This window comes from Microbacterium sp. Mcb102, assembly GCF_024519805.1.
GTDB lineage: Bacteria > Actinomycetota > Actinomycetes > Actinomycetales > Microbacteriaceae > Microbacterium.
In genome coordinates this window covers 33589-87377 of record NZ_JALJRG010000003.1, presented here as the reverse complement: position 1 = coordinate 87377, position 53789 = coordinate 33589, and the positions used below count along the sequence as shown (strand labels likewise).

Genomic DNA, 53789 nt, shown 5'->3' with positions numbered 1-53789 from the left:
ACCGAGTTCGGCAAGAGCGAGCTGTTCTCCACGGACCAGCTGCGGGATGCCGGCGTCAACCTGGTCATCTGGCCGGTGTCGCTGCTGCGCATCTCGATGGGGGCCGCCGGTCGTGCTCTCGATACGCTGAACGACGAGGGGCACCTGACCTCGAAGCTCGGCGAGATGCAGCACCGCGCCGATCTCTACGATCTGATCGACTACGAGTCGTACAACCATTTCGACTCCGGCGTCTTCAACTTCACAGTCGACAACACCGGTCGCTGAGCGCAGCGAAGCGGACATCCGACCCGGTTGCTGAGCGAGGAGCGAAGCGACGAGTCGAAGTACACGAAGGAGTGACCATGACCGAGCCGGACATCAAGAAGGGCCTCGCGGGGGTCGTCGTCGACACGACCGCGATCTCGAAGGTCAACCCCGAGACGAACAGCCTGCTGTACCGCGGATATCCCGTGCAGGAGCTGGCCGACACGCAGCCGTTCGAGGCCGTCGCCTACCTCCTGTGGAACGGCGAGCTGCCGACGCCCGAAGAGCTCGCCGCGTTCCGTCTCGAAGAGCGGAAGCACCGCGCGCTCGCCGACAACGTCAAGGCCGCGATCGACCTCGTGCCGCTCGACGCCCACCCGATGGACGAGGTCCGCACCGCGGTCAGCCTGATCGGCGCCTCCGACCCCGGTGCGGGCGGTTCGGTGCTCGACGCCGGTGGCAGCCCGGAGCAGAACCTCGAGCGCAGCATCCGCCTGTTCGCGGCACTGCCCGCGATCGTCGCCTACGGTCAGCGTCGCCGTCGCGGGCAGGAGATCATCGCCCCGCGTGACGACCTCGACTACTCCGCGAACTTCCTCTGGATGACGTTCGGCGAGGAGGCGGACGGCGTCGTGGTCGACGCGTTCAACCGCTCGATGATCCTGTACGCCGAGCACTCCTTCAACGCCTCGACGTTCACCGCGCGCGTCATCACCTCGACCCTGAGCGACATCTACTCGGCGGTGGTCGGCGCGATCGGCGCCCTCAAGGGACCGCTGCACGGTGGGGCCAACGAGGCCGTGCTGCACATCTTCGACGACATCGGTACGGCCGAGAACGTCGTGCCCTGGCTCGACAAGGCCCTCGCCGAGAAGCGCAAGATCATGGGCTTCGGACACCGCGTGTACAAGAAGGGCGACTCCCGGGTGCCGACCATGAAGGCGGCGCTCGACACCCTGGTGGAGCACTACGACCGCCCCGAGGTCGCCGCCCTCTATGATGCTCTCGAGTCGGAGTTCGTCGCGCGCAAGGGCATCTACCCGAACCTCGACTACCCGTCGGGTCCGGCGTACAACCTGATCGGCTTCGACACCCTGACCTTCACGCCGCTCTTCGTGGCGGCGCGGGTGACGGGGTGGACCGCGCACGTGATCGAGCAGGCCGGATCGAACGCGCTGATCCGTCCGCTGTCCTTCTACGACGGCCCCGACGAGCGGCACGTCGAGAGCTGACTCCTGGACAAGAGAGAACGCACCCCCGGATGCTCCGGGGGTGCGTTCTCTCGTCTCGTCGACCGTCAGTAACGGATGGTCGTCGTGTACCAGGTGCCGCGGTCGAAGCTCTTGACGCACGGAGAATAGCTGGTGACCCGGTAGCCGGCCTTCGCGATGGCCACCATCTGCGCCCCCGTCGCGGAGATGCAGGCCGTGCGGTTCTGCGAGGAGTATCCCCACATGTTCGCCGCATACGCCGGAGCAGCCCCTAGCGTGGCCCCCGCCACGATCGCGAGCCCTGCGGCGAACGATGCCAGCTTGGTCGATTTCTTCATGATTCCACCCTCCAACCGGTCAGCGCGCGGTGCGCTTCAGCAAGGAGCATAGCCAGCGCCGTAGCGCGCTCGCGCCCTTCGTGCTCGAGAACTTCTACGACACCCCGCCGGCCTCGGCATCGCAGTACTTCATCGTGTTCGCGGTCGGAAACCTGGCCGGCGTGGTCATCGAGGGGTCTCACCGGGGAGATGACCGGACTGCGTGCTCAGAGCGTCCGAAGCCAGCGGCGGATGCGGCCGCGGGCGTTCCGGTACGGCGATGCGGTGTTGAGCGAGATCATGCGACCCATGGTCCAGGTGCGGTACCACGGGGTGCCGTAGAGCTCTTCCTCCGAGCGACTCAGAACGAGGGCTTCGATCCGCTGCTCAGCCTCGTCGAGTCGTGCCCGCAGCGCCGCCCAGGGCTCGCCCTCGTGGTCGCGGTAGAAGCGCTGAGCCAAGGCGCCGAGGTCACTCCAGCCGAAGTCGGCGGCCGGTAGCTCGTCGGGGAGCCCGGCGGCGCGACGGTCATGCCAGGTGAGGACCTGCTCGTTCCAGCCGATCAGGTACGCGAGAAGGTCGGCCGGGCTCATCATCGTGCCCTTGACGTGACCGGGCAGCGCGAGATCGCGGGCGGAGTCCGGCGGCACCCGATCGAGGTCGGCGCGCAGGCGGGCATACTCCGTCCGGATCGCGGTGAGCAGCTCGTCCTTCGACGCGGGTACCGCCATCAGTGGTCCCTGATGTCGCGCGCGAACAACGGTCGAGGCCGAGCGCCCAGTGCCAGCACGGCGAGCACGGTCTGGACGAGGCCGGTCGCGAAGAAGATGCCGTGCAGCGGCGACCACTCGAGGAGCACCGCGATCTCCACGAAGATCCAGATCATCATGGTGAGGCCGGCGGCGGCGTGCAGCCCCCACGCGAGAGCGAATCGTCCGAACTGCGCGACGAGAGCCAGTGCCTGCATTCCGCCGACGACGATACCCAGGATGATCCCCGGCCAGACGTAGGAGTGGAAGACGCTGCCCTCGAGCCACTCCGGCGGCAGCCCCATTCCTCCGCCGACCGTCAGCCCGACCATTCCGATCAGTGCGGACACGAGGTTGATCGCCGCGACTGCGGCGAGAGCGACGCGGAGGGCGCGGGGGGTCGATCGCATGCGCTCACCGTACCGGCAGGCCTCGCCGTGTGCGGGAGGAGCGGGCGTGGAAAACGGTCGGAACCGGCGCCGCGCAGGTCGCGGCGCCGGTTTCGATCAGGCGAGTGCGGCGACGAGCGCCAGAGCCGCGGATGCCGAGGACTGCGGGTTCTGGCCGGTGATGAGGAGCCCGTCGACCACGGTGTGATCGCTCCACGGCGAGGCGATGTCGACCTCGGCGCCGCGGGCGCGCAGCTCGCTCTCGAGCAGGAAGGGCGCACGGTCGGCGAGGCCACCGAGGCGCTCCTCCTCGTCGGTGAACCCGGTGATGCGGCGTCCGGCGACGACCGATTCCCCTGCCGCCGTACGCGCCGGGAGCAGAGCCGCGAGACCGTGGCAGACGGCTGCGAGCGGGCGTCCGGCGGCGAGCGTCGCGGTGATCAGCGCGGCGGAGTCCTCGTCGATCGCGAGGTCCTGCATCGGACCGTGGCCGCCGGGGTAGTAGACGGCGTCGTAGGCGGAGGGATCGATGTCGGCCAGCACCAGAGGGGTGGCGAGCCCGTCGATCGCGGCGATCGACTCGGCGTCGCCTTCGGTGAGGCTCCCGGCGTCGGCGACCGGAGCGACGCCACCGGGGGTTGCGAACGAGACGGAGTGGCCCGCATCGCGAAGTGCGCGGAAGGGGGTGAGCAGTTCCTCGGCCCAGTAGCCGGTCGGGTGCTCGGTGCCGTCCGTGAGGGTCCAGGTGCGGGCGCCGGTGACGACGAAGAGAACTGAGGACATGCGTGCTCCAGAGGGTCGGACGGCGGATGCCGTGGGATGCGGATACGGGGGACAACCGCCCCTCATCGTCACCGATTCCGATACATTCTCGATATGACCGATCGGAATGACGATGGCTTGCGCGATCTCGCGCTCTGGCGGACGTTCCTCGCCGCACACCGGTCCGGGTCGGTTTCTGCGGCAGCCCGGACGCTGGGGCTCGCGCAGTCATCCGTCACGACCCAGTTGCAGGCGCTGGAGCGCAGCGTGGGTGCACCGCTGTTCGTCCGGCACGCCAGGGGCATCCGTTCCACGCCGCGAGCGGATGACCTGGCCGCGCGCCTCTCGGGCCCCCTCGACGCGCTCGCGCTGGCGCTCGGGAACCCGCCACCCGCAGAGGCGCCGCCGGTGCGCATCGGCGGGGCGGCGGAGTTCATCGAACGCGTGGGGATGCGGGCGCTGGCATCGATGGTCGCCGACGGTCGGCGGATCGCGGTGACGACGGGGCTGGCGGACGAGCTGCTCGAGCACCTGCGCACCGGCAGCCTCGACCTCGTGGTCTCCGCCGTCCGCCCGAAGGGGCGCGCACTTCCGGCTGCCGCTCTCGTCGATGAGGAGTTCGTCCTCGTCGCCGCGCCGTCCCTCGGGCTCGCGCCCCGGGCCGCGATCGCGCCGAGCGACCTCGAGTCCGTCCCGCTTCTCGCCTACGCGCACGATGTACCGATCCTGCGGCGGTACTGGCGGCACGTGTTCGGCGTGCGGCTCGACCGAGAACCGGCGCTGATCGTTCCCGACCTGCGGGCGCTCGCCGCGGCAGCCGTCGCTGGCGCGGGGGTGACCGTGCTGCCGACCTACCTGATCAGCGAGGAGCTCGCCGACGGGCGGCTGGTCGTGCTGCGAGAGACCGACGATCCGCCGATCAACACGCTCTATGTGGTGCGCCGACCCGGTCCCCTCACCGATGCCGTCGCCGAGATCGATCGGGCGCTTCGAGCCGCCGTCGCCTGATTGCCGGGCGCCAGGGAGGGCTTCAGCGCGCGAGCCAGTTCCGCAGCGAGCGGGTGACGAACGGGAGCACCCAGTACGCCATGATCGGCGTGAGCACGAGGGTTGTGACGAGCACGCGCAGCCAGATCGGCAGCTCGTTCCATCCGGGGACGGGGCTCATCGCGTAGGTGAATGCGAGGTTCACGGGGAAGAAGCCCAGCCAGATCGAGGTCGCCTGCTTCCATCGCGGCGGAGCGGGGGCGACGGTGACCGTCGCGGTGGTGCCATCGGCTGCCGGGAGGGTGATGGTTCCGGTCGTCGGCTCATCGAACCAGCCCTCGATCCCGGTGCGCCGCTTGGAGCGCTCGCTGCGCACGAAGCCCTCGCCCATCGAGAGCCACCAGGCCCGCTCGGCCGACTGCTCCCACGCGGTGAGCGAGTCCTCGCTCGCGAAGCGGTACAGCATGTGCCACACCTGCGAATCCTCGCCGGCACGGACCCAGCCCGATCCGAGGAAGCCCGGGTACTTCGTCGCGAGGTTCACGCCCGTCTGTACCCAGGCGGTCGCCTCGACGATGCGCTCGGGGTCGACTTCGCGACGGATGGACACGGTGAGGGGTTCGGACATTGGTGCGGTCCTCGGGGGAACGGGCGGCCGGGGTCGGGACGCCGAAGCGGATGCGCCAGGGGTGGCAGCGCATCGTCGATTCTAATTCGGATGCGGAGGGCTGCAGGCCGCTTCGGGCCCGGACGGAGAGGACCCCCGCCGACCCGATTCGGCGGGGGTCTCGCGGCGTGGGCGCCGCGACGGGAGCGAGAGTGCTCACCGTGCGCGCGGTAGACGTGACACCCGATCCGGTCTGAGTCTCTGTCCGCGCACCTGCAGTTGTACCCGGGCGAGATGACGCGGCGGTGAACGGGGCGCGAACAACCACAGTCCGCGGCATTCTCGCGCCACACGAAAATACAAGGGCGTCCTAGTAAATGTCCGGCCCTCCGAGTAAACTCCCCAATGTGCCAACGACGGCACGAAGGGACGTCACACAATGACTCGTACTATCCCGCACTTCGTGGGCGGATCGCTTCTCACCCCCGACTCCGGTCGCTTCGCCGACGTGTTCGATCCGAGCACGGGTGCCGTGCAGGCGCGTGTGCCGCTGGCCTCCGCCGACGAGGTGCGCCGCGTGATCGCGAACGCCGAAGAGGCGCAGGTCGCGTGGGCCGCGACCAATCCCCAGAAGCGGGCCCGCGTGCTGCTGCGGTTCCTCGACCTGGTGCAGCGCGAGATGACCTCGCTGGCCGAATTGCTGGCGAGTGAGCACGGCAAGACGGTCGACGATGCGAAGGGTGACATCCAGCGCGGACTCGAGGTCATCGAGTTCTCCGCCGGAGCGCCGCATCTGCTGAAGGGCGAGTACTCGACGGGTGCCGGTACCGGCATCGACGTCTACTCGATGCGTCAGCCGCTCGGGGTGGTCGCCGCGATCACGCCCTTCAACTTCCCCGCGATGATCCCGCTGTGGAAGGCCGGCCCCGCGCTCGCCGCGGGCAACGCGGTCGTGCTCAAGCCGAGTGAGCGCGACCCCTCCGTTCCGGTGCGCATCGCCGAGCTGTTCCTCGAGGCGGGCCTCCCGGCAGGGGTGCTCAACGTCGTGCACGGCGACAAGGAGGCCGTCGACGCACTGCTCACCGACGACCGCATCCGCGCCGTCGGGTTCGTCGGCTCCACGCCCATCGCCGAGTACATCTATGCGACCGCGACGGCGCACGGCAAGCGGGCTCAGTGCTTCGGCGGCGCGAAGAACCACATGATCGTGATGCCGGATGCCGACCTCGACCAGGCCGTCGACGCGCTGATCGGTTCCGGCTACGGCTCAGCGGGCGAGAGGTGCATGGCGATCTCGGTCGCGGTCCCAGTGGGGCAGGAGACGGCTGATGCTCTCGCCGCCAAGCTCACCGAGCGTGTGGCGCAACTGCGTATCGGACCCTCTCTCGCGACCGATGTCGACTACGGACCTCTGGTCACGCGGGCGGCCGTCGAGCGGGTCGAGGGCTACATCCAGCAGGGTGTCGACGAGGGTGCGACGCTGCTCGCCGACGGCCGCGGATTCGTCGTCGAGGGGCACGAGGCGGGCTTCTACCTCGGACCGACCCTGTTCGACCACGTCACCACCGACATGGCGATCTACCGCGAGGAGATCTTCGGCCCGGTGCTGGTGATCGCCCGCGCCGCCGACTACGAAGAGGCGCTGCGGATGGCATCCGAGCACGAGTACGGAAACGGCGTCGCGATCTTCACCCGCGACGGCGATGCCGCCCGCGACTTCGCCGCACGCGTCGAGGTCGGGATGGTCGGCGTGAACGTCCCGATCCCCGTCCCGATCGCCTACTACACGTTCGGCGGCTGGAAGCGCAGCGGCTTCGGCGACCTCAACCAGCACGGCACCGACGCCTTCCGCTTCTACACGAAGACCAAGACGGTGACGAGTCGTTGGCCCGCGGCGGGCATCCGCGACGGAGCCAGCTTCGTCATCCCCACCATGCACTGATCCCCACGTCCCGGCACGAGATCCCACAAGGACACATGATGACCATGACCACCGTCACCACCACCGCTGAGGAGCGCGAGGCGATCCTCAGCGCCGTCCGCGAGTTCGCCGAGGGCGAGCTCGCCCCCTTCGCCGCCGAGCGCGACGAGAAGCACCTCTTCCCGCGCGAGTCGCTGAATCGCGGCGGAGAGCTGGGGCTCGGCGGCATCTATGTGCGCGAGGACTTCGGCGGTGCCGGCCTCAGTCGCAGCGACACCGTCGCGATCTTCGAGGAACTCGCCAAGGGCGACCCGGCGGTCGCCGCGTACATCTCGATCCACAACATGGTCGTGTGGATGATCGACACCTACGGCGACGACACGCAGCGCGAGACCTGGCTGCCGCAGCTCACCGCGATGCAGGAGTTCGGCGGCTACTGCCTCACCGAGCCGGGTGTCGGTTCCGATGCCGCCAACGTCGCGACCAGTGCGGTCCGCGAGGGCGACGATTACGTGCTCACCGGGATGAAGCAGTTCATCTCCGGTGCCGGCGAGGCCGCCGTGTACGTCGTGATGGCCCGCACGGGGGAGCCCGGTGCCCGCGGCATCAGCGCATTCCTGGTTCCCGGCGACGCCGAGGGGCTGAGCTTCGGCCCGCTCGAGAAGAAGATGGGCTGGCATGCGCAGCCGACCCGCCAGGTGATCTTCGACGGCGTCCGTGTCCCGGCATCCGCGATGCTCGGCGACGAGGGGCGGGGGTTCGCGATCGCGATGTCGGCGCTCAACGGCGGACGCCTCAACATCGCCGCCTGCTCGCTCGGCGGCGCGGAGTGGGCACTCGACAAGGCGGTGCGGTACGTGCACGAGCGGGTCGCGTTCGGCGAGCCGCTCGCCGAGAAGCAGTCGATCCTGTTCGCGATCGCCGACATGCGCACCGAACTGCACGCCGCCCGGCTGATGGTGCGCGACGGCGCCCAGGCCGTCGACGAGCAGGCACCCGACGCCACCATGCGCTGCGCGATGGCCAAGCGCTTCGCCACAGACGCCGGCTTCGACGTCGCCAACCGGGCGCTGCAGCTGCACGGCGGCTACGGGTATCTGCAGGACTACGGGATCGAGCGGGTCGTCCGCGACCTGCGGGTGCACCAGATCCTGGAGGGGACGAACGAGATCATGCGACTGATCGTCGGACGCGAGATGCTGCGACCCGCGGGTTCGAGCTCCCTCCAGCGCAGCGGCGGAGACCAGATGCGGAGCGCATCATGACCGTGTCGTCCTCGAAAGCGGTCGTCGCTTTTCTCGGCCTCGGACACATGGGTCTGCCGATGGCGAAGAACCTCGTCGCCGCCGGCCATGAGGTGCACGGCTTCGATCTCGTCCCCGCGGCCATCGAGGCGGCGCAGGCGGCCGGCATCCCCGTCGCGGCGAGCGGGGCGGATGCCGTGGCCGACGCCGATGTCGTCATCACGATGTTCCCCGCGGGGAGGCATGTGATCGAGGCGTATCGCACGGAACTGCTCGCGGCGGCGCGACCGGACACGCTGTTCATCGAGTCGTCCACCATCGCGGTCGACGAGGCCCGCGCGGCCCACGCACTGGCGCTCGCCGCGGGACACCGCAACGTCGACGCCCCGGTCTCGGGCGGGGTCGTGGGGGCCGAGAACGGCACCCTCGCGTTCATGGTCGGCGGGTCGGAGGAGGACTACGCGGCAGCGCTCCCGCTGCTCGAGATCATGGGCAAACGCATCGTGCACTGCGGTGGTCCCGGGCTCGGCCAGGCGGCGAAGGTCTGCAACAACATGGTGCTCGCGGTCTCGCAGATCGCCGTCGCCGAGGCCTTCGTGCTGGGGGAGCGGCTCGGGCTCGAGCACCAGGCGCTGTTCGACGTCGTCTCGCAGGCATCCGGACAGTGCTGGTCGATCACGACGAACTGTCCCGTTCCCGGGCCCGTGCCCACGAGCCCGGCCAACCGCGACTATCAGCCCGGCTTCGCGGGGGCGCTCATGGCGAAGGACCTCGGCCTTGCGCTGCAGGCCATCGAGCAGACCTCGACCGACGCACGCATGGGCCGGCTCGCTCAGGAACTGTACGCCGCCTTCGCCGCCGGCGACGGTGCGTCCCGGGACTTCTCCGGCATCATCACCGACATCCGCGACGGCGTCGTGTGATGATCGGTACTTCGACGGAGAGGGCGATATGACCGAGTACGAGACGATCCTGGTCGAGCAGCGCGGACGGGTCGGGTGGATCACCCTGAACCGTCCTGAGGCGCTGAACGCGCTGAACAGCCGGCTTGCGGAGGAGGTCACCGCCGCCGCCGTCGCTTTCGATGCCGACGAGGGCGTGGGAGCCATCGTGGTCACCGGCTCGGAGAAGGCTTTCGCTGCCGGTGCCGACATCAAGGAGATGGAGGGCATGTCCGCTGCGGAGATGCTCGAGACGGACCACTTCGGCGTCTGGCACGAGTTCGCCGCCGTGCGCACTCCGGTGATCGCGGCCGTCTCCGGTTTCGCCCTGGGCGGCGGGTGCGAGTTGGCGATGATGTGCGACATCATCCTGGCCGCCGACAACGCGAAGTTCGGTCAGCCCGAGATCAACCTCGGCGTCATCCCCGGCATGGGCGGCACGCAGCGACTCATCCGCGCGGTCGGCTACTACAAGGCGGCCGAACTCGTGCTGTCCGGGCGCTTCATGGGAGCGGAAGAGGCGGAACGCGCCGGGCTGGTGTCCCGGGTCGTGCCGGCATCCGATCTCCTCGCCGAGGCGACGAAGCTGTCCGACACGATCGCCTCGAAGTCGCTCCCGTCGGTGTACGCCGCGAAGGCCGCACTCGACGCCGCGATGGAGACGACTCTGGCCGAAGGTCTCGCCCACGAGAAGCAGGCTTTCGCCGCGCTGTTCGACACCGCAGACCAGAAGGAGGGCATGTCGGCCTTCCGGGAGAAGCGGTCGCCCGACTTCCGGAACCGCTGATCCGCCCGTGCACAACTCCTCAGAAAAGTCGTCGGGCTGGCCGCCGCGCCGCCTCGGCGCTCACGTCGCGAGGATTCTTGCGGAGTTGTGCACCGCCTCAGTCGCGGAGGGCGTCGACGATCTTCGTGATGCGGCGCTCGCGCGTCGCGTCCTGCTTCGCGTCGGAGACCGAGCGGGCGTGCTCCTTGCGGACGGAGTACGACAGCGCGTCGAAGGCGGCGCGCACCGCGGGGTCGGCGTCGAGGGCGGTGGCGAGTTCGGCAGGCACGTCGACGGTGCGCTCGGCCGAATCCACGCGAATCACAGCATCGATCTCTTGGCCGATCTCGAGTCCGAGGTCGGCGCGCACGGCCTTGCTGAAGCCGATCAAGTTCTCGCTGCCCATCCGGGCCACACGAAGACGCGCCGTGCGTCCGCCGATCGTTACGGCGACCGGGAACGCCTTGCCCGCGCTGAGCGACGCGACCTGCTCATCGCTGAGCAGGATCGCCGCAGCCGGGCCACGGCCGGTGAGGACGGTGTGCAAGCGCAGTTCGCTCATGCCGAAAGCGTACGCCCGGGGCCCTCGAATTCCGCGGCCAGGATCGCGTTGCGCTCCAGGATCAGCCGACGCATGTACGCGCGCAGGAACATCGCGGCGAACACTTCGGCAGGAGCGGCCGCGATGACCGTCTCGAGCGTGAACCGTGCCATGTCAGAGGGCGTCGGGCTGCGGACGCGGATCGGCGAAGTCTCCGGCGTCCTTGCGGAGGCGGGCGACGATGGCGACGAGCTCGGCAGCGTCGTCGCGGCTCATTCCGGGGTCGGCGAAGACCTCGGAGTTCAGTGCCCGGGTGGCCCGTTCGACCAGCTCTCGACCGGCATCCGTGAGTGCGAGGAGTGCGGCGCGTCCGTCGTGCGGATGCGGCTCCCTGGCGATGAGCCCGTCGCGGACCAGGCGTTCGGCCGTACTGGTCACCGTGGTCGGGTGCACCTGGAGGCGGGCGACCACGCTCGAGAGGGGGAGGCGACCGGCGCGGCTGAACGCCAGCAGGCGCAGCACCTCGAACCGGGCGAAGCTGAGGGCGAACGGCTTGAGCGCCGCATCGACCCGGGCGAGCAGCAGCTGCTGGGCCCGCATGACCGAGGTGACGACGGCCATGCCGTCGGCGGCATCCGTCCATCCGTGAGCGAGCCACTGCCGCTTGGCTTCGGCGAGCGGGTCCACGGGAAGAGGGCGGGGTCGGGTCACGTCTCTACGGTACCGGCGGGGGAGGGTGGGGGGACCGCGGCGCGCACGGCCGCCGCAGTGTGGAGTATGTATACATTGTCGGCGGAAACGGCGGCTCCGAACCGTGATTACCTCCGTTTTTGGCTACATAGAGCCCGATGCGGATAGACTCGGGCTGTCGTGAGGAGCATTCGATGAAGATCTTCGTCCTGGTCAAAGAGGTGCCGGACACCTATGGCGATCGCAAGCTGAATCTCGAGACCGGACTCGCCGATCGTGCGGCCGGTGATGTCGTCCTCGACGAGATCACCGAGCGGGCGCTCGAGGTCGCGCTCAGCTACGCCGACAAGAACGAGGGCACGGAGGTCGTCGCCTTGTCGATGGCTCCCGCCGGCTCGACCGCCTCGGTGCGCCGGGCACTCGCGATCGGCGCCGCATCGGCCCTGCACATCGCCGACGAACAGCTCGCCGGCGCCGACCTCGGTCTCACCGCCGAAGTGCTGGCCGCGGCCATCCGCCGCGGCGCGCCCGATCTCGTCATCACCGGCAACCTCTCGACAGACGGCTCCGGCGGCGTCATCCCGGCGATGCTCGCCGAGCATCTCGGATTCGCCCAGGCCACCGCGCTCAGCTCCGTGGAGATCACCGACTCCGAGGTCTCCGGCACCCGCGCCGCCGACGCCGGCGGGCAGCCCGTCTCGGCCCCGCTGCCCGCGGTGATCTCGATCACCGAGGCGCTCCCCGATGCACGCTTCCCCAACTTCAAGGGCATCATGGCGGCGAAGAAGAAGCCCCTCGAGGTGCTCTCGCTCGCCGACCTCGACGTCTCGGCAGATCCGTCCGCCGCTCCGCGGACGATCATGACCGCCGTGTCCGAGAAGCCCCCGCGCGCCGCCGGCGTGAAGATCACCGATGAAGGCGACGCGGCCGACAAGCTCGTCGAGTACCTCGTGCAGAACAGGCTGGTGTGAGATGACTTCGTCCGAGAACCCGATCCTCGTCCTCATCGACGTCGACCCGTCCGGCTACGTCGCGAGCAGCACGGCGGCGCTCATCGGTGCGGCCTCGACGATCGGCTCGCCCGTGGCGCTCATCGTCGGTGGCAGCCCGGCCGCGGTGGATCAGGCCGCTGCGGCAGGAGCATCCGTCGTGCTCACCGCCGACGACGACCCGTCCGTGCTCACCGTGCCGATCGTGGATGCCCTGCAGGCCGCGGCCGCACAGGTGCGCCCCGATGCGGTGCTGATCTCGAACTCGATCACCGGCCGCGATGTCGCCGGGCGCTTCGCGGCGCGCACGAAGAGCGCGCTGTCGGTGGATGCCGTGGGGGTCTCCCGTGACGATGAGGGGATCGTCGCCCACCACTCCGTCTACGGCGGGGCGTACCTCGTCGACTCGGCTGCCACCTTCGGTACTCCGGTGATCACGGTGCGTCAGGGCGCGGTGGATGCGCGCGCCGAAGCCGTGCCGTCGCACTCCGTCGAGGTGCTCGACGTCATCCCGTCCGGTGCGGTCGCCGCGACGGCTGGTCCGGTCGAGGCGGTCGAGGTCGCCTCCTCGCGCCCCGAGCTGCGCGGAGCCACGCGAGTCGTCTCCGGTGGACGCGGCCTCGCGTCGAAGGAGAAGTTCGTGCTCGTCGAAGAGCTCGCCGATGCGCTCGGCGCTGCCGTCGGTGCGTCCAGAGCCGCCGTCGACGCGGGATACATCCCGCAGTCGCACCAGGTCGGTCAGACCGGCGTCTCGGTGTCTCCGCAGCTGTATGTCGCTCTCGGCATCTCGGGTGCGATCCAGCACCGCGCGGGCATGCAGACCTCCAAGAACATCGTCGCGATCAACAAGGACCCGGAGGCACCGATCTTCGACGTCGCCGACTTCGGCATCGTCGGCGACGTGTTCGCGGTGGTCCCGAAGGTGATCGCCGCCCTCGAGGCGCGGAAGAAGTAGTCATGGCGACGCGGATGCTGCGACGCGGTCTGCCGCGCGTGCCGGGCGGGGAGCCGTGGCCGCCCGCCGATGCGGTGGTGTCGGATGCGGTGGTGTCGGATGATGCATCGTCGGATGCCGTGGCGGAATCGTCGGTCGCACCGGTCGCGGATGCCGTCGTCGAACCGGTCGCCGCGACGGTGACGACCGATGCGGTCGCCGATGCGGAGGGGGCAGGTGCCCCTGTCGCAGCTGCTTCTCCGGTTGTCGACGCCGCGGTGAGTAGTGGATCGCGTATCCGTCGCGGGCTGCCGCGCGTTCCGGGTGGCGAGCCGTGGCCTCCGGCGGATGGTGCTCCCGCGACCGCAACGGGCGCGGCTGCCCCGCAGGTGACGCCCGTCGTCCCCGCGCCGGCCGCGACCAGCGCCGCGGCGACGACCACCGCGAGCGCAGCGGCCACGACCACAGCGACTTCTGCTGCCGACGCCGACCCTGCTGCTGCTGCGCCCAGCCCGCAGGGGACTCCGGCTGCAGGCGTGGAGGCAGTTTTCGCCAGCCACGTCCGTCGCGGTCTGCCGCGTGTGGTCGGCGGAGATCCGTGGCCGCCCGCGGACACCGTGCCGGCCCTGTCCGGCGTCGCGGCGGCTCCCGCCGCATCCGTCGCGGACGAAGGTGCGGATGCGGCCACGCTCGTCGAGCCTGTCGCCGCCCCGGAACCCGCCGCCCCGGCCGCCGGTTCCGCCCTGGTCGTCCCGGTCCTCGCCGACCTCGACACCCCGCTGCCGTGGACTCGTACCGTCTGGAGAGGTCGCGCTCCGCGCCACGTCGCCGAGACTCCGTCGTCGGGTCGCCCGCGTCCGACCTGGCCGCAGGCGATCGCGGTCCTGTTCGGCGCCGCGGCACTCGGGGTGCTGGCGGGCGCCGCCATCGCCTTCGTGCGGGCGCTCCTGAGCTTCCCGTTCATGCAGGACTTCCTCGCGGCGTTCCCCGGCGAGTACGAGCCGGCGATCGCGGTCGAGCCGGGCTTCGCGCCGTGGGTCAACTGGGCGCACTTCTTCAACATGTTCCTGATCGTGCTGATCATCCGCTCGGGGCTGCAGGTGCGCACCGAGAAGCGGCCGACGGTGTTCTGGACGCCGCGCGGAAACGCGAAGGGCAAGATCAGCCTGAATCTCTGGTTCCACCAGGCGCTCGACATCCTGTGGCTCGTCAACGGCGTGATCTTCGTCGTGCTGCTGTTCGTCACCGGGCACTGGGTGCGGATCGTGCCGACGAGCTGGGAGGTCTTCCCGAACGCGCTGTCGGCGGCCCTGCAGTACATCTCGTTCGACTGGCCGCACGAGAACGGCTGGAACAACTACAACAGCCTGCAGCAGCTCGCGTACTTCGTGACCGTGTTCATCGCGGCGCCGCTGGCGGCGATCACCGGGTTCCGCATGTCGGGGCTGTGGCCGAAGAAGGCCGAGAAGCTGTCCAAGGCGTACCCGGTGGAGTGGGCGCGTGCGCTGCACTTCCCGATCATGCTGTACTTCGTGGCGTTCATCATCGCCCACGTCGCGCTCGTGATGCTCACCGGATTCCTGCGCAACCTGAACCACATGTTCGCGTCGCAGGATGCGGCCACCTGGACCGGGTTCTGGGTGTTCATCCTCTCGCTCGTGGTGATCGCGCTCGCCTGGGTGGCCGCCCGCCCGCTGGTGCTCGCGCCGATCGCGAAGGTGTTCGGCAAGGTCTCGGGGCGCTGAGGAGGATTCCTCCACGAGGGTGTTGACACCTAACCAAGCAAACGCTTGACTGAAAAGGTGTTCGCGCCTCTCGCCTTCTTCTCCTTCGTCCGCCTCGACGACCGCTCGCTGCATGGGGACTACAACCGGTGGCATCAGCTCGACCATCGTCCGGAGAACCTCGCGCTCCCCGGCGTGGCCTGGGGTGACCGGTGGGATGTCCGCCCGGAATACGCCGAGCTCGCCGACGGGTCGCTTTCCGGCGCCGTCGACTTCGTCGCCATGTACTGGTTCCGCGATCCCGTGGACGAATCGGTCGCAGCCTGGGACGCTCTCGGCGAGGCGTCGTTCCAGTGGGGGCGCGGTCCGCTGATCCCCGGCATCCACCGGCCGATGCTGGCGTTCTTCCGTCCGGTCAAGGGGTACGCCGCCGCGCGGGCGCTGGTCGACCCGGAGGTGCTGCCCTACCGTCCGCACCGGGGGATCCACCTCACCGCGACCCGGTTCACCGATCCGCACGGGGGCGAGACGCACGAGGCGCACCGTCGCGAGGACCGCGAGCTCATCCCCGCTCTGCTCGACGTCGACGGCGTGGCCGGAGCCTGGACGTTCTCGTACAGCCACCCGCAGCGGCACTCATCGCTGCCGTTCGACGAGACGCCGGCGGATCCGCCCGGGAGCATCCGCATCCGCCTGGTGTACCTGGAAGACGACCCCGCCGACGTGACCCCGCGGCTCCGCGCGGTCGAGGACGGCTTCCCCGAGGCGGGGGAGCGGATGCTGTCCACCCCGGTGAAGACGATCATCCCCTGGCAGGACTGGTGAGCGAGGCGCTGGAGCGGCGCCTGCAGGTGCTGGAGGACCGCGCCGAGATCGCCGATCTCATCGCGCGGTACGGCCCCGCTGCGGATTCCGGTGATGCCGACGCGGTCGCGGCGCTGTGGGCACCGGGCGGCACCTATCAGTTCGATGACACGGTGCTCGGGGCCGACGACATCCGCTCGCTCGTGTCGATCCCGACGCACGTGGAGTACATGCGCCGCGGGTGCGCGCACATCGTCTCCGCGCCGCGCATCGAGATCGACGGCGACGACGCCGTGGCGGTGACGCACTCGGTCGTGATGCTGCGCGAGGGCGAGCGCTGGATCGGCGAAAGGGTCAGCGCGAACCGTTGGGAGCTGCGCCGCACGGCCGACGGATGGCGGGTGCAGCGCCGTCGCAACCGTCTGCTCGACGGAGACGGAGCCGCCCGGGAGCTGCTGGCCCGCTGAGGTGTCCGGGTCAGCGCTCGAAGCGGCTGAGGGGGGTCTCGCCTGCCGCGGCGAGGCGCGCGAGCGTGCGGGCTCGGGGGCCGAGGGCGCTGCCGAAGCGCACGTCCCAGGACTCGTGTGTGTCGTCACCCAGGGCGATGCGGGCGTGGTGCGGCCAGTTCGGGTCGTCGAGCGCCTGTCGCCCGAGGAGCACCAGGTCGGAGTCGCCGTCGTGGATGAGGCGGGCGGCCTGTTCCGGGTCGACGACGAGCCCGACGGTCGCCGTGCGCACACCGACCTCGTCGCGGATGCGGTGTGAGAAGTCGGCGTGGAAGGCGAAGCCCCGACGGATGCGGGTGTCGACCGTGCGGTCGGTGGTGATCCCACCCGAGGAGGTGTCGATCACGTCGACGCCCGCGGTGGCGAGTCGACGCGCCACCTCGACCGTCTCGTCGATGCCCAGCCCGCCCTCGGCTCCGTCGACCGACGAGATGCGGAACGAGAGGGGGACGCCGCCGCCGATCGCGTCGCGGACTGCGGCGACGACCTCGAGCGGATAGCGCAGACGGTTCTCGGGGCTGCCGCCGTAGTGGTCGGTGCGCCGGTTCGACACGGGGGAGAGGAAGGAGTGCAGGAGGTAGCCGTGCGCGCCGTGGAGCTCGACGAAGCGGAACCCGGCAGCCACCGCGCGGGCGGCCGCGTCGTGCCAATCCTGCACGGACCGGGCGATCTGCGCCGTGGTGAGCGCGGCGGGGACGGCATGACCCGGGCCGGCGGACAGGGCGCTCGGGGCGACGAGGGGCCAGGGGCCGAATCCGGCCGACGCATCCTCGTCGTCGAGCGGAGCGCCCGCGCGCCAGGGCTCCCGGACGGCGGCGCGGCGTCCGGCATGCCCGAGCTGCACGCCCGGCACCGATCCCGACGCGGCCACGAGCGCGGTGACCCGTCGCCATCCGGGGATCTGCTCGTCGCTCCACAGCCCGGTGTCGAACGGCGAGATGCGGCCGTGCGGGTGCACGGCCGTCGCCTCGGCGATGACGAGCCCTGCACCGCCCAGAGCGAAGCGGCCGAGGTGCGCGACGTGGAAGTCGGCGATCAGTCCGTCGCGGGAGGCGTACATGCACATCGGTGAGATGCCCACGCGGTTCGGCAGGGTCACATCGCGCAGGGTCAGCGGAGAGAAGAGGCTCATGCGGGTTCCTTGGAATGGGGCAGGCGGAGGAAGGCGGCGAGCACCGCGGTGACCACGCCGCACGCTGCGGCGAAGCCGAGCGACAGCTGCAGCGCCCGCTCGGAGAGGAAGGCGGGATCGGCGGTCGACGGGAGCGCGGCGATCACGAACGCGAAGAGCGCGGCGGCGACGGCGCCGGAGAGGGTGCGGATGACGGAGTTGACACCGTTCGCCGTAGCCACCTCGTCGGAGGGCACCGAGGCGGTGATCAGCGACGGCATCGCGGCGAACGCGAAGGCGACACCCGCGCCCACCAGGGCGGACCCGATGAGGACGGGCAGGGCGCCGCCGTGGAAGAGCACTCGGAACAGGAAGGCGAACGCCATCATCGCCGATCCGAGCAGGAGTGCGCGTTGGCCGCCGAAGCGCGTGATGACGCGCGCTGCGAGAGGGGCGAGCGCGATCATCGTCAGAGCGGACGGCAGGAGGAACAGCCCGGCCGCGGCCGTGGCGACATCGAGTCCATAGCCCGTGGATGTCGGCGCGAGGGCCTCCTGCGTCGTGAGCAGGTGGTTGGCGTACATCCCGAACGTGGCGAAGAACGAGGCGATGTTGATGGGCAGGATCGGGGCGCGCATGGCGGTGCGCACGTCGATCAGAGCGGCCGGATGTCGCCGCTCCCACACCATCCAGAGCACGAGAGTCGCGACCGCGAGCAGTCCGAGCCCCAGGGTGAGCGGGCTCGCCCACCCCCAATACTGTCCCCGGGAGATCGCCAGCAGCAGCGCGGTGAGACCGAGGGTGAGCAGCACCGCGCCGATGAGGTCGAAGGCGCGACTCGGGCCGGTGGGCGCCTCGGGGATGCGCACCCGGATCAGGACGCAGAACAGGGCGCCGACGACCGCCGAGCACCAGAAGACGGTCGGCAGACCTCCCCACTCGAGCAGCGGCCCCGCGAGGACCAGCCCGAGGGCGGAGCCCATGCCGAGCGTGCCGCTCATGAGGGCGATGCCGAGGACGGCCCGCCGACGCGAGACGAGAGCGCTCAGAAGGCCGATGCCGATCGGGACCACCGCGGTGCCGAAACCCTGGAGTGCGCGGCCGATCAGCACGGCCGTGAACCCGGGGATCACGGCGGCGATCACGGAGCCGATGACGAGCAGCCCCATCGACACCAGCAGGAGGAGGCGGCGGCCGTGCATGTCAGCGAGCCGGGTGACGACCGGGGTGCCGACCACCCCGGCGAGGAGGGTGACCGTGATCAGCCAGGAGGCGTCGGCCGCCGTGGTGTCGAGCAGCTCGGGGACCAGCGGGAGGAGAGGGACGATGAGCGTGAACTGCAGCGACGTCAGCATTCCACAGGCGGCGAGCAGGGCCACCACCACGCGCTCGTGCCGTTCTCGTTCCGACTTCACCGTCACCGTTCCACTCGCAGGAGCGCCGTCCCTGTCGTCAGGCTATCCGGATCTCGTCAAATGAACAAGCGATTGCTAGGGTGGCGGGATGAGCAGCCGAGCGGATGACGTCGTCCCCGTCGATGAGGCCGAGCGTGACGCCTGGGAAGCCGGTCTCCTGCGCGACGCGGCCGACCTCGGCGACGGTCTCTGGGGCATCCCCGTGGCGATCCCGGAAGGGACTCTCCCCGGCACGCTCGCCTACGCGCTCGTCGGCGACGATGGGGTGCATCTGGTCGACCCCGGGTGGGACACCGCGGAGAACCTCGGGCGCATCGAGCGGGCGGTGAGGGCGGCCGGACGGTCGCTGCCCGACATCGCGACGGTCGTCGTCACCCACCACCACCCCGATCATCTCGGTCTCGCCGAACGCGTGCGGACGCTCACCGGTGCGCGGATCGTGATGTCCGCCGCCGAGCGACGGGTGCTCGCCGCGGCCGTCGATCCTGCGGCGCGGGACCCCGAGTCGTATCGGGCCACTCTGGCGCGATGGGGCGTGCCGGACGAGCGTCATGGCGAACTGCTGGCCTCGTTCACACGGCCGTCGCTCACGGGCGACGTCGAGCCCGACCTGCTCGTGGGTGACGGCGACGTGCTGGAGCTCGCTGGCAGGCGGCTCGAGGTCATCGCGACCCCGGGTCACACGGGCGGGCACATCTGTCTCGCCGACCGTGACGCCCGCCTGCTCTTCACCGGCGATCACGTGCTGCCGCGCATCTACTCCGGTGTCGGCATCGGTGTGCTCGCGGGGGACGAGCCGATGGGCGACCTGCTGGCGTCGCTCGACCGCCTCGCCGAGTTCGACGACTTCACGGTGCTGCCCGGACACGAGTTCCGCTTCACGGGGCTCGCGGCACGCCGCGCACGGATAGCCGCCCACCACCTGCGTCGCGCCGGAGAGGTGGCGGCGCTCGCCGCGGAACTCGGTGACCGGTCGGTGTGGGCCTACGCGAGCAGGCTCACCTGGACCTCGGGTTGGCAGGGGCTCGACGGGTTCTGGCTGCACTCGGCGTTGCGTCAGACCGAGATGCACCTCGGTCTGGTCCGCAGCGGGCGTGCGGCAGCCTGGCTCAGCCGCGGCTGATCTCGCGGCGGTGCAGTCGCCAGCCGGACTCGCCCCGCACGAACACGTCGGCATAGACGCCCATGGCGGCCAGCGTCGGGATGCCGTCGGTGCCCCGGTAGTAGCGGAAGTACGAACGCGCGGTCGCCCGATCGCCGGCGACCTCGACCGTGATGCTCGAGACGTCGTGCCGAGTGTGCGAGCCCGGCCCCTGGATGCCCGCGGCGCGGCGCTCATGCACGCCGGCGAGGAGGGCGGCACGACCGGAGATGGTCTGCACATCCATCGGGAGGTCCGTGGCATCGGTGAGGTCCCAGACGGCATCCGGGGTGAAGCAGTCGATGTACTGCCCGGGGTCGCCGGCATCCGCCAGTTGGGCGATGCGCGCGAGGAGCATCGCGATCTCCTGCCGATCGCCGATGGCCTGCAGGTCGACGTTCACGGCGCCTCCCCGGCCCAGCGCCGCAGGTGCGCGCGCAGGTCGGCGGGGATGGGAACCGGATCCTGTTCGGGGGAGACCGTGACGACGGTGTTCTCGGCACGAGCGACGAGCGCGTCGTCCTCGATCCTGGTCATCTCGAACGCGAACCGGAACGAGGTGCTCCCGATCCGACCCATCCGCAGGTCGATCCGGATCTCGTCGAACAGACGTGCGGCGGCCAGGTACTCGCAGGTCGTGGCCCGCGACACCGTCCACCACCCGAAGCGCTCGATGAGGGTGTCCTGACGCAGCCCCTGCAGGAACAGGAACTCCGACTGCAGGCCCTCCATCTTGGGGAACCACGCGGCGTAGTACAGGATGCCGGCCGGGTCGGTGTCGGCATAGCTGAGGCGCACCCTGTGCGAGTGGATGATCGGTCGCGGGTCGACCTCGATCACTGCGTCACCGTCCAGCCGCCGTCGACCGGGAGGAAGACGCCGTTGATGTAGCCGGCGAGCGGGGAGAACAGGAACAGTGCGGCCCACGCGATGTCGTCGGGTGTGGCCATGCGCTGAAGGGGGATGCGGGTGAGCACGCGCTGCCCGGTCTCGCTTCCCGCGAAGCCCGCCAGCCGTGGGGTGTCGGTCATGCCCGGTGCCACGCCGTTGGAGCGGAACTCCGCCGCGCGGTGGGCGGCGAGGTGGCGGACGTAGCCCATGATCGCGGCCTTGGATGCTGAGTACCAGGCGTTGTCGGTGCCGACGAGGTTGCCGGCGACCGAGGTGGTGGCGACCATCGCGGCTCCCTCGCCGGGGCCGGTGGCCGCCCATGTGTCGGTCATGCGGCGCACGCTCCCCACGCAGATCTCCAGTGCCCGGTCGAAGGGGATCTCTGACGCGGATGCCGGCCCGGCGTTGTTGTGGAGGTAGCGGATCGGCCCGAGCGCGCGCACCGCATCGGTGAACCCGGCATCCACGGCCGCGTCGTCCGACACGTCTGCCACCCAGGTGTGCACGGCGGGGGCTGTCGCGCGCACCTGCTCGGCGGTCTCCTCGAGGCCCGTCGGATTCAGGTCCCAGAGGCTGACGGCGAGACCGAGTTCTGCCGCATGCACGGCGGTGGCCCGCCCGATGCCGCTCCCGGCGCCGGTGATGAGCACCGCGTCTCCTGCTGTGAATCCGAGGTCGACTGCACCCATACCGTGCTCCTTTGCCCAAGCATTTGCTTGTTTGACTCTAGCGCTGCGGAAGGACGAAGGCCAGCCCCGACCACCGGGGGCGCCGTCACCGCGAAGAGAGCACGAAACCGCGGTAGTCGGCTGCCGCGACCTCCTCGCACCGATCGATGTAGTTCTTGAAGCCGCCGATGTACGGAAGGAACCCCCGTGCCTTGCCGGCGATGTTCGAGCCGGTGTACCACGACGGCGCCGATCCGAAGAGAGTGCGGTCGGCGAGCTCGAGGGAGTGCGCCGTCCAGGCGGCCGCCGCGTCGGACCGCGCCTCGATCGACGTGTGCCCCTGCTGTCGGCAGTGCGCGATGATCCGCAGCGCGTAGTCGCCCTGCTGCTCGGAGGTGAGTGCCATGTTCGACAGCACGCTGGGGCTGCCGGGGCCGTTCAGCACCAGCAGGTTCGGGAACCCGGGCAGGGCGATGCCGAGATAGGTCGAGGGGAAGCCGGTCCACTCCTCGCGCAGCGATCGGCCGTCGCGTCCGCGGATGTCGATCGCGGTGAGTGCGCCGGTCATGGCGTCGAAGCCCGTGGCGTACACGATCACGTCGTGCTCGCGGTGCTCGTCTGTCGTGCGGATGCCGGTCGCGGTCACTGCGGCGAGGGGTTCCCGGCGCAGGTCCACCAGCGCGACGTGCGGCTCGTTGAACGTCTCGTAGTAGCCGGTGTCGGTGCAGATGCGCTTGGTGCCGACCGGGTGGTCGCGCGGTGTGAGGGATTCACGCGTCTCGGGATCCGGCACCCTCTCGGCGAGCTTCTGCTCGAAGAAGACCCGGGCGGCGTCGTTGATCACCGGGTCGACGGTGAGCCCCTGGAACGCCTTGGCGAAGAGCACGCCGCCGCGTGTCCAGCTCTCCTCGAACACCGCGCGGCGCTCGTGCTCGTCGGCGTCGGCGAAAGGGACGGGGTGGCTCGTCCAGGGAGACCCCGCGGCGCCGTTCCAGGAGAGCTCGCGCCGACGCGCCAGGTCGTCCTGCTGTCGCTGCCACTCGTCATCGTCGAGAGTCCGGTTGAACGCGGGCACGCTGTAGTTCGCGCTGCGCTGGTACACCGTGAGCTCCGCGGCATCCTGTGCGATCAGCGGGATCGCCTGCACCCCCGAGGAGCCGGTGCCGATCACGGCGACCCGCTTGCCACGCAGGTCGACCGGATCCTCCGGCCAGGCCGAGGTCTGCAGGACCTCACCCGCGAAGTCGTCGCGACCGGGAAGGTCGGGCAGCTGCGGCTTCGAGAGCCCGCCCGTCGCCATCACCAGCCAGCGTGCCGAGGCCTGGAATCCGGACTCCGTGCGCACGTCCCAGCGCTGCGCCCGCTCGTCCCAGGACGCGGCGGCGAGACGCTCGCCGAAGCGGTAGTGACGGCGGACGTCGAACCGATCGGCGACGTGGTTCAGGTAACGCAGGATCTCGGGCTGCGTCGCGTAGCGCTCGCTCCAGCGCCACTCGCGCTGCAAGGCATCGTCGAACGAGAACGAGTAGTCGATGCTCTCGACGTCGCAGCGGGCGCCCGGGTAGCGGTTCCAGTACCAGGTGCCGCCCACGTCGTCACCGGCCTCGAGGCCGAGGATGTCGAGTCCCGCCCGCTCGGCGTGGATCGTGGAGTACAGGCCGGCGAAGCCGGCGCCGACGATGATGACGTCGTGTTCGGGGATCATCTGCGGTCCTTCGGGTCGGGGCTGGTCAGGGAGTGGAGGTCGCTCCACAGGATCTCGGCGGCGCTGATGCCGGGGCCGTAGCCGGGGATGGTCAGGAAGCCGTGGAACTGATCGGGGTGGTGACGGAGTGTCACCGGGACGCCGGCGGAACGGAGCCGCCGGGCGTAGTCGGCGCCCTCGTCGCACAGGGGGTCGAGGCCGGCGGTGACGACGATCGCGGGCGGGAGTCCTGCGAGGTCGTCGACCGCGAGCGGGGTGACGTCGGCGTCGAAGCGGCCCGGCCGCTCACCGAGGAAGGTGCGCCAGTAGTGCGCCAGGAGCTCGGACGTGACGAAGTAGCCGGTCGCCCTCGCGCGGTGGCTCTCGGATGACATCGTCGGATCGAGGAACGGGTAGAGCAGCACCTGTGCGACGACCGGGCTCGCGCCGCGATCGCGGAGGCCGATCGCCGCGCCGGCCGCGACGTTGCCGCCCGAGCTGTCGCCCGCGAGGAGGAGCCCGTGCGCCCCGAGCCCGGCCCCGACGGCCCAGTCCGCCGCGGCGATCACGTCGTCGCGCGCCGCGCCGGGACCGGCTTCGGGAGCGAGGCGGTAATCGACCGAGACGACGGTGGCGCCGGTGGTGCGGGCCCATCGCCGGCAGAAGCCGTCGTGTCCGGCGATCGAGCCGTGCAGGAAACCGCCGCCGTGCGCGTACACCGTGGTCGGCGCATCCGGCCGCCGCTCGCGCGGGTGGTACGTGCGGATCGGGATGCCGTGGGTTCCGGCGTCCACCACCCCGTCATCCGTCGCTGCGACGTCGTCGAGGTTCGTCGCCGGACGGATCCGCTCGTCGGCGGCAGCCCGTCCGTCGAGGGGGTCCATCGTCGCCAGCCGCGGGAAACTCGCGTTCAGCAGCTCCAGCATCCGGGTCGTCTCGTCCACATGATCTCCTTCGATCAGCAGCGGTATGACTGTTAGTCATAGTACGATCAGGAATATCTCACTCATCGACGAGGAGGTCAAGTGAGCGACCACGAAGACACCGACGACCGGCCCGATCTGCCCGCGACGAGTTGGGCCGTGCTCGGCATCCTGTCCTTCGACACCGAGCTGTCGGGATACGACGTCAAGCAGTGGGCCGATCAGAGCCTCGCCTACTTCTACTGGGCGCCCTCGCAGAGCCAGATCTACACGGAGCTGCGACGGCTCGAGGGGCTCGGCCTCGCGGAGTCACGGGTGGAGCAGACGCACGCGGCGAAGAGCCGGCGGTTGTACGGGATCACCGATCGGGGACGCAGGAACATGCGCCGCTGGTCCGACGAGATCCCCGCGGAACCGGTGGTGCTCAAGCACTCGCACATCCTGCGCCTGTGGGCCGCGCACAACGGCGACCTCGATCGCCTGAGGGAGAGCCTGGCCGCCTACCGCGACGAGGCTCTGCGGACCGCGGAAGAGGCGGCTGCCCACGCGCGAGGCGCGCAGCGGGAGGATGCCTGGCGCTTCTCCGGTGTGGCGCTCGAGTGGTCCGAGCGGTTCTCCCGCGACGAGGCCGCCCGCATCGACTGGCTCATCGAGCGCCTGAGCGGCATGCGATGAGCATCGCGGTGCGGGCGTGAGCCCCGTCCGTGTCGGACGCTCAGAGACCGAACCCGCCGTCGACGTCGAGCTTCTGTCCGGTGATGAAGCCCGCCGACGGGGAGGCGAGGAACGACACGGCGGCGGCGATGTCGCCCGCGGTGCCGAATCGGCGGAGCGGGATGTTCCGGGTCGCCACCTCGAGGGCACGCTCATCCAGGTCTCCGGAGGCCATCAACCGGGCCGACATCCCGTCCCACAGCATCCCCGGTCCGACCGCGTTCACGCGCACGCCGAAGCGCCCCTCCTCGGCGGCGAGTCCACGAGCCAGCGCCTCCACTGCGCCCTTCGGCGCGACCGACAGTCCGTCCCGCACGGGGTACCGCCGCGTCCCGGCGCTGGTGACGACGGTGAGCGATCCGGATGCAGCACGCAGCGCCGGGAGGAAGGCCTTCGCCACGACGAAGAAGCCGACGAGATCGTCGTCGACCTGTCGGGCGAACTGCTCGACCGAGACCTTCGACAGGTGCAGCATCGGCACGTGCGGGCCGGCGGCATGCACGACCGTGTGCACGGCGCCGTGGCGCTCGACGAGGTCGGCGACGAGGGCGGCTGCGCCGGCCTCGTCGCGCACGTCGAGTCGGTGGGCTTCGCCGTGCTCGCCGAGAGCGGCGAGCAGTTCGGGCGACGGCTCGGAGCGATGGGTGATCGCGACGCGCACCCCTTCGGCGGCGAGCTTTCGGGCGATGGCGGAGCCGATTCCGCCGGTCCCGCCGGTCACGACGGCGATGCCGGGAAGGTCACGGAGAGAGCGGTTCTCAGAAGTCTGTGCAGTGTCCATGAGCCGGAATCTAACAGGTGTCCGAATCGTAACCAAGCAATTGACCGGTTGGGCGTTGCTCGGAGTGTCCGGGTGTGATTTACTAAGCAAGCGTTTGGTCGCTCTAGCGCTCTAACTCAACGATGAGAGAGGTTCGGATATGCGGTTCAACAGACTCGCGGCGGTTGCCGCAGGGATCGTGGTCTCGACGATGGTCCTCGCCGGCTGCTCCGGTGACGCGGACGCAGGGAACGGTGGCGGCGAAGGCGGAGGCGACGACCCGATCAAGATCGTGGTGCTCGGCGGCATGGGCGCGGAGGGCATCCTCGCCGACAACGCGACGACGGCCGTGACGGCTGCCCTGGCCTCCGTCGACGCCGTGAACGACATGGGCGGGATCCTCGACCGCGAGGTCGAGATCACCCACCTCGAGGACAACGCCGACCCGACGGTCGCCGTGACCAAGCTGCGCGAGTACATCGCCACCGAGGGCAAGCCCGACCTCGTGATGAACTCCGGCCCCTCCACGATCACCGAGGCGATGCTGCCGATCCTCACGCAGAACAAGATCGTCTCGTTCAACATCGGCCCGACGACGGGATCCGGTGACCCCGCGGTCAACCCCTACAGCTTCGACCTCAGCGCCTCCGTGCCCGACTACCTCGGCTCGTTCGTCGCCGAGATGGACGACCGCGGCTACGAGGACGTCGCGATCCTGCACGGCTCCAGCGCCTACGGCGAGCTCTTCGGCTCGCTCGGTGAGACCACCTTCACGGATGCAGGATTCACCGTCACCGGGAACGAGGGCTTCGACAACGCCGCCCTCGACATGACCTCCCAGCTCTCCGCACTGCAGCAGGGCGACCCCGATGTGCTCGTGCTCGACGCCTACGGCGCACCGCTCGGCTACGTGCTGCAGAGCCTGGAGAAGCTCGGGTGGGATGTTCCCGTGATGGGCAACTCCTCGGTCGCCGCGACCGGTCTGATCGCCACACCCGCGCCCGACGGCGTGCTCGGCACCGACCAGGTCAAGAACCTCACCATGCAGGTGTACTCCAGCACCCAGTACGACCCGGACGACACCAAGGTCAACGAGGCCGTCGAGCGCATGCTCGCCGCCGGGGACATCAAGTCGTCGCTGATCCTGGCGTACAACTACGACTCGGCGCTGCTCTTCAAGGCCGCAGCGGAGAAGGCCGGTGGAGTCGACGACCCCGACGCCCTGGTTGCGGCACTCATCGACCCCGACGTCCAGAAGGCGGCCGAGACCGCGATCCTGGGTCTCTACGCCTTCGAAGAGGATGCGCACAGCCCGCACGTGGGCCCGGAGCAGTTCGCCTTCATCCCGCCGGGCGAACTCGTCAACGGTCAGTTCCAGCCCTGACCCCGGTCGGCGCGTGAACATCGCCGGCGGCTCGGATCTCGATTCGGATCCGAGCCGTCGGCACACCAAGCCAAAGTGATGGAAGGAACCCGACCGCAATGACCATCATCTGGTCCGGCCTGGCTCTCGGTGCGATCTACGCACTGGTGGCGATCGGCTACAACATCGTCTTCCTCTCGCAGAAGACCTTCAACTTCGCCCAGGCGGCGCTCATGATGCTCGGCGCGTTCATCGCGTACGTCGGCATCGTCGTCTGGGGTCTGCCCTGGTGGCTCGTCGCGATCGCCGCGGCCGTCATCGTCGGCGCGATCGCCGCTCTCGAGGAGCGGGTCGCCATCCGTCCGGTCAAGGACCCGCACAACCTGCTGGTCACGACCCTCGGCGCCTCCATCATCATGGAGGGTGTCGCCCAGGTGATCTGGGGCGGAGAGCCCAAGCGCGTGCCCTTCTTCATGGGCGATCAGGTGCTCGAGTTCCTCGGCGGCCGGGTCTACCCCGTCGAGCTCGCACTGATCGTGCTCGTCATCGTCCTGGTCATCGCACTCACCCAGTACGCCAAGCGCAGCATGACCGGCATCGCCCTGCTCGGCATGAGCGAGAACAGGGAGGCAGCGCAGCTGCGCGGGGTGAACGTGCGGCGCTTCGCCCTCATGGCCTTCATCTTCACCGGCGTCCTCGCCGGTTTCCTCGGCGTGTTCGTCGGCCCCAAGACGTATGCGGTCGCCACGCTCGGCGCCTCCCTGGCGCTCAAGGGCTTCGTCGTCCTCGCGATCGGCGGCTTCGGGTCCCTCGGCGGCGTGCTCGTGGGTGGACTCATCGTCGGCCTCGCCGAGGCGCTCGCGACGCGGTACATCGGTGCCGACTACGCGGGGTTGACGGTGTTCTTCATCCTCATCGTGATTCTGATGGTCAAGCCGACGGGACTCTTCACCCGTCGCGTGGAACGGACGGTGTGACCGTGGCTGCTCTCTGGTTGAAACTACGGTCCGTCCCCGGCTGGATCTGGCCCCTCGCCGTCGGTGCCGTGCTGCTCGCGCTGCCGTTCCTCGGGCTCAACTACGCCGCGACGCGGCAGATCGAGCTCACCCTGATCCTGGCGCTGATCGTGCTGGGCCTGAACCTCTCGCTCGGCTACGCCGGCGAGCTGGCGATGGGACAGGTCGCGATGTATGCGGCCGGTGCCTATGCCGCGGGTCTCGCCAACAAGGCCGGGGTGACCGACATCTGGCTGCAGCTGCTCATCGGCGGCGGCGCCGCGCTGCTCATCGGACTCATCTCCGGCATCCCCGGACTGCGTCTGGGGAGCTGGTCGCTCGCGATGACCTCGTTCTTCCTGATCCTGATCGTCCCGGACGTGCTGTCGATCTTCAAGGAGCAGACCGGCGGTCGCAACGGTCTGGCCGGAATCATGCCCGCGACCTCGTTCGGTCAGATGATCGACGGCCGCACCTACTACCTGATCATCGTCGGCGTCGCCATCGTGGCCTTCGCGCTGATCCGCAACCTCGTCGTCTCCGACCACGGGACGGCGCTCCGCGTGCTCAAGCAGAGCCCGGTCCTGGCTTCGTCGATGGGCATCTCCGTGTTCCGCGCCAAGCTCACGGCCTACGCGATCGGCGCCGTCCCTGCCGGCATCGCCGGGGTGCTCTTCGCCAACCTCGACCTCTTCATCTCGCCGGAGGCCTTCGCGTTCTCGTTCGCGATGACGGTGCTCGCGGCCTCGATCTTCGGCGGCTCCGCCAGCATCTACGGAGCCCTGATCGGTGCAGCGGTGCTGCAGTTCGGGATGAACCAGTCGACGAACTTCAGCCAGTTCGGACTGATCATCTCCGGGGCGTTCCTGCTCATCGGCGGAGTGGCCTTCACCGGAGGACTGTCCGGGCTGCTGCGGACCCTCGTGCGCAAGGCCGACATCGCGGCCAAAGCCAAGACCGGGGTGCGCCCGGCGGAAGCCGCTCCGGCCGAGATCGAGAAGCTCGACGGCGCGCTGCTGCGCACGGAGGGAGTCTCCAAGGCGTTCGGCGGCAACCAGGCGCTGTCGAAGGTGTCGATCGATGCGGCGCCGGGTGCGGTCACGGCGATCATCGGCCCCAACGGCTCCGGGAAGACCACCCTGCTCAACATGATCTCCGGCTTCTACAAGACGGATGCCGGCACGATCGAACTCGACGGGAAGTCCATCCAGGGACTCTCGTCGTACCGGGTCGCCCGGGCGGGGGTCTCGCGCACGTTCCAGACTCCGAACATCCCCGAGAAGCTGACGGTGTTCGAAGCCGTGGCGGCCGGACGCTATGCCACGGAGCGGGCCTCCGTGTTCGCCTCGTTCCTGCGGCTGCCGACGTTCTGGCGAGCTCGCGCGGAGAACCGGGCGGCGGCGGAGCGGGCGCTCGCGCTGGTCGGGCTCAGCGCGCAGCGCGACGAGCCGGCCGACTCGCTCCCGCTCGGCAACCGTCGACTGCTCGAGGTCGCCAGGAGCCTGGCAGCGTCCCCGAAGGTGGTGCTCCTCGACGAGGTGGCATCCGGCCTGGACGAGGACGAGCTCGAGGTCCTCGAGAGCCTCGTGAAGCGGCTGCGCGACGCCGGCATGACCGTCATCCTGGTGGAGCACAACTTCCAACTCGTGCTGCGCGTCGCCGACGACATCTATGTGCTCGCCCAGGGCGCGGTCATGGCGCACGGCACCCCCGATCAGATCGAGAGCAACCCGCGGGTCATGGAGGAGTACCTCGGCGTGACGGCGGAGACCAACGCGGCGGGAGGCGGCGACCATGAGTGATGTGCTGTTGGAGGTGTCCGGTCTGCAGACCGGCTACGGCGACCTGACCGTCGTGCGCGACGTCTCGCTGACCGTGCGGGCGGGGGAGATCACGGTGCTGCTCGGTCGGAACGGCGCGGGCAAGACGACGACGCTGCGGGCGATCACCGGGCTGAACAGGGTCTCGGGCGGCACGGTCGCCTACCTCGGCGAGCCGCTGACGGATGCACCTCACAAGCGGGTCGCCCGCGGGATCTCGTACGTGCAGGAGGGCAAGAAGGTCTTCCGTGAGCTCACGATCGAGCAGAACCTCATCCTCGGCGGATTCTCGCGGGGGATGGGCAAGCGGGCTCTGATCGCGGCGGCGGAGGAGATCTACCAGCTCTTCCCGATCCTGGGCAGCAAGCGTGCCCTCCCCGCGGCGAGCATGTCGGGTGGGCAGCAGCAGATGCTCGCGATCGGCCAGGCGCTGATGGCGAAGCCGAAGCTGCTCATCCTCGACGAGCCGAGCCAGGGGCTCGCTCCGGTGATCGTCAAGGAGGTCATGGAGCGGGTGCATGAGCTCAAGAACACCGGCATCGGCATCCTCCTGGTCGAGCAGGCCGTGCAGGAGTCCGTCGCCATCGCCGACGAGGTGACGGTGATCGAGATGGGCCGCACGACGCTCGCCGGGGCCGCGGCCGACGTCACGCTCGAGGATCTGCAGAAGGCGTACTTCGGCGCGGTCGCGTAGCGTCGACGCCGGAGGGTCAGGCCGCCGGGAGGGCGGATGCGGCGGGGTAGCCGAGCGCCGTGTCCTGGCTGCGGGCGAAGGCCGTCGTCACCCGACGGGCGATGAGCCAGCGGCCCTCCTCGCGTCGGTAGGCCACGTCGTAGAAGCCGCGCATCACGAGCCGTGGGGCACCGGCATCCTCGGCGTAGTCGCCATGGAATTCCAGGTGGATGCGGGCCGTCGCGCGGTCGCCGTCGAACGCGAGCTGCGGCAGATGCAGGAAGTGGATGCCGGCGAAGGCAGCGTCGGCGCAGAACGCGTGGAGCGCCGGGCGGCCTTGCACGAAGGTCAGCGGCGGCGCCTCCCCGACAGCCCGCGACTGGTAGATGCCGTCCTCGGTGAAGAGGCTGCTCCACGTGTCGCCGTCGCGCTCGTCGAAGGCGCGCGCGTAGGTCGCCTCCAGCTCGATGATCTCCAGTCGGTCCTCCAGTGCCCGCAGGCGCTGTTCGATGCTCCGTGTCATGATCTCTCCTTCCTGGGCGCTGCGGCAGCGCGGCGCACGCGCTGCCGCCAGGCCGTCGCGGGGTCGTCGGGTCCGCGACGGCCCCGTGGTCCGTCGCCCTCCGGCTCACGCAGTCTCCCGGCATCCGAGCGGGTCCATTCGCGCACGGCGGTGCGCTCGACGATGCGCCAGCCGTCGGGGTCGCGGCGGACATGATCGAGGTAGCGGAAGCCGCTCGTGAAGTTGAGGGACTCGTCGTCGGACGGCGTACCCCAGTGCACGGCCGTGCCGTACGTCTCGGCGAAGGCATGATCGCCGTGGAGCTCGACCCGGTGGTTCCCGACGAGGTGCATGGTGCCGTCGAACACGGCCGTCCGCTCGCGCAGCCAGGCCACGTAGTCGTCGGCCGTTCCGGAGAAGCCGGTGTGGTGGTCGACGCCGTCTCGCGCATAGACGCTGCGGACCGCCGCGTAGTCGGCGCGGTCGACGGCCGAGCAGTAGCGCAGGACCAGGTCGTGGATCTGCTGACGGTCCATGAGCTCGGCGAGCGTGTTCATGCCTGATCCGGCATGTTCGTCCAGCCGCGACCGGATGCCTTGCCGTACCAGCCGGCTGCGGCCAGTGTTCCGCCGTCGACGGGGATCGTGTGACCCGTGATGAACGCAGCGTCGCGCGAGGCGAGGAAGGCCACCACTCCCGCGAAGTCCTCGGGTGTCCCGAAGCGTCCGGCGGGAAGCCAGGATCGCAGCAGCGCGGGGTCGCGGCCGGCCAGCATGAGCTCGGCCGGGGTCTGCGCGGTGTCGGCGAGGTCGGGGGCGATGGCGTTGACCCGGATGGCGGAGGGCCCGAGTTCGACGGCGAGGCTCTTCGTGAAAGCGGAGACGCCGGCGTTGTACGCCGAGTACACGGCGTTGCCGGGGATGCCGCGGAACGCCTCGACCGTGGAGACGTTGACGATGCTGCCGCCGCCGGCCGCGATCATCCCCGGCAGGAGCGCGTGCGTCACGGCGAAGACGTGCCAGAGGTTGAGCTCGTGCAGGCGCCGCCACTGGTCGGGCGGGCTCTTGGCGAAGAACGACTTCGCCGGGCGGTAGTCGCCGACGTTGTTGACGAGCACGTCGGCGTGTCCGTGTTCGCTCTCGACCCTGGCCGCGAGGCGGGCGACCGTGTCGTCTTCGGTGATGTCGCCGACGAGCACGGTGCAGCGGCCGCCGGTCGCCTCGATGTCGGCGGCCGTGCGTGCGGCGGCATCCGCATCGATGTCGACGAGCAGGACGTGGTCGCCGTCGGCGGCGAAGCGTCGGCTGATCCCGCCGCCGATGCCGAGGGCGCCGCCGGTGACCACGATGGTGCGGGGATGCTGCAGAGGGACGTCATCGTGACTCATGCAACAAACCTAGCATTTGGTTGGTAGCATGGACAGGTCGGCGCATCGGAGCGCCGCGCTCGGAGGAGGCGGAGTGAGCCTGGTCATGGATTTCGCGGGGAAGGTCGTCGCGGTCACCGGCGGTGCTCGAGGTGTGGGCCGTGGCGTGGTCGAGGCGTTCCTCGATGCGGGTGCCGACGTCGAGTTCTGCGGTCGCTCCGAGCCGACGACCCTGCCGGAGCGCGACGGGCGCGCGGCATCCTTCCGTCCGGTCGATGTGCGCGACGCCGCTCAGAACGAGGCCTGGATCGCGGGCGTCGCGGAACGCCACGGACGCCTCGACGTGCTCGTCAACAACGTCGGCGGCTCGCCGTTCGGCCGATTCGAAGCCGGGTCGCCGAGGTACTTCCAGGCCATCACCGAGATCAACTTCCTCTCCGCCGCGGTCGCCACGAGAGCGGCGTTCCCCGCGTTGCGTGCCGCATCCGGCAGCGTGATCAACATCACCTCGATCAGCGCCCGCCGCCCCAGCCCCGGCACGGCCGTGTACGGCGCGGCGAAGGCGGCGCTGGAGAGCCTGACCCGCAGCCTCGCGGTCGAATGGGCGCCGGAGATCCGCGTCAACGCGATCAGCAGCGGCCTGGTGCACACCGAGAGCGCGGTCGACCACTACGGCACACCGGAGCAGTACGCGGAGATCGCACGGACCATCCCGCGGGGGCGACTGGCCTCGCCGCAGGAGCTCGGCAACGTCTGCGTCATGCTCGCCTCACCCCTGTCGGCGCACATCACCGGCGCCGTCATCCCCGTGGACGGTGGCGGCGAATGGCCCGCTTTCCTGAGCCACACCCCGAACGCGGACATCGTGCAGCAGGCCGACCGCCTCGACATCACTGGAGGATCCTCATCATGACCGAAGCCGTCATCGTCTCCGCGGTGCGCTCGCCCATCGGACGCGCGTTCAAGGGCAGCCTGAAGGACATGCGCGGTGACGACCTCGCCGTGCAGATGGTGCGCGCGGCCGTCGAGGCGGTGCCCGGCCTGAACCCGGACGAGATCGTCGACCTGATGGTGGGCTGTGCGCAGCCGGCAGGCCAGCAGGGATACAACATCGGACGGATGCTGGCGCTGCAGCTCGGCTGGGACGCGGTGCCCGGCACCACGGTCAACCGCTACTGCGCATCGTCGCTGCAGACGACGCGGATGGCGTTCCATGCGATCAAGGCCGGCGAGGGCGACGTGTTCGTCTCGGCCGGGGTGGAGGCGGTGTCGCAGTTCGGCTCCGGCAAGTCCGACGGCATGCCGGACACCAAGAACCCGCGGTGGGCGGATGCTGCGGCCCGCACGGCGCGCGACGCGCAGAACCCCGACTTCGTATGGTCGGATCCGCTCGAGCGGGGAGAGCTCGAGGACATCTACATCGCGATGGGGGAGACCGCCGAGAATGTGGCCTCCTTCCGCGGCGTGTCCCGTCGCGAGCAGGATGAATGGGCGGTGCTCAGCCAGAACCGCGCCGAGGCCGCCGGCGCCCGCGGCTTCTGGGGGACCGACATCACCCCGGTGCGTCTCGCCGACGGCACGCTCGTGACGAAGGACGACGGCCCCCGAACGGGCGTCACGCTGGAGGGCATCAGCGGCATGCAGCCGGTGTTCCGCCCGCACGGCACGGTGACCGCGGCGAACTGCTGCCCGCTCAACGACGGCGCGGCCGCGCTCGTGATCATGAGCGACACCCGCGCCGCCGAGCTCGGGCTCACCCCGCTCGCCCGTGTGGTGTCGACCGGGGTGTCGGCACTGTCGGCCGAGATCATGGGCCTCGGGCCGGTGCAGGCGGTGGAGCGCGCGCTCGCCCACGCCCGTATGTCGATCGGGGACATCGACATCCTCGAGATCAACGAGGCGTTCGCCGCGCAGGTGATTCCCTCGGTCGCCGACATCGGCATCGACCCCGACCGCGTGAATGTGAACGGCGGCGCGATCGCCCTCGGTCACCCCTACGGCATGACCGGTGCCCGCATCACCACGACCGCGATCAACGCGCTCCGCGAGCGCGACGAGCAGTTCGCCGTCGAGACGATGTGCACCGCCGGCGGCCAGGGCATGGCCATGGTGCTCGAGCGTCTGAGCTGACGCACGCCGTCCGGCGGGCGCGGGCTACTGCTCCTCGGCCTGGAACGTCACGGTGGAGGTGCGCGGGGCGCCGTCGCCGAGCAGGGTGAGTGTCAGCGTCGTCGCCCAGGCGGCCGCGACGTAGTAGCCGGTGATGCCGGCGGCGACCAGTTCGGAAGAGCCGGGCGGGATCGTCACCGTGCCGGTGAGCGGGCCCGAGAGCGACTCGAGCACAGGGGCCACGTCGACCGACCAGGTGACGGTCAGCGGTGTCGTCCCGGTGTTCGTGACGGTCGCCCCCGGCCACGCGAAATCTGCACCCGTGACGGTCGCGGGCGAGGGCTGCACGGTCAGGGCGGCGGCGCCGGAGGCCGCCGCGAGCGGTGTGGCGATGGCGGCGGCGATCACGGGCGCCGACCATGCCGCCGCGCGCACCACCGATCGCCGCGTGATCCCTGTCGACGTGCGCTGCTCGTCCATATCGTCCCCATCCCCATTTTGGCCTTCGACTTAAGGCTATCGGGATAGGGACCTTCGGCTAAACGCCCACCGCTCAGACGTGCGAGCGGAGCTCAGACTTCAGGATCTTGCCGGTGGCGTTGCGGGGGAAGTCCTCGACGAAGACGAACTCGCGCGGCACCTTGAAGTTCGCCAGGTGGGTGCGACAGAAGGCCTCGAGATCGGCGGCATCCGGTCGCGGCGTGGCGTTGTGCAGCAGCAGGACGTAGGCGCGGCCGACCGTGCCGAGGCGGTGATCGTCCACCCCGATCACGGCCGACTCGTTCACCGCCGGATGCTTGCGCAGGGCGTTCTCGACCTCGGCCGGGTAGACGTTGAAACCGCCGACGATGAACATGTCCTTCAGCCGGTCGGTGATCTTCAGGCAGCCGTGCTCGTCCAGACGGCCGACGTCGCCGGTGTGGAACCAGCCGTCCGCATCGAGCACGGCGTCCGTTGCCGCCTGATCCTCGAAGTAGCCGAGCATGACGTTGGGTCCGCGGAGCAGGATCTCGCCGTCGGTGTCGAGCCCGGCATCCTGACCGTCCTCGTCCACCACGCGGATCTCGACCCCGTCGACAGCGGGACCCGTGGTCTGCGCCGTGTGCTCGAGGGACTCGCCGGGGCGGGAGAGGGTGGCCACCACGCACTCGGTGAGCCCGTATGCCTGGGCGACGGTCTCGAACCCGAGTGTGTTCACCATGTCGTGGAAGAGTGTGGCGGGGGCCGCCGTGGCCCCCGCGATCGCGAACCGCAGCGACGACAGGTCGTACTCCCGAAGCCGCGGGTGGTCGAGCAGCGAGGTGAAGATCGTCGGTACGCCGGGCAGCACGCTGATGCGCTCGGACTGCACGAGTTCGAGCAGCTGATCGGCATCGAACACCGCCAGCGGGTAGATCGTGGTCCCCGCCATCAGCGAGGTGATCATCCCGGCTTTGTAGCCGAACCCGTGGAAGAACGGGTTGACCACCGCATAACGGTCGTCGGGCGTGAGTCGTGCGCCGAGTCCCCAGGCGCGTGCCACGGAGAGCGTCTGGCGGTGCGCGCTGAGCACGCCCTTGGGGATCCCGGTGGTGCCCGAGGTGAAGAGCACGTCCATGATGTCGTCCGGGGTGACGGCCTCCGCGGCGGCCGTCACGCGGTCGTCGGTGACCGCGGATCCCGCCGCGAGGAAGTCCGACCAGGAGAGGAGGCCGTCGCCGCCTGCGCCGTCGATGGTCACGGCGGTGTGCAGGTGGGGGAGGCCGGGGAAGATCGGACCGTCGCCTGCGCGCTCGGCTGCGGCGCTGCGGAGCAGGGAGCTGTACGGCTTCCCGAGGAATCCGTCGGCGACGACCAGGCCGGTGGCGCGGGATCGCGCGAGGATCTCCGCGGCTTCATGGCCGGTGAAGCGCGTGTTCAGGGGCACGACCGCGATGCCGACCAGCTGAGCCCCGAGCATCGCCAGGATGAACTCGTGTCGGTTCGGCGCCCACAGGCCGATGCGGTCGCCCGGCTCGATGCCCTGTGCGAGGTAGGCGCGGGCGACGGAGCGCGCCCGGTCCTGCAACTCGGCGTAGCCGATGACCACGTCGCCGTCGACGATGGCCGGATGGTCGCCGAGAGCTGCCATCTCCGCGAGGAGGGCGGGCACTGTCGTGGCTTCCGAGACTGTCATGGACGTCCTTTCCAATATCATGCGTACACTCCGAGTGGATGTTTCGGGAAAACGCTCACATGCGGCACACTTGAACAAGCGCTTGTGAGATTCTCTGTGAAGGAGCAGCAATGGCAACGACCAAAAGCGGGGGCCGGCAGGAGCAGAGCTCCGAACGCCGCGACCAGATCATCTCGATCGCCGCGCGCCTGATCGCCAAGCGCGGATACTCCGCCACGACGGTCCGAGACATCGCCGATGAGGCGGGCATCCTGTCCGGCAGTCTCTACCACCACTTCTCCTCCAAGGAAGCGATCCTGCAGGAGATCCTCCACAGTTTCATGGCGGGCCTGCTGGGCCGCTTCGAAGAGATCGTGGCCGAGGGGGGAAGCCCCCGTGACATCCTCGACAAGCTCATCGCACACGCCTTCGCGACGATCGAGAGCCAGCCCGACGCGGTCGGCCTGTACCAGAACGAGCTGTCGTTCCTCGCCCGTCAGCCCGGCTTCGAGTTCCTCGGCGAGAACAGCGAGCGCATCGAGGCGCTCTGGCTGGCGCAGATCACCGAGGGGCAGAAGGTCGGCGTCTTCCGCGATTCGATCGACGCCCCCATCGCCTACCGCTTCATCCGCGACGCGGTGTGGTCGACCGTCGCGTGGTACCGGCCGGGGCGCGGGCACACCGCGTCGACCCTGACCGACAACTTCCTGGATCTGCTCCACAAGGGCCTCCTCGCCGACTGAGTGGATTCCGCGTCAGTCCGCGACTTCGCGGGTGCGGGTGCCGCGCGGGTCGAGGACTTCGCGGATCAGTCGCAGCTCCTCGGCATCCGGTGTGCGCGTGAGTGGCGCGTCCGACGCGTCGAGGGGGAACCCCGTGCTGTCCGCCACGGACTGTGGGTCGACGCCGGGGTGGACGGAGAGTACGGTGAGGGCGCCTTCGTCGTCGTACCCGAGCACGGCGAGGTTCGTCACGATCACGCCGAGGTGGTGATGATCGAGGCCGGCCTCGCGTGCGCGGTCGTTGCCGACGCCCGAGACCATGTCGACGGCGGGGACGAACACGCGCGTGCTGTGGCGTGAGATCCAGTAGTCCACGCGGTGGTTCGCGGTGTTGCCCGGTGCCCCGCGCACTCCGATGAGCTGACGGGTGGGGCGGGCCCAGTCGCCGATGAGCGAGATGTTCTGGTTGCCGAACCGGTCGATCTGACTCGCGCCCATCATGCTCTGACGTCGGCCGGTGGCGAGGATGTCGAAGATGCGCCGGAACGGCGCCCACCCCTCGATCGTCGGCTGCGGGGCCTCCGGGTCGCCCGGCTGCGGCGGGCCGCTCAGGAAGAACGCCTCCCCGTCGCTGAGGACGAGATCGGGGGCGGTGGTGAGCTTCGCCAGCCGCGCACCCAGCGCGGGGATGATGCCGACCGCGTGCGCGAGGATCTCGCCCGACTCCCGGTACGTGTCGGCGCAGGCCGCGATGCAGATCTCGGCGTTCGTCGCTCCGGCCGTCGCAGAGGCGATGCCCGCGGTGGTGGTGTCGGTGGTCATGACTCTCCTCGGTCGGCGTGGAAACGGGCGACGGCGGCGTGGTAGCCGGCCTCGTCGGTCTGCAGGAACGTCTGCTCGAACTCGGCCCAGGCATCGGGGTCCTTGGCGGAGGCGGCGTAGTGCTTCTGGAACGCTTCGTCGCGGTCGTAGTCGGGCGCGCACGTGGTGAAGTGCGCACCGCGCGGCGCTTCGACGACGGCCGAGGCGTAGATGCGGCTGAAGAGCAGCGTGTGGAACGAGCCCTCATCGAGCAGCGCCGAGGTCGGGACGACCTTCTCGGCGGAGACGATGGTGCGCTCGGCCGCCATCGCGAACAGATCGTCGAAGTAGGGGTCGGGCCCCAGGTATTGGGCGTTCCCCTGTTCGTCGGCCCGGTTCACGTGCACGAGCGCGACGTCGAGCGGGAGGGCCGGCATCGCCACGTACTCGGCGTCGGAGTAGGGCGAGCGCACCGTGCGCAGGCGCGGGTTGGCCGGGAGCACGTCGGCGCCGAGGCCCGCGCGGATGGGCAGGAAGTCGAGCCGGGCATTCGCTGCGCGCAGGCCCGCCACGAACATGCCCTCGTCGTACTCCTCGATCTCCAACCCGCCGCGCTCCCTGGTCCGGGTGAACAGTGGATCGAGCGGAATGCTGTCCAGGGAGACGAAGCCGTACACGAGGCGGCGGATGCGTCCGGCGGCGGCGAGGAGGCCGACGTCGGGGCCGCCGAACGCCACCACGGTGAGGTCGGTGATGTCGCGTCGGAGGATCTCGCGCACCAGGGCCATCGGCTTGCGCCGGGACCCCCAGCCGCCGATGCCGATCGTCATCCCGCTCTCGATGGTGGCGACCGCCTCCTCGATGCTCACCCGCTTGTCCGACATCCCCGCTCCTTCGCGTGACCGGCGCTAAACCTAGCGCTTGTTTGGGAATCACAGTAGCATGCCCGGGAGGACGAACAGCGAGGGAGGTGCGCATGACCGCACAGTCGATGGCAGAGCACGTGGTGGTGACCGGCGGTGCCAGCGGGATCGGCGCCGCCGTGGTGGACCTGCTCCTCGCTCGCGGGTGCCGGGTCACCGTCTTCGACCTCGCGCCGAGCGCACGAGCAGAGGTGGAGACGCGGATCGTGGACGTCCGTGACGAGACCGCCGTCGAAGCGGAGATGGACGCGGCATGGGCGCTCGGCCCGGTCGCCGGGCTCGTCGCCTGCCACGGCATCCGTGGCGCGTTCGTGCCGGCGCTGGAGATGGATCTCGACCGGCTCCGCCTGCTGTACGACGTGCACGTCGTGGGGACGCTCGCCGTGTCGCGCGCGATGGTGCGGCGCCTCGACGGTGCTCCGGCGTCGATCGTGATGGTGTCGTCGACCACCGCCTACCGCGGCTGGGCGAACCAGGTGGACTACGGCCCGGCGAAGGCCGCGGAGCGTCAGTTGATGGAGAACCTCGCCGTCGAGTGGGCGCCGCGGGGCGTGCGGGTCAACGCGGTCGCCCCCGGCCACACGCTGACCCCGATGGTGCAGGACATGGTCGACGGCGGATACGACCTCGAAGCCGTCGAGAAGCGCACGCCACGAGGACGGCTCGCGGACCCGGCCGACATCGCCGGCGCGATCGTGTGGATGCTGTGCGACGCCACGCACGTGATCGGCCAGTGTCTTCCGGTCGACGGCGGGTGGACGGTCGTGGGGCGGTGATGCCGGTCCGCACGATCGGCGACCTGCGCGTCTCGGCGATCGGGATGGGGGCCATGACCCTCACCCAGCTTCCGGACGCCGACATCGAGCGCGGTGTCCGAGCCGTGCACGCGGCTCTGGATGCCGGGATCACCCTGTTCGACACCGCTGACTCCTACGGTCCGACGGGAGAGATGGGGGTGAACGAGCGGGCTCTGATCGCGGCTCTGCGGCAGCGTCCCGATGCCCTCGACCGTGTGGTCGTCGCGACCAAGGGCGGGCACACGCGGGGGCCGGCGGCGACGTGGTGGGTCGACGGTTCGCCGGAGCATCTCGCCGCCGCTGCCCGTGCTTCGGCGCAGCGCCTCGGCCTCGACGCCCTCCCGCTCTATCAGCACCATCGCCCCGATGTGAAGGTGCCGTTCGAGGAGTCGATGGGCGCGATGCGCCGACTCGTCGACGACGGCGTGGTCGTGCGTGTCGGGGTCTCCAATGTGGACAGTGCGCAGCTCGACGTCGCGAAGCGCGTGGTCGGTGCGGCATTGGTCAGCGTGCAGAACGAGTACTCGGTGCTCGAGCGTTCCGGCGATGAGGTGCTGCGCCGGTGCGAGGAGCACGGCCTGGCGTTCCTCGCCTGGGGGCCGCTGGGCGGCATGCGGGCGGCGAAAGGCCTCGGCGGTGCGGCGGCCGCGGTGGCCGTGGTAGCCGAACGGCACGGCGTGAGCCCGCAGAGGGTGGCGCTGGCGTGGCTGCTGTCGCGATCGCCGGTGCTGATCCCGATTCCCGGGGCGAGTCGTCCGGAGAGCGTCCGCGACTCCGCGGCGTCCGCCGATCTCGTACTCGACGGCGACGATCTGCTCCTGCTCGACGGGCAGTCGGGGGAGGGTCAGTGAGGTTCCTGCAACAGCTCGACCCGCACGTCATCGGGGCCGAGCACGTACACGTACCGGTAGCCCTCGAGCGGCCCGGCCGTCGCGGTCATGATCTGCGACAGCGGGCGGTGTCCGAGGGCGGCCAGGCGGGCGAGGCTCGCCTCGATGTCGGGCACCACGATGGCCGGGTGCGCTGCGCCGATGTGTCCGTTGTCGGGGTCGATGCGCGGGGCGTCCGCGCCGCGGTACTCGGCGAGCTCCAGGAACACGCCGTCGGCCAGTCGGATGAAGGTCAGCAGGATCTCGACGCCCGGATACCCCGTCGCCGCTTCGACCGCGGGCCCGCTCTTGGCGAGTGGGCCGATGGCCTCGCCTTCGGTCGCGGCTCGATAGAACGCCGTCGCCGCGACGGTGTCGCTGACCGTGATGCCGATGTGGTGCAGCCGGGGCATCCCGTCTCCCTCTTCTCAATCGCACGCTAGACAACCAAATGCTTGTTTGATAACTATCGCGGAGGAAACCCATGAAAGCAACGCCCGTCATCGACCTCACCGGCCGCGTCGCCGTGATCACCGGAGCCGCCGGCGGTCAGGGGCGCGCGCACGCCGCGCTGTTCCATGATCTCGGCGCCGACCTGGTGCTCACGGACCTCGACGGCGCGGCCGTCGCCGAGGTCGCCGCGGCCTATGGGGACCGCGCGATCGGTCTCGCGCACGACGTCTCCTCGGCGGACGCGTGGTCGCAGGTGGCCGATGCGGCGCAGAAGAGGTTCGGGCGCGTCGACGTGCTCGTCAACAACGCCGGCTTCTGCCCGGAGGGGCCGCTCGCCGAGACCTCGGAGCGCGTCATCCGCCTCACGCTCGATGTGAACCTGATCGGGCCGATGCTGGGGGTGCAGGCGCTGCTGCCCCTCATGGGCGAGGGGGCGTCCATCGTCAACATCGCCTCCACCGCCGGCGTCGCCGGCTACGCGAACCGCGTCCCCTACTCCGCCTCGAAGTGGGGGCTGCGCGGGGTATCCCGCGCGCTCGCCCGGGAGCTCGGCGGCAGCGGTATCCGTGTGAACACCGTGTGCCCCGGCGCGGTCGACACCCCCATGATCACCGAGGACACCCGCGCCGGCGTCGGCTTCATCTCGCGCATCCCGATCCCGCGTGCCGGTCGACCGGAGGAGATCTCGAACCTCGTCGCCTACCTCGCCAGCTCGGCGAGCAGCTACTGCACCGGGCAGGACTTCATCATCGACGGCGGTCAGGTCGCCTGATGCCCAGTTACGCCTTCGACGGGGTCGTGCCGGTCGTCGATCCGACCGCGTTCGTGCACGAGACGGCCAGCCTGATCGGCGACGTGATCATCGGGCCCGGCTGCTACATCGGACCGTTCGCGAGCCTGCGCGGCGATTTCGGGCGCATCGTCGTCGGCGAGGGGTCGAACGTGCAGGACTCGTGCGTGATCCACGCCTTCCCCGGTGCGGACGCCGTGCTGGAGCCGAACAGTCATGTCGGACACGGGGCGGTGCTGCACGGCTGCCGCATCGGATCGTTCGCGCTCATCGGCATCGGAGCGACGGTGCTCGACGGTGCCGAGATCGGTGCGGACGCGCTGCTGGGGGCGGGCGCCGTCGTGACCGCGGGCACGGTGATCCCGCCGGGGTCGAAAGCGCTCGGTGCTCCGGCCCGCGTCGTCGGGCCGCTCGACGAACAAGCCCTGGCGTGGAAGCGCAACGGGGTGCGGATCTACCAGGATCTCGCGCGTCGCAGCCGCGAGACCCTGCATCCGGTCGAGCCGCTCTCCGCCGCCGAACCGGACCGACGCCGCACCTCCTGGTCGCCGGACGCCGCGACGCCGCTGCACCGGAAGCGGGCGGAGGAGCCCGCGTGAACGAGACCTTCGACGACTGGCTCGCGATCACGCACACGATCGCCCGTTACGGTCGGCTCGCCGATCAGCGACGCTCGGGGGAGATGGCCGACCTGTTCACACCGGACGGACGGATGCTGATGTTCCGTCCCCGGGCGGACGAACCCGCGGAGTCGCCGGAAGGCCGCGAGCAGCTGATCGCGGCCTTCGACACCCTCGCGGCCTTCGTCGTGACCAGCCACGTGCTCTCGCCGAGCGACGTCGAGATCGACGGGGAGTCGGCCCGGGCGCACACCTCCTGCATGTCCCATCACGTCCGCGAGACGGCGGAGGGGCGGATGCGCTTCACGCTCGCCGACCGCTACGAGGACACCCTCGTGCGGCGGGAGGGGCGCTGGTTCTTCCAGGAACGCCGCAAGTACACCGATTGGACCGAGTCCGCTCCGCTCCGGCGCTGACCCGCGACTCTCAGGCCGTCGCGAGCGCCCAGTCCTCCGCGTGATCGCGCTGCTCGCGAGCGGTGCCGAAGAGCCGGCCGAGGGAGTGCGCGCGCTTGAAGATCAGGTGCGCGTCGTGCTCCCACGTGATCGCGATGCCGCCGTGCAGCTGGATCGTCTCGGCGGCGACGTGTTCGAGCGCCTCGGAGCACGTCGCCTTCGCGATGGTCGCGAGCTCGAAGCGGTCGGCGGCTCCGGTGGCGAGAGCATCTGATGCTGCGCGCGACGCGGTGCGTGCGACCTCCATTTGCACGTGCATGTCCGCCAGGCGGTGCTTGATCGCCTGGAACGACCCGATCGCGCGTCCGAACTGCACCCGCTGCTTCGCGTATGCCACGGTCTCGTCGAGGGCACGCGCGGCGGTTCCCGCCTGTACCGCGCTGATCGCCGCGAGCGCGAGCGCACGCACGGTCTCCAGGACGCCCGGGTCGACGGCTCCGAGGGGTCGCGCTGCGACCGCGTCGAAGCGCAGCGTGCCCAGGCGCAGGGTCTGGTCCATGGTCGGAGTGTCCTCACGGACCACGGCCTCGGTGTCGATCACCTCGAACAGGCGCGGGCCGTCGGAGGTCTGAGCGACCACGAGCAGCACGTCGGCGGTGGCACCGTCGAGGACGAACCCGCTCGCGCCGCTGAGCTGCCAGCCCTCGCGGTCCTCGGCGTGGATGTCGACCCGCTCCGGGGCGAAGCGTCCGTCGGGAGCGGCCCAGGCGAGAGCGGCTGACGATGATCCCTCGGCGATGCCGGGGAGCAGCCGGGCGGCGGCATCCGCGTCGCCGGTGGCCAGGATCGCCTGCGCCGCGATCGCGACCGAGCCGAGATACGGGGAGGGGGCGAGCGAGTAGCCGATCTCCTCCAACACGAGCTGCGCCTCACGGAGAGTGAAGTCCGCGCCGCCGAACTCCTCGGGGATCGCCATGCCGGCGATGCCGATCTCCTCGCACAGCAGGCGCCACAGGTCGGTGTCGAAGCGCTCGGTGCTCGCTATGGCACGACGGGTCGCCGCGCTGTCGGCACGCTGGCTCAGGATGCCGCGCACCAGGGCCACCAGCTCCTGCTGATCCTCATCGGGTTCGAATGACATCATCGCTCCTTCGGGAGGATATCGCGGGCGATCCGTGCCCGGTGGAACGCCGGGGTGCCCCAGGCTGCAGACAATGCCGGGGCGAGGCCGAGCCAGATGCGCAGGGTGTGCTCGGCGGTGTAGCCGATCGCCCCGTGCACCTGCAGCGAGGTGCGGGCGGCGAGCAGCGCGGCATCACCCGCGGCGACCTTCGCGGCCGATATCGCCCGATCCTCGTCGGGTTCGTCGGCACGCAGGGCGGCGTTCCACACGAGCGGACGGGCGAAGCTCAGGGCGATGCGCACATCCGCGAGCTGGTGCTTGAGCGCCTGGAACTCGCCGATCGGGCGGCCGAACTGCTCACGCACCTTCGCGTACGACACCGCTTCCGCCAGCATCCGCTCTCCGGCGCCGACCAGAGTGGCTGCGGCGGCGAGGCTCGCCTCGTTGAGAGCCGCCTCCAGCGCGCCGGGGCCGAGGGGTGTCGCGTCGCCGGTCGGGGTGAGGCGGGCGAGACGCCGGGTCGGGGCGACCGAGGTCAGCTCCTCTCCGATCTCGCCGCGATGCAGGGCACCGTCGCGCACGAGGTACCGGTGCGATGCGATGGTCGCGTCGAGGGCAGCCGGGGCCGTGCCGTCGACCGCGGCGGTCGCGATGGCTCCGGCGGCGAGGTCGGCCCTCGTGTCGTCGTCGACCAGGGCGGGCAGCAGGGCGACCGTCTCGAGGTACGGCCCGGGAACACCGTGGTACCCGAGACGCTCGAAGACGACGACGAGGTCGCTCAGCGTTCCGCCGAAGCCGCCCGCGTCCTCGCTCACCCGCAACCCGAGCAGGCCGAGCTCGGCGAACTGCTCCCACAGGGCGAGGCCCGGGGCGGTGTCGCCGTCGGCCCAGCTGCGGGCCACATCCGCGCCGCCGGCCCCGTCGACGATCTCATCGATGGCCTCGGCGAACGCGACCTGTTCTTCGGTGGGCAGGAACCGCATCATGCGCGCCTTCCGTCTCCGCCGCGGGGGAGTCCGAGGATCCGCTCCGCGATGATGTTGCGCTGGACCTCGTTCGTCCCCGCGTAGATGGGGCCGGCGAGAGAGAACTGGTAGTCGTCGACCCAGCGTCCGCCGTCGACGGCGGACGCGCCCCGCAGCTCGCCCTCGGGGCCGAGGATGCGCAGGGCGGTCTCGTGGATGTGCACGTCGAGCTCGGACCAGAACACCTTGTTGATGCTGCCCTCGGCGCCGACGGATCCGCCCTCGAGCAGGGTGCTGACGGTCTGCCACGTGAAGAGCCGGTACGCCTCCGCGCCGATCCACGCATCGACCACGGCGTCGTCTTCCGACACCGTCCCGTGTGCGGACTGCAGGGCGATCAGACGCTCGGTCGCGGCGAGGAAACGGCCGGGCGCGCGCAGCGAGAGGCCGCGCTCGTTCCCTGCGGTGCTCATCGCCACGCGCCAGCCGTCGCCGGGAGCCCCCAGCACGTCGGCATCGGGCACGAACACGTCGTCGAAGAAGATCTCCGCGAAGCCGGTGGTCCCGTCGAGCTGCGCGATCGCCCGCACGGTGATTCCCTCGGCATCCATCGGGAACAGGAAGTAGGTGAGCCCGTGGTGCCGCAGGGCTTCGGGGTCGGAGCGGAAGAGCCCGAAGCCGCGATCGGCCCAGACCGCTCGCGAGCTCCAGATCTTCTGACCGTTCAGCACCCAGCCCCCACGGGCCTCATCGCGGCGGGCGGTGCTGCGGATCGCGGCCAGGTCGCTGCCGGCTCCCGGCTCCGACCAGGCCTGCGCCCAGATCAGCGAGCCGTCGGTCATCGGGCCGAGGAACCGCTCGTGCTGCTCGGGGGTGCCGTGCTCGAAGAGGATCGGCGCGAGCAGGGAGATGCCGTTCTGCGCGACGCGTGTGGGGGCGCCGGCGCGGTAGTACTCCTCCTCGAAGAGCACCCACTCGGTGATGCCGACGTCGCGGCCGCCGTACTGCTCCGGCCAGGACACGACCGACCATCGGCCGGCGGCGAGCGTCGCCTCCCACTCCCGGTGCGCGGCGAAGCCGGCCTCGGTGTCCATCGAGGGCAGCGGGGTCGGCGGGACGTTCTCTGCGAGCCAGGCACGTGCCTCTGCGGCGAACGCCTGCTGCTCGGAGGTCAGGTCGAGGTTCACGGCGTGGCCCCCTTCGTGTCGGCTTTGATCGAGCGCACGTCGACCCCGCCGAGGGAGTCGCCGCCGACCTCGGCGTTGTGCGCGTGTGCGGCGTGATGCAGACCGAACACCGAGTCCATTCCGGCCCGCATCCCCTGCAGGTCTTCGGCCTGGTTCACGGCCTTCTTGGTCAGAGCGAGTCCGAGGCGCGGCATCCGTCCGATGCGCTCCGCGATCTCGAGGGTCCGCTCCTCGAGCTCGTCGAGGGGAACGACGTGGTTCACCATGCCGAGCTCGTGCGCGCGGGCGGCCGGCATCCGGTCTCCGGTGTAGAGCATCTCCTTCGCGGCGCGGGGATTGGTCACCCACGGGTGCGCGAAGAACTCGACGCCGGGGATGCCCATCGACACCACAGGGTCCTGGAAGAAGGCATCGTCGGCGGCGATGATGAAGTCGCACGACCAGGCGAGCATGAGACCGCCGGCGATGCACGCGCCCTGCACCATCGCGATGACCGGCTTGGGGATCTCGCGCCAGCGCCGGCACATGCCGAGGTACACCTCGGACTCGCGTGCGAAGCGGGAGTCGACGCCCTGGGCGCCCACGTGGTCCCACCAGATGACGGCCTTGCGTTCGAAGCTCCGGTCGATGTCGCGCTCGGGGGTGCCGATGTCGTGACCCGCGCAGAAGTGCGTGCCGTTGCCGCCGAGCACGATGACTTTGACGGCGTCGTCGTCGACGGCGCGGGTGAAGGCGGCGTCGAGCGCATAGGTGACCCGGGAGTTCTGCGCGTTGCGATACTGAGGGCGGTTCAATCGGATGATCGCTGTCGACCCGCGCACCTCGTAGGTGACCACGGCGTCGGCGGATTCGACGGTCATGACGGGTTCCTCTCTGAACTCCAGCAGTCAACCAAACAATCGCTTGGTTTATTGATACTATACGTGAACGGCAAGCCGAAGACCACGACTCGATGAGGAGCACAGATGGACGCGACGCAGCACGACGCGGATGAGCGGTTCCGTGCCGAGATCCGCGGATGGCTGGACGAGAACCTCACCGGCCGCTTCGCCGATCTGCGCGGCCGCGGAGGCTCCGGACGTGAGCACGAGGACTTCGAGGCACGGCTCGAATGGAACCGCCACATGGCCGCCGCCGGATGGACGTGCGTCGCGTGGCCCGTCGAGCACGGCGGCCGCGGGCTCAGCATCGCGCAGCAGGTCATCTTCCATGAGGAGTACGCCAGAGCGGATGCTCCGGCCAGGGTCAACCACCTCGGGGAGGAGCTGCTCGGACCGACCCTCATCGCCCACGGCACCCCCGAGCAGCAGGCCCGCTTCCTCCCGGGCATCGTCGCGGTCGAGGAGCTCTGGTGCCAGGGATACTCCGAGCCGGGCGCCGGGTCCGACCTCGCCGCGGTGTCGACCAAGGCGCAGCGCGTGGGCGAGGAATGGTCGATCACGGGACAGAAGGTCTGGACCTCGCTCGCGCAGCACGCCGACTGGTGCTTCGTGATCGCGCGTACCGAACCCGGCTCCGCCCGCCACCAGGGGCTGTCGTACCTGCTCGTGCCGATGGGTCAGCCGGGCGTCGAGGTGCGGCCGATCCTGCAGCTGACCGCGACCAGCGAGTTCAACGAGGTCTTCTTCGACGATGCCCGCACCGCGGTCGACCTGGTCGTCGGCGGCGAGGGCAACGGGTTCAAGGTCGCCATGGCGACGCTCGGCTTCGAACGCGGCGTCTCGACGCTCGCGCAGCAGATCGCGTTCCGCCGCGAGCTGGATGCCGTGATCGACACGGCCACCCGAACCGGCGCGATCGACGACGCCGTGCTCCGCGACCGGCTGGTGCGCGCCCGGATGGAGCTCGAGGTGATCCGCCAGCATGCCCTGCGCACCCTGGGTGGCGAGCAGGGCGACAGTGCCTCGGTGACGAAGCTGCTGTGGTCGAACTGGCACCGCTCGCTGGGTGAGCTCGCGATGGACGTCGCCGGCCCCGCGTCCCTCCTCGTCGGGGCGGACTACGCGCTCGACGACCTGCAGACCCTGTTCCTGTTCAGTCGTTCCGACACCATCTACGGCGGTTCGGACGAGATCCAACGCAACGTCATCGCCGAGCGCGTGCTCGGCCTGCCCCGAGAGGCCCGCCCATGAGCTCCACCGCCCCCGAGTACGTTCCCGGCCACGGTCTTCTGGCCGGCAAGCGCATCGTCATCACCGCCGCCGCGGGTGCCGGCATCGGCCAGGCCGCCGCGATCCGCTGCCTGGAGGAGGGTGCTGCGCTCGTCGTGCTCGGTGACACCCACGCCGGTCGCCTCGCCGAGACGCAACAGGAGCTCGGCGACCGCTTCGGCGCGGACCGCGTGCGCACGGCCGTGTGCGACGTGACCGTCGAGGACCATATCACCGCCTTCCTCGACCTCGCGGAAGAGGGCGGGCCCATCGATGTCATGATCAACAACGCGGGCCTGGGCGGCTCGGTCTCGATCCTCGACATGACCGACGAGCAGTGGGGCAAGGTCCTCGATGTCACGCTCACCGGCACCTTCCGCTGCATCCGCGCCGTCGGCCGGCGCATGGTCGCCGCCGGTACCGCGGGGGTCATCGTGAACAACGCCTCCGTCATCGGCTGGCGCGCCCAGGTCGAGCAGGCCCACTATGCCGCAGCCAAGGCGGGGGTGATGGCGCTCACCCGCAGTGCCGCGATGGACCTCGCCCCGCACGGCATCCGCGTCAACGCCGTCTCGCCGAGCCTGGCGATGCATCCGTTCCTGGAGAAGGTCACCTCTCCCGAGATGCTCGAGCAGCTCAAGGCCCGCGAGGCGTTCGGGCGGGCGGCGGAACCCTGGGAGGTCGCCAACGTCATGGTGTTCCTCGCCAGCGCATACTCCTCATATATGACCGGCGAGGTCGTCGCCGTCAGCAGTCAGCACGCGTGAGTTCAGAGAGAAGGAAGAACATGGCAGAGGCATACATCGTTGACGCGGTCCGTTCCCCGGTCGGCAAGCGCGGCGGCTCGCTCTCGGGCATCCATCCGGCCGACCTCGGGGCGCACAGCCTCAAGGCGCTGGTCGAGCGCACGGGCATCGATCCCGGCGCCATCGACGACGTCATCATCGGCGCGACCGACACGATCGGCGGGCAGTCCGGCAACGTCGGGCGCTCGGCCGTGCTGGTCGCCGGCTTCCCCGAGCACGTGCCGGGTGTCACGATCGACCGGCAGTGCGGGTCGAGCCAGCAGGCCGTGCACTTCGCCGCGCAGGCCGTGATGAGCGGCGTGAACGACCTGGTGATCGCGGGTGGGCTGCAGAACATGTCGCAGCTGCCGATCTCGTCGGCCATGGTCGCCGGAGAGGCCTACGGGTTCACGACGCCGTTTGCCGAGTCGCCCGGCTGGCAGGCACGCTACCCCGACCAGGAGATCTCGCAGTTCGTCGGCGCCGAGATGATCGCCGAGAAGTGGGACATCTCCCGCGAGGAGATGGAGCAGTTCGCGCTGGAGAGCCACCAGCGTGCGGCAGTCGCCCAGGACGAGGGCCGCTTCGCGAACGAGATCGCCCCGTTGAACGGACTCGACCACGACGAGGGTGTGCGCCGCGACACCTCGCTCGAGCGCATGGCCGGCCTGCAGACGCTGACTCCGGGCGGGCGACTGACCGCGGCCGTGGCCTCGCAGATCAGCGACGCCTCCAGCGCGGTGCTGATCGCGAGCGCGCAGGCCGTGAAGGACCACGGCCTCACCCCGCGGGCGCGCATCCACCACATGTCGGTGCGTGGCGACAGTCCCGTGTTCATGCTCACCGCGCCCATCCCCGCGACGGCCTACGCGATGGAGCGCTCGGGCATGACGCTCGACGACATCGACCTGTTCGAGGTCAACGAGGCCTTCGCCTCGGTCGTGCTCGCCTGGCTGCAGGAGACGGGTGTGCCGCGCGAGAAGCTCAACGTGAACGGCGGCGGCATCGCGCTCGGGCATCCGATCGGAGCCACCGGCACCCGGCTGATGACCACGATGCTGAACGAGCTGGAGCGCACCGGCGGCCGCTACGGCATGCAGGTCATGTGCGAGGGCGGCGGTCTGGCGAACGCCACGATCATCGAGCGCCTCTGACGCGGGTGTCGGAGGGATGATGCCGACAGCCTCCAACATCAGATAATTATCTGATGTGCGCTATCACTATGAGTACCGCCACGTTCACCGACCTCCTGCGAAAGCCCAAGGTAGTCCTCGCTCACATCGACGAGGGGCAGGTTCGAATCACCCGTCGTGACGGCGACGACCTGGTGATCCTTCGAGGGCGTGACATCGATGTCCTCGAGAGTGGGGTGTCTTTGTCCAGCCAGGTGCTCCGTGCGATCGGTCGGAACAAGGGCGACGTCGAGGCGGCGCTGTCGGACCTTTTCGCGTGGACGAGCGAGTTCAGCGCTTCAGAGCTGAAGGAGTATGCCGCCGAGATCGAGCGACTCGTGTACGCGGCCAGTGAGCTGGGGTCCTTCGAGCGCCTCCTCCGCACCCAACAGGAGTGGCAGGAGACTGCCTCGGCCTACGCGATGGGCATGCGTCCGACAGAGCCGGTGGAGCTTCCTGCCGAGGCGCGTCCCGTCGAGCGCCCGTAGATGGCGGGTAAGCGCGGGAGTTCGGTCCCGCGACCCACGAAGGCGGACGAGTACGACATCATCTTCGGCAACGCCGCCGCAGAGCGTGGATGGAGCGACCTGAAGGCCGTCGCGAAGAATGCGCTCTCGGATGCCTGGGACTACTTGGCGGCGCACCCCGCTCGATTCGATTCATCACGCTGCTATCAGCTTCGTGGCGATGCAGCGACCGTGTTCGTCGATGGCATCGAAATGCCGAAATCGAAAAGGTCCGGCCGTGTCATCATCACGAGCGCGTCGCCGGGTCACTCCAACGAGACGGACTCGTCGAAGAACTTCCGCTAGCCGAGCTCTCTGTTCGTGCTCAGTCGATCAGGCAGGATGCCGCGGCGCGCAGCTGCGCGACGGCGTCCCGCACCACACGGTCGACGAGCTCCTCGCAGCTGGGCAGGTCGTCGATCATGCCGACCACCTGACCGGCCGCGAGCATCCCGGCGTGGGTGTCCCCGTCGACGAGACCGGCCTTGAGCAGCATCGGGGTGTTCGCGGCGAGGGTCATCTGCGCCCACGAGCGCCCGGTCGCCTTCTTCATCGAGACAGCATCCTTCACCATCTGCGGCCAGCTCAGCCCCGACATCTTCTTGAACTCGAGGGAGCGCCGCAGCGTCGGCCCGAGTCGCGTGAGAGCGTTGCCGCCTTCGAGGCCTTCGACGAACTCGGTGCGCAGCAGCCGGTGCGGCATGCCGTCGGCCTTGGTCGTCACGACGGTGCCGTCCAGACCGAAGCCGAGGTAACGCTGCTTGATCGCCTCGGGCACCGAACTGTCGCTCGTGAGCAGGAAGCGGGTGCCCATGCCCACCCCCGCGGCACCGTAGGCGAGTGCGGCGGCGAGGCCGCGGCCGTCATGGAAACCGCCGGCCGCGATCACCGGGATGTCGACCGCGGCGACCACCGAGGGCAGCAGGATCGAGGTGGGTACGGCGCCGGTGTGGCCGCCGCCCTCTCCGCCCTGGACCATCACCGCGTCCGCGCCCCACGCCGCCACCTTCTCGGCATGACGCACCGCGCCGATCGAGGGGATCACGACCACGCCGTTGTCCTTGAGGCGTTCGATCAGTTCGCGGCGGGGAGCGAGGGCGAAGCTCGCGACCTTCACCCCGTGCCGGATCAACAGCTCGACACGCTCGGTCGCGTCGCCGGCATCCGCACGCAGGTTCACTCCGAAGGGGCGATCGGTGCGCTCGGCGACCTCGATGATCTGCCGCTCGAGCTCGTCGTACGTCATGGTCGCCGACGCGAGGATGCCGAGGGCGCCGGCTTCCGCAGTGGCGGAGACCAGGCGGGCTCCGGCGACCCACCCCATGCCGGTCTGCACGATCGGGTGGTCGACGCCGGTGAGTCGCGTGAGCGGTGTGGCGAGTTGCGGGGGAGTCGTCATGATGCGGTCACCTCTCGGTCGCGGAGTGCGCGCGGGTCCAGTCGCTCGCGCACGAGGCGGAGCTCTTCGTCGGTGGGAAGCCGGGTCTCGGAGACGCCGGTGGGGATGTGCAGGGGGAAGTCGGTGGCATCGACGACCCGGTCGAGTGTCACGCCCGGATGAAGGCTCGCGAGCGCGACCGCACCGTCCGGTCCGGTGAAGTCGAGCACGGCGAGGTCGGTGACGATGCGGCGAAGATCCTGGAACCGGTCGGCGCCGTTCGCCCGCGCGCGAGCCGGACCGACCCCCGTCACCACATCGACCTGATCCACGAACACGCGGGGACCGTGCCGGGCGATCCAATAGCTGGTGGCGTGGTTGACCGTGTTGGTGGCCGCCGCGCGGGCACCGAGCAGCTGCCGGGTGGGTCGGTCACGGTCGCCGATCGCCGAGAGGTTCTGGTTCCCGTGCCGGTCGATCTGGGCTGCTCCCATGACCACGTGCCGACGACCCCGGGCGATCAGCTCGAACAGCCGCGCGTACGGGAACGGCGCCTCCGGCTCGCGGAAGGGCTCGTCGACGGCCGGGGTGTCGGCATACAGCGTCGCCTCACCGTCGCTGAGCAGGAGCTCGGGCGCGTGGGTCAGCCGAGCGAGCCGTGCGCCGATGGTCGGGACGACGCCCACCGTGCTCGCGAGGATCGCGCCCGCCCCGCGGAACAGGTCGCTGCAGGCGACGACGGCGACCTCGGCGCGGGTGGCGGTCATGATGCCGCCTCGGCGTGGAAGGCGGCCACGGCCGCGCGGTAGGCGTCATCGTCGACGTCGAGGAACCGGGCGCGGAAGTCGGCCCAGGCGTGGGGCGACGCGGCGGCCTCGACGTACGCCCGTTGCAGCCGCTCGTCGCGGGAGGCGTGCGGAGGGTGCGCCGTGAACCCGGCTCCGCCCGGCGACGCCACGACCAGGTCGGTGAGCGTGCGGTCGAGGACGGATGACGTGGGTCCGGCACCTGCGAGCAGGTCGGCGGTGTCCACCACGGCTTCCACGCTCACGACGGTGCGGGCGGCCGCACCCGCGAACAGATCGTCGAAGAAGAGGTCGGGTCCGAGGCAGACCGCCGTGCCCGCGGCATCCGCACGGTCGAGGTGCAGCAGCGCGAGGTCGAGGGGCACGGCGGGCATCGCGACCAGCACCTCCGCGTCGGCGTAGGGCGAGGTGATCGTGCGGATGTGCGGGTTGCGGGTCACGGCGTCGGAGCCCGCTCCCGACCGGGTGACCTCGAACGGCAGGCGCCGGGCGGCGGCCCGGAGCCCGGCGACCAGCATCCCCTCGTCGTATTCGACGTTGTGCACGGAGCCGGACTGGCGGGCGGCCGCGAAGTGGGGATCGATCGCGATGCTGTCGAGTGACACGAAGCCGTGCACCACCTCGGACGCCTGCCCGGTGGCGCACAGGATGCCGACGTCGGGGCCGCCGAAGCTGACGATGCGCAGGTCGCGGGCGCCCGACCGCACGATCTGGCGCACCAGCGCCATCGGCTTGCGGCGGGAGCCCCAC

The 53789-nt window shown here is 70.0% G+C and carries 62 protein-coding genes (1 of these 62 running past the window's edge); 31 read left to right on the top strand and 31 right to left on the bottom strand.

Translation table 11 applies throughout. The annotated features are described in order from the left end of the window. Positions 1–267 carry the 3' portion of a methylisocitrate lyase gene (gene prpB, locus OC372_RS09375; protein ID WP_262001657.1) on the top strand. The gene continues 642 nt to the left of window position 1, outside the view, so only the last 267 of its 909 coding nucleotides appear in the window; its start codon lies beyond the left edge, outside the window; it ends in the stop codon at positions 265–267. 77 nt (positions 268–344) lie between these two features. Then, the gene (locus OC372_RS09370; RefSeq protein WP_262001656.1) at positions 345–1478 is read left to right on the top strand and encodes a bifunctional 2-methylcitrate synthase/citrate synthase; all 1134 of its coding nucleotides are present in this window, start codon (positions 345–347) and stop codon (positions 1476–1478) included. A 65-nt stretch (positions 1479–1543) separates the two neighbouring features. On the opposite strand, the gene OC372_RS09365 is transcribed toward OC372_RS09370, so the two are convergent. The 4 genes from OC372_RS09365 to OC372_RS09350 all read right to left on the bottom strand — a co-directional run bounded on the left by OC372_RS09365 (position 1544) and on the right by OC372_RS09350 (position 3695). Continuing rightward, positions 1544–1795 carry a hypothetical protein gene (locus tag OC372_RS09365; protein WP_105711258.1) on the bottom strand — a complete coding sequence of 84 codons (252 nt, stop codon included), beginning with the start codon at positions 1793–1795 and terminating at the stop codon, positions 1544–1546. Between the two features lie 206 nt (positions 1796–2001). Next, positions 2002–2505: a ClbS/DfsB family four-helix bundle protein gene (locus tag OC372_RS09360; protein WP_262001655.1), complete on the bottom strand. Its 504-nt coding sequence runs from the start codon at positions 2503–2505 to the stop codon at positions 2002–2004. Continuing rightward, entirely contained in the window at positions 2505–2933 is a 429-nt protein-coding gene (locus tag OC372_RS09355) for a hypothetical protein (protein ID WP_197021081.1), read from the bottom strand. The genes OC372_RS09360 and OC372_RS09355 overlap by 1 nt, the downstream gene beginning before the upstream one ends. A 96-nt stretch (positions 2934–3029) precedes the next feature. Further along, entirely contained in the window at positions 3030–3695 is a 666-nt protein-coding gene (locus OC372_RS09350) for a type 1 glutamine amidotransferase domain-containing protein (RefSeq protein WP_262001654.1), read from the bottom strand. Positions 3696–3788: 93 nt separating this feature from the next. Between OC372_RS09350 and OC372_RS09345 the strand changes: the two genes are divergently transcribed. Continuing rightward, positions 3789–4682 carry a LysR family transcriptional regulator gene (locus OC372_RS09345; RefSeq protein ID WP_262001653.1) on the top strand — a complete coding sequence of 298 codons (894 nt, stop codon included), beginning with the start codon at positions 3789–3791 and terminating at the stop codon, positions 4680–4682. 22 nt (positions 4683–4704) lie between these two features. Here the strand turns inward: OC372_RS09345 and OC372_RS09340 are convergent, their stop codons facing one another. Then, complete coding sequence (locus OC372_RS09340) at positions 4705–5289, bottom strand: antibiotic biosynthesis monooxygenase (protein WP_262001652.1); 585 nt, start codon at positions 5287–5289, stop codon at positions 4705–4707. Between the two features lie 418 nt (positions 5290–5707). On the opposite strand from OC372_RS09340, the gene OC372_RS09335 reads away from it, so the two are divergent. Genes OC372_RS09335 through OC372_RS09320 form a run of 4 tightly spaced genes read left to right on the top strand, consistent with a single transcriptional unit; the run spans position 5708 to position 10161 of the window. Continuing rightward, positions 5708–7210 carry a CoA-acylating methylmalonate-semialdehyde dehydrogenase gene (locus OC372_RS09335; protein WP_262001651.1) on the top strand — a complete coding sequence of 501 codons (1503 nt, stop codon included), beginning with the start codon at positions 5708–5710 and terminating at the stop codon, positions 7208–7210. A 38-nt stretch (positions 7211–7248) separates the two neighbouring features. After that, positions 7249–8454 (top strand): acyl-CoA dehydrogenase family protein, encoded by a 1206-nt coding sequence (locus OC372_RS09330; RefSeq protein WP_262001650.1) that lies wholly within the window; start codon positions 7249–7251, stop codon positions 8452–8454. Beyond that, on the top strand, positions 8451–9356 hold the full coding sequence (gene mmsB / locus OC372_RS09325; RefSeq protein ID WP_262001649.1) for a 3-hydroxyisobutyrate dehydrogenase: 906 nt from the start codon (positions 8451–8453) through the stop codon (positions 9354–9356). The genes OC372_RS09330 and mmsB overlap by 4 nt, the downstream gene beginning before the upstream one ends. A gap of 28 nt (positions 9357–9384) precedes the next feature. After that, complete coding sequence (locus tag OC372_RS09320; protein ID WP_262001648.1) at positions 9385–10161, top strand: enoyl-CoA hydratase-related protein; 777 nt, start codon at positions 9385–9387, stop codon at positions 10159–10161. A gap of 97 nt (positions 10162–10258) precedes the next feature. On the opposite strand, the gene OC372_RS09315 is transcribed toward OC372_RS09320, so the two are convergent. From OC372_RS09315 to OC372_RS09305, 3 genes are read right to left on the bottom strand one after another with little or no spacing between them, the layout of a single operon-like run. Next, on the bottom strand, positions 10259–10702 hold the full coding sequence (locus tag OC372_RS09315) for a YdeI/OmpD-associated family protein (RefSeq protein ID WP_262001647.1): 444 nt from the start codon (positions 10700–10702) through the stop codon (positions 10259–10261). Beyond that, the gene (locus OC372_RS09310; protein ID WP_262001646.1) at positions 10699–10854 is read right to left on the bottom strand and encodes a hypothetical protein; all 156 of its coding nucleotides are present in this window, start codon (positions 10852–10854) and stop codon (positions 10699–10701) included. The genes OC372_RS09315 and OC372_RS09310 overlap by 4 nt, the downstream gene beginning before the upstream one ends. A 1-nt stretch (position 10855) precedes the next feature. Continuing rightward, positions 10856–11392, bottom strand: a complete 537-nt coding sequence (locus tag OC372_RS09305) for a MarR family winged helix-turn-helix transcriptional regulator (protein WP_262001645.1) — start codon at positions 11390–11392, stop codon at positions 10856–10858. A 173-nt stretch (positions 11393–11565) separates the two neighbouring features. Between OC372_RS09305 and OC372_RS09300 the strand changes: the two genes are divergently transcribed. The 5 genes from OC372_RS09300 to OC372_RS09280 are packed head-to-tail and all read left to right on the top strand — an operon-like array spanning position 11566 to position 16289. Beyond that, positions 11566–12342 (top strand): electron transfer flavoprotein subunit beta/FixA family protein, encoded by a 777-nt coding sequence (locus OC372_RS09300; protein WP_262001644.1) that lies wholly within the window; start codon positions 11566–11568, stop codon positions 12340–12342. 1 nt (position 12343) lies between these two features. Beyond that, a complete protein-coding gene (locus OC372_RS09295; RefSeq protein ID WP_262001643.1) occupies positions 12344–13315 on the top strand; it encodes an electron transfer flavoprotein subunit alpha/FixB family protein in 972 nt (323 codons plus the stop codon). Between the two features lie 2 nt (positions 13316–13317). Continuing rightward, positions 13318–15039 (top strand): cytochrome b/b6 domain-containing protein, encoded by a 1722-nt coding sequence (locus OC372_RS09290; RefSeq protein ID WP_262001642.1) that lies wholly within the window; start codon positions 13318–13320, stop codon positions 15037–15039. Positions 15040–15096: 57 nt separating this feature from the next. Continuing rightward, positions 15097–15843 carry a hypothetical protein gene (locus OC372_RS09285; protein WP_262001641.1) on the top strand — a complete coding sequence of 249 codons (747 nt, stop codon included), beginning with the start codon at positions 15097–15099 and terminating at the stop codon, positions 15841–15843. Next, positions 15840–16289 (top strand): nuclear transport factor 2 family protein, encoded by a 450-nt coding sequence (locus OC372_RS09280; protein WP_262001640.1) that lies wholly within the window; start codon positions 15840–15842, stop codon positions 16287–16289. The genes OC372_RS09285 and OC372_RS09280 overlap by 4 nt, the downstream gene beginning before the upstream one ends. A gap of 10 nt (positions 16290–16299) precedes the next feature. Here OC372_RS09280 and OC372_RS09275 read toward each other — a convergent pair whose 3' ends face one another. Together OC372_RS09275 and OC372_RS09270 are read right to left on the bottom strand one after the other, a co-directional pair. Next, complete coding sequence (locus OC372_RS09275) at positions 16300–17460, bottom strand: NADH:flavin oxidoreductase/NADH oxidase (RefSeq protein ID WP_262001639.1); 1161 nt, start codon at positions 17458–17460, stop codon at positions 16300–16302. Further along, complete coding sequence (locus tag OC372_RS09270; RefSeq protein WP_262001638.1) at positions 17457–18854, bottom strand: MFS transporter; 1398 nt, start codon at positions 18852–18854, stop codon at positions 17457–17459. The genes OC372_RS09275 and OC372_RS09270 overlap by 4 nt, the downstream gene beginning before the upstream one ends. Positions 18855–18942: 88 nt before the next feature. Here OC372_RS09270 and OC372_RS09265 point away from each other — a divergent pair, with 88 nt between their 5' ends. Beyond that, on the top strand, positions 18943–19977 hold the full coding sequence (locus OC372_RS09265) for an MBL fold metallo-hydrolase (RefSeq protein ID WP_262001637.1): 1035 nt from the start codon (positions 18943–18945) through the stop codon (positions 19975–19977). Here OC372_RS09265 and OC372_RS09260 read toward each other — a convergent pair. The 5 genes from OC372_RS09260 to OC372_RS09240 form a co-directional block, all read right to left on the bottom strand. Next, the gene (locus tag OC372_RS09260; protein WP_262001636.1) at positions 19964–20398 is read right to left on the bottom strand and encodes a nuclear transport factor 2 family protein; all 435 of its coding nucleotides are present in this window, start codon (positions 20396–20398) and stop codon (positions 19964–19966) included. The genes OC372_RS09265 and OC372_RS09260 overlap by 14 nt on opposite strands. Next, the gene (locus tag OC372_RS09255) at positions 20395–20835 is read right to left on the bottom strand and encodes an acyl-CoA thioesterase (RefSeq protein ID WP_262001635.1); all 441 of its coding nucleotides are present in this window, start codon (positions 20833–20835) and stop codon (positions 20395–20397) included. Before OC372_RS09255 ends, OC372_RS09260 begins: the two co-directional genes overlap by 4 nt. Continuing rightward, on the bottom strand, positions 20832–21575 hold the full coding sequence (locus tag OC372_RS09250; RefSeq protein ID WP_262001634.1) for an SDR family NAD(P)-dependent oxidoreductase: 744 nt from the start codon (positions 21573–21575) through the stop codon (positions 20832–20834). The genes OC372_RS09255 and OC372_RS09250 overlap by 4 nt, the downstream gene beginning before the upstream one ends. Positions 21576–21660: 85 nt before the next feature. Beyond that, positions 21661–23259: a flavin-containing monooxygenase gene (locus OC372_RS09245; RefSeq protein WP_262001633.1), complete on the bottom strand. Its 1599-nt coding sequence runs from the start codon at positions 23257–23259 to the stop codon at positions 21661–21663. Then, positions 23256–24182, bottom strand: a complete 927-nt coding sequence (locus tag OC372_RS09240) for an alpha/beta hydrolase (protein WP_262001632.1) — start codon at positions 24180–24182, stop codon at positions 23256–23258. The genes OC372_RS09245 and OC372_RS09240 overlap by 4 nt, the downstream gene beginning before the upstream one ends. Positions 24183–24263: 81 nt before the next feature. Between OC372_RS09240 and OC372_RS09235 the strand changes: the two genes are divergently transcribed. Beyond that, complete coding sequence (locus tag OC372_RS09235; RefSeq protein ID WP_262001631.1) at positions 24264–24836, top strand: PadR family transcriptional regulator; 573 nt, start codon at positions 24264–24266, stop codon at positions 24834–24836. A gap of 40 nt (positions 24837–24876) precedes the next feature. On the opposite strand, the gene OC372_RS09230 is transcribed toward OC372_RS09235, so the two are convergent. Beyond that, the gene (locus OC372_RS09230; protein WP_051662542.1) at positions 24877–25656 is read right to left on the bottom strand and encodes an SDR family NAD(P)-dependent oxidoreductase; all 780 of its coding nucleotides are present in this window, start codon (positions 25654–25656) and stop codon (positions 24877–24879) included. Between the two features lie 139 nt (positions 25657–25795). Between OC372_RS09230 and OC372_RS09225 the strand changes: the two genes are divergently transcribed. The 4 genes from OC372_RS09225 (at position 25796) to OC372_RS09210 (ending at position 30507) form a co-directional block, all read left to right on the top strand. After that, positions 25796–27019, top strand: coding sequence for an ABC transporter substrate-binding protein (locus tag OC372_RS09225; protein ID WP_029262084.1), 1224 nt, complete (start codon positions 25796–25798; stop codon positions 27017–27019). A gap of 98 nt (positions 27020–27117) precedes the next feature. Beyond that, positions 27118–27975, top strand: a complete 858-nt coding sequence (locus OC372_RS09220; protein ID WP_029262085.1) for a branched-chain amino acid ABC transporter permease — start codon at positions 27118–27120, stop codon at positions 27973–27975. Positions 27976–27977: 2 nt separating this feature from the next. Further along, positions 27978–29795 carry a branched-chain amino acid ABC transporter ATP-binding protein/permease gene (locus tag OC372_RS09215; protein WP_262001630.1) on the top strand — a complete coding sequence of 606 codons (1818 nt, stop codon included), beginning with the start codon at positions 27978–27980 and terminating at the stop codon, positions 29793–29795. Then, a complete protein-coding gene (locus tag OC372_RS09210; RefSeq protein WP_029262087.1) occupies positions 29788–30507 on the top strand; it encodes an ABC transporter ATP-binding protein in 720 nt (239 codons plus the stop codon). Before OC372_RS09215 ends, OC372_RS09210 begins: the two co-directional genes overlap by 8 nt. Positions 30508–30523: 16 nt before the next feature. On the opposite strand, the gene OC372_RS09205 is transcribed toward OC372_RS09210, so the two are convergent. Genes OC372_RS09205 through OC372_RS09195 form a run of 3 tightly spaced genes read right to left on the bottom strand, consistent with a single transcriptional unit; the run spans position 30524 to position 32375 of the window. Next, on the bottom strand, positions 30524–31009 hold the full coding sequence (locus OC372_RS09205) for a nuclear transport factor 2 family protein (protein ID WP_262001629.1): 486 nt from the start codon (positions 31007–31009) through the stop codon (positions 30524–30526). Continuing rightward, complete coding sequence (locus OC372_RS09200; RefSeq protein WP_262001628.1) at positions 31006–31545, bottom strand: nuclear transport factor 2 family protein; 540 nt, start codon at positions 31543–31545, stop codon at positions 31006–31008. The genes OC372_RS09205 and OC372_RS09200 overlap by 4 nt, the downstream gene beginning before the upstream one ends. Further along, a complete protein-coding gene (locus OC372_RS09195) occupies positions 31542–32375 on the bottom strand; it encodes an SDR family NAD(P)-dependent oxidoreductase (RefSeq protein WP_262001627.1) in 834 nt (277 codons plus the stop codon). Before OC372_RS09195 ends, OC372_RS09200 begins: the two co-directional genes overlap by 4 nt. A gap of 73 nt (positions 32376–32448) precedes the next feature. Here OC372_RS09195 and OC372_RS09190 point away from each other — a divergent pair, with 73 nt between their 5' ends. Beyond that, positions 32449–33267: an SDR family oxidoreductase gene (locus OC372_RS09190; protein WP_262001626.1), complete on the top strand. Its 819-nt coding sequence runs from the start codon at positions 32449–32451 to the stop codon at positions 33265–33267. Next, the gene (locus tag OC372_RS09185; RefSeq protein WP_262001625.1) at positions 33264–34484 is read left to right on the top strand and encodes an acetyl-CoA C-acetyltransferase; all 1221 of its coding nucleotides are present in this window, start codon (positions 33264–33266) and stop codon (positions 34482–34484) included. Before OC372_RS09190 ends, OC372_RS09185 begins: the two co-directional genes overlap by 4 nt. A 24-nt stretch (positions 34485–34508) precedes the next feature. Here the strand turns inward: OC372_RS09185 and OC372_RS09180 are convergent, their stop codons facing one another. Next, entirely contained in the window at positions 34509–34943 is a 435-nt protein-coding gene (locus OC372_RS09180; protein WP_262001624.1) for a hypothetical protein, read from the bottom strand. A gap of 73 nt (positions 34944–35016) precedes the next feature. Continuing rightward, positions 35017–36618 (bottom strand): AMP-binding protein, encoded by a 1602-nt coding sequence (locus OC372_RS09175; protein ID WP_262001623.1) that lies wholly within the window; start codon positions 36616–36618, stop codon positions 35017–35019. 110 nt (positions 36619–36728) lie between these two features. Between OC372_RS09175 and OC372_RS09170 the strand changes: the two genes are divergently transcribed. Next, on the top strand, positions 36729–37340 hold the full coding sequence (locus tag OC372_RS09170; protein ID WP_029262094.1) for a TetR/AcrR family transcriptional regulator: 612 nt from the start codon (positions 36729–36731) through the stop codon (positions 37338–37340). Between the two features lie 12 nt (positions 37341–37352). Here the strand turns inward: OC372_RS09170 and OC372_RS09165 are convergent, their stop codons facing one another. Together OC372_RS09165 and OC372_RS09160 are read right to left on the bottom strand one after the other, a co-directional pair. Continuing rightward, on the bottom strand, positions 37353–38141 hold the full coding sequence (locus OC372_RS09165; protein ID WP_262001622.1) for a CoA-transferase subunit beta: 789 nt from the start codon (positions 38139–38141) through the stop codon (positions 37353–37355). After that, positions 38138–39004, bottom strand: coding sequence for a CoA transferase subunit A (locus tag OC372_RS09160; RefSeq protein ID WP_262001621.1), 867 nt, complete (start codon positions 39002–39004; stop codon positions 38138–38140). The genes OC372_RS09165 and OC372_RS09160 overlap by 4 nt, the downstream gene beginning before the upstream one ends. A 92-nt stretch (positions 39005–39096) precedes the next feature. Between OC372_RS09160 and OC372_RS09155 the strand changes: the two genes are divergently transcribed. Continuing rightward, a complete protein-coding gene (locus OC372_RS09155; protein WP_197021045.1) occupies positions 39097–39819 on the top strand; it encodes an SDR family NAD(P)-dependent oxidoreductase in 723 nt (240 codons plus the stop codon). Then, on the top strand, positions 39819–40691 hold the full coding sequence (locus OC372_RS09150) for an aldo/keto reductase (protein WP_029262098.1): 873 nt from the start codon (positions 39819–39821) through the stop codon (positions 40689–40691). The genes OC372_RS09155 and OC372_RS09150 overlap by 1 nt, the downstream gene beginning before the upstream one ends. On the opposite strand, the gene OC372_RS09145 is transcribed toward OC372_RS09150, so the two are convergent. After that, positions 40685–41122 carry a VOC family protein gene (locus tag OC372_RS09145; protein ID WP_262001620.1) on the bottom strand — a complete coding sequence of 146 codons (438 nt, stop codon included), beginning with the start codon at positions 41120–41122 and terminating at the stop codon, positions 40685–40687. The two genes, OC372_RS09150 and OC372_RS09145, sit on opposite strands and share 7 nt — an antisense overlap. 71 nt (positions 41123–41193) lie before the next feature. Here OC372_RS09145 and OC372_RS09140 point away from each other — a divergent pair, with 71 nt between their 5' ends. Genes OC372_RS09140 through OC372_RS09130 form a run of 3 tightly spaced genes read left to right on the top strand, consistent with a single transcriptional unit; the run spans position 41194 to position 42988 of the window. Continuing rightward, entirely contained in the window at positions 41194–41934 is a 741-nt protein-coding gene (locus tag OC372_RS09140; protein WP_262001619.1) for an SDR family NAD(P)-dependent oxidoreductase, read from the top strand. After that, positions 41934–42551: a gamma carbonic anhydrase family protein gene (locus OC372_RS09135; protein ID WP_262001618.1), complete on the top strand. Its 618-nt coding sequence runs from the start codon at positions 41934–41936 to the stop codon at positions 42549–42551. Before OC372_RS09140 ends, OC372_RS09135 begins: the two co-directional genes overlap by 1 nt. Beyond that, positions 42548–42988: a nuclear transport factor 2 family protein gene (locus OC372_RS09130; protein ID WP_029262102.1), complete on the top strand. Its 441-nt coding sequence runs from the start codon at positions 42548–42550 to the stop codon at positions 42986–42988. Before OC372_RS09135 ends, OC372_RS09130 begins: the two co-directional genes overlap by 4 nt. Positions 42989–42998: 10 nt before the next feature. Here the strand turns inward: OC372_RS09130 and OC372_RS09125 are convergent, their stop codons facing one another. The 4 genes from OC372_RS09125 to OC372_RS09110 are packed head-to-tail and all read right to left on the bottom strand — an operon-like array spanning position 42999 to position 47102. Then, positions 42999–44111, bottom strand: coding sequence for an acyl-CoA dehydrogenase family protein (locus tag OC372_RS09125; RefSeq protein WP_262001617.1), 1113 nt, complete (start codon positions 44109–44111; stop codon positions 42999–43001). Beyond that, the gene (locus OC372_RS09120; RefSeq protein ID WP_262001616.1) at positions 44108–45073 is read right to left on the bottom strand and encodes an acyl-CoA dehydrogenase family protein; all 966 of its coding nucleotides are present in this window, start codon (positions 45071–45073) and stop codon (positions 44108–44110) included. The genes OC372_RS09125 and OC372_RS09120 overlap by 4 nt, the downstream gene beginning before the upstream one ends. Next, the gene (locus OC372_RS09115) at positions 45073–46242 is read right to left on the bottom strand and encodes an acyl-CoA dehydrogenase family protein (RefSeq protein WP_262001615.1); all 1170 of its coding nucleotides are present in this window, start codon (positions 46240–46242) and stop codon (positions 45073–45075) included. The genes OC372_RS09120 and OC372_RS09115 overlap by 1 nt, the downstream gene beginning before the upstream one ends. Beyond that, complete coding sequence (locus tag OC372_RS09110; RefSeq protein WP_262001614.1) at positions 46239–47102, bottom strand: enoyl-CoA hydratase; 864 nt, start codon at positions 47100–47102, stop codon at positions 46239–46241. The genes OC372_RS09115 and OC372_RS09110 overlap by 4 nt, the downstream gene beginning before the upstream one ends. 105 nt (positions 47103–47207) lie before the next feature. Between OC372_RS09110 and OC372_RS09105 the strand changes: the two genes are divergently transcribed. The 5 genes from OC372_RS09105 (at position 47208) to OC372_RS09085 (ending at position 51161) form a co-directional block, all read left to right on the top strand. Next, complete coding sequence (locus OC372_RS09105) at positions 47208–48374, top strand: acyl-CoA dehydrogenase family protein (RefSeq protein ID WP_262001613.1); 1167 nt, start codon at positions 47208–47210, stop codon at positions 48372–48374. Then, the gene (locus OC372_RS09100) at positions 48371–49159 is read left to right on the top strand and encodes an SDR family oxidoreductase (protein ID WP_262001612.1); all 789 of its coding nucleotides are present in this window, start codon (positions 48371–48373) and stop codon (positions 49157–49159) included. Before OC372_RS09105 ends, OC372_RS09100 begins: the two co-directional genes overlap by 4 nt. Before the next feature lie 20 nt (positions 49160–49179). Next, positions 49180–50331, top strand: a complete 1152-nt coding sequence (locus OC372_RS09095; RefSeq protein ID WP_262001611.1) for an acetyl-CoA C-acetyltransferase — start codon at positions 49180–49182, stop codon at positions 50329–50331. Positions 50332–50399: 68 nt separating this feature from the next. Next, entirely contained in the window at positions 50400–50837 is a 438-nt protein-coding gene (locus OC372_RS09090; protein WP_262001610.1) for a hypothetical protein, read from the top strand. Continuing rightward, positions 50838–51161, top strand: a complete 324-nt coding sequence (locus OC372_RS09085; RefSeq protein ID WP_262001609.1) for a hypothetical protein — start codon at positions 50838–50840, stop codon at positions 51159–51161. 19 nt (positions 51162–51180) lie between these two features. Here OC372_RS09085 and OC372_RS09080 read toward each other — a convergent pair whose 3' ends face one another. The 3 genes from OC372_RS09080 to OC372_RS09070 form a co-directional block, all read right to left on the bottom strand. Continuing rightward, a complete protein-coding gene (locus tag OC372_RS09080; protein WP_029262110.1) occupies positions 51181–52254 on the bottom strand; it encodes an NAD(P)H-dependent flavin oxidoreductase in 1074 nt (357 codons plus the stop codon). Then, positions 52251–53000 carry a CoA-transferase subunit beta gene (locus OC372_RS09075; RefSeq protein WP_262001608.1) on the bottom strand — a complete coding sequence of 250 codons (750 nt, stop codon included), beginning with the start codon at positions 52998–53000 and terminating at the stop codon, positions 52251–52253. The genes OC372_RS09080 and OC372_RS09075 overlap by 4 nt, the downstream gene beginning before the upstream one ends. Further along, positions 52997–53789, bottom strand: a 793-nt coding sequence (locus OC372_RS09070) for a CoA transferase subunit A (protein ID WP_262001607.1), incomplete at its 5' end; no start/stop codon positions are given. The genes OC372_RS09075 and OC372_RS09070, both read right to left, overlap by 4 nt.

Bases quoted from the DNA above. Each gene is read 5' to 3' on its own strand.
- OC372_RS09100 (WP_262001612.1), top strand. From the start codon at position 48,371: ATGAGCTCCACCGCCCCCGAGTACGTTCCCGGCCACGGTCTTCTGGCC.
- OC372_RS09075 (WP_262001608.1), bottom strand. From the start codon at position 53,000: ATGACCGCCACCCGCGCCGAGGTCGCCGTCGTCGCCTGCAGCGACCTG.
- OC372_RS09245 (WP_262001633.1), bottom strand. From the start codon at position 23,259: ATGATCCCCGAACACGACGTCATCATCGTCGGCGCCGGCTTCGCCGGC.
- OC372_RS09250 (WP_262001634.1), bottom strand. From the start codon at position 21,575: ATGGGTGCAGTCGACCTCGGATTCACAGCAGGAGACGCGGTGCTCATC.
- OC372_RS09175 (WP_262001623.1), bottom strand. From the start codon at position 36,618: ATGACAGTCTCGGAAGCCACGACAGTGCCCGCCCTCCTCGCGGAGATG.
- OC372_RS09220 (WP_029262085.1), top strand. From the start codon at position 27,118: ATGACCATCATCTGGTCCGGCCTGGCTCTCGGTGCGATCTACGCACTG.
- OC372_RS09330 (WP_262001650.1), top strand. From the start codon at position 7,249: ATGACCATGACCACCGTCACCACCACCGCTGAGGAGCGCGAGGCGATC.
- OC372_RS09165 (WP_262001622.1), bottom strand. From the start codon at position 38,141: ATGACCACCGACACCACCACCGCGGGCATCGCCTCTGCGACGGCCGGA.
- OC372_RS09200 (WP_262001628.1), bottom strand. From the start codon at position 31,545: ATGAACACGCTCGCCGAGCTCATGGACCGTCAGCAGATCCACGACCTG.
- OC372_RS09155 (WP_197021045.1), top strand. From the start codon at position 39,097: ATGACCGCACAGTCGATGGCAGAGCACGTGGTGGTGACCGGCGGTGCC.
- OC372_RS09125 (WP_262001617.1), bottom strand. From the start codon at position 44,111: ATGATGTCATTCGAACCCGATGAGGATCAGCAGGAGCTGGTGGCCCTG.
- OC372_RS09370 (WP_262001656.1), top strand. From the start codon at position 345: ATGACCGAGCCGGACATCAAGAAGGGCCTCGCGGGGGTCGTCGTCGAC.
- OC372_RS09140 (WP_262001619.1), top strand. From the start codon at position 41,194: ATGAAAGCAACGCCCGTCATCGACCTCACCGGCCGCGTCGCCGTGATC.
- OC372_RS09205 (WP_262001629.1), bottom strand. From the start codon at position 31,009: ATGACACGGAGCATCGAACAGCGCCTGCGGGCACTGGAGGACCGACTG.
- OC372_RS09230 (WP_051662542.1), bottom strand. From the start codon at position 25,656: ATGGACACTGCACAGACTTCTGAGAACCGCTCTCTCCGTGACCTTCCC.
- OC372_RS09265 (WP_262001637.1), top strand. From the start codon at position 18,943: ATGAGCAGCCGAGCGGATGACGTCGTCCCCGTCGATGAGGCCGAGCGT.
- OC372_RS09090 (WP_262001610.1), top strand. From the start codon at position 50,400: ATGAGTACCGCCACGTTCACCGACCTCCTGCGAAAGCCCAAGGTAGTC.
- OC372_RS09290 (WP_262001642.1), top strand. From the start codon at position 13,318: ATGGCGACGCGGATGCTGCGACGCGGTCTGCCGCGCGTGCCGGGCGGG.
- OC372_RS09300 (WP_262001644.1), top strand. From the start codon at position 11,566: ATGAAGATCTTCGTCCTGGTCAAAGAGGTGCCGGACACCTATGGCGAT.
- OC372_RS09275 (WP_262001639.1), bottom strand. From the start codon at position 17,460: ATGAGCCTCTTCTCTCCGCTGACCCTGCGCGATGTGACCCTGCCGAAC.
- OC372_RS09365 (WP_105711258.1), bottom strand. From the start codon at position 1,795: ATGAAGAAATCGACCAAGCTGGCATCGTTCGCCGCAGGGCTCGCGATC.
- OC372_RS09310 (WP_262001646.1), bottom strand. From the start codon at position 10,854: ATGGCACGGTTCACGCTCGAGACGGTCATCGCGGCCGCTCCTGCCGAA.
- OC372_RS09335 (WP_262001651.1), top strand. From the start codon at position 5,708: ATGACTCGTACTATCCCGCACTTCGTGGGCGGATCGCTTCTCACCCCC.
- OC372_RS09135 (WP_262001618.1), top strand. From the start codon at position 41,934: ATGCCCAGTTACGCCTTCGACGGGGTCGTGCCGGTCGTCGATCCGACC.
- OC372_RS09320 (WP_262001648.1), top strand. From the start codon at position 9,385: ATGACCGAGTACGAGACGATCCTGGTCGAGCAGCGCGGACGGGTCGGG.
- OC372_RS09145 (WP_262001620.1), bottom strand. From the start codon at position 41,122: ATGCCCCGGCTGCACCACATCGGCATCACGGTCAGCGACACCGTCGCG.
- OC372_RS09350 (WP_262001654.1), bottom strand. From the start codon at position 3,695: ATGTCCTCAGTTCTCTTCGTCGTCACCGGCGCCCGCACCTGGACCCTC.
- OC372_RS09315 (WP_262001647.1), bottom strand. From the start codon at position 10,702: ATGAGCGAACTGCGCTTGCACACCGTCCTCACCGGCCGTGGCCCGGCT.
- OC372_RS09340 (WP_262001652.1), bottom strand. From the start codon at position 5,289: ATGTCCGAACCCCTCACCGTGTCCATCCGTCGCGAAGTCGACCCCGAG.
- OC372_RS09170 (WP_029262094.1), top strand. From the start codon at position 36,729: ATGGCAACGACCAAAAGCGGGGGCCGGCAGGAGCAGAGCTCCGAACGC.
- OC372_RS09195 (WP_262001627.1), bottom strand. From the start codon at position 32,375: ATGAGTCACGATGACGTCCCTCTGCAGCATCCCCGCACCATCGTGGTC.
- OC372_RS09180 (WP_262001624.1), bottom strand. From the start codon at position 34,943: ATGGACGAGCAGCGCACGTCGACAGGGATCACGCGGCGATCGGTGGTG.
- OC372_RS09210 (WP_029262087.1), top strand. From the start codon at position 29,788: ATGAGTGATGTGCTGTTGGAGGTGTCCGGTCTGCAGACCGGCTACGGC.
- OC372_RS09360 (WP_262001655.1), bottom strand. From the start codon at position 2,505: ATGGCGGTACCCGCGTCGAAGGACGAGCTGCTCACCGCGATCCGGACG.
- mmsB (WP_262001649.1), top strand. From the start codon at position 8,451: ATGACCGTGTCGTCCTCGAAAGCGGTCGTCGCTTTTCTCGGCCTCGGA.
- OC372_RS09095 (WP_262001611.1), top strand. From the start codon at position 49,180: ATGGCAGAGGCATACATCGTTGACGCGGTCCGTTCCCCGGTCGGCAAG.
- OC372_RS09085 (WP_262001609.1), top strand. From the start codon at position 50,838: ATGGCGGGTAAGCGCGGGAGTTCGGTCCCGCGACCCACGAAGGCGGAC.
- OC372_RS09295 (WP_262001643.1), top strand. From the start codon at position 12,344: ATGACTTCGTCCGAGAACCCGATCCTCGTCCTCATCGACGTCGACCCG.
- OC372_RS09345 (WP_262001653.1), top strand. From the start codon at position 3,789: ATGACCGATCGGAATGACGATGGCTTGCGCGATCTCGCGCTCTGGCGG.
- OC372_RS09355 (WP_197021081.1), bottom strand. From the start codon at position 2,933: ATGCGATCGACCCCCCGCGCCCTCCGCGTCGCTCTCGCCGCAGTCGCG.
- OC372_RS09150 (WP_029262098.1), top strand. From the start codon at position 39,819: ATGCCGGTCCGCACGATCGGCGACCTGCGCGTCTCGGCGATCGGGATG.
- OC372_RS09105 (WP_262001613.1), top strand. From the start codon at position 47,208: ATGGACGCGACGCAGCACGACGCGGATGAGCGGTTCCGTGCCGAGATC.
- OC372_RS09225 (WP_029262084.1), top strand. From the start codon at position 25,796: ATGCGGTTCAACAGACTCGCGGCGGTTGCCGCAGGGATCGTGGTCTCG.
- OC372_RS09185 (WP_262001625.1), top strand. From the start codon at position 33,264: ATGACCGAAGCCGTCATCGTCTCCGCGGTGCGCTCGCCCATCGGACGC.
- OC372_RS09080 (WP_029262110.1), bottom strand. From the start codon at position 52,254: ATGACGACTCCCCCGCAACTCGCCACACCGCTCACGCGACTCACCGGC.
- OC372_RS09120 (WP_262001616.1), bottom strand. From the start codon at position 45,073: ATGCGGTTCCTGCCCACCGAAGAACAGGTCGCGTTCGCCGAGGCCATC.
- OC372_RS09110 (WP_262001614.1), bottom strand. From the start codon at position 47,102: ATGACCGTCGAATCCGCCGACGCCGTGGTCACCTACGAGGTGCGCGGG.
- OC372_RS09160 (WP_262001621.1), bottom strand. From the start codon at position 39,004: ATGTCGGACAAGCGGGTGAGCATCGAGGAGGCGGTCGCCACCATCGAG.